This window comes from Rhizobium sp. 10N414 (assembly GCF_056394785.1).
On the sequence record NZ_JBFTIN010000003.1, the window covers coordinates 57672 to 113999 of the forward strand.

Here is a 56328-nt window from a genome sequence, read left to right on the forward strand (position 1 = left end):
CTGGAGGAGATGGTCGGCATGGCATCGACGGGCTTCCTGCCGAAGCCGAAGCGCAGCGAGATCCTTGCCAATCTGGCCAAGGTTCGGTTCCTTGCCAACTATCGCTGTGCTGCCCATGAGTACCGCGCCTTTGCGGGCGGTCACGTCCACTATCTGATGTATAATAAGCTCATGCCCTGGGACCATCTCGCGGGCACCCTGATCAGCATCGAGGCTGGCGCGCATGCGGCCCGTTTTGACGGTTCGCCTTACCTGCCGCATCACACCAGTGGTGGCTTGCTGATTGCGCCCGACAAGGACAGCTGGGACATTCTGCGGATTGAAGTTTTCACGATCTGATATCGGAGCCGCGACCTCCTGCGGGTTGCGGTAGCGTTTCCTGGGGCGCCCAGATTTCGCGCTCCCAGGAAAACGCCATGCGCACAGACGTACAATACGAGCAGGCACGCCAGTCGTAAATGTTCTCCCGCTTTCGAAATGACGAGGAGAGTATGATGGATACAGGGCAGACACTGGCGTTTTTGCTGTTTGCGTTTATCGCGGCGGTTACACCGGGACCCAGTAACACTCTGGTCCTGTCCACAGGTGCTGCTGTCGGCACTTTGAGAGGCATCGGCTGTCCGCTCGGTGCATCGCTTGGCATGGGCGCAATGATTGTTCTAAGCGCCTTCGGTGTCGGAGAAATTGTCGCCGCGGCGCCGGCGATCGTAATAGCGATGAAGTTGGCAGGATCTCTGTTTCTGTTGTGGCTTGCCTGGAAGATCGCCAATGCCGGTACTGTTGAAGCGGATGGCCAGAGGCGCGTGGTTGGATTTCGGCAGGCTTTTCTATTCCAGTGGCTAAACCCGAAAGGTTGGCTGGTTGCGCTGAGCGCAGGCAGCACCTTCCTTGTGTCTTCACAGCACGCTGATGCACGTGGCGCCTTGTGGATGGGGGCGCTGTTCGCAGCCGCCGCGTTTCCCGCCGGGTTCGTATGGCTTGTCCTCGGCGCTCTCGTGGCACAGTTTCTACGCACCCCACGTTCGGCGCGGTTCTTCAATATCGCGATGGCGTTGGCTCTGGCTCTTTCGGTCGCCCTTGTGTGGCGCTAGCTCCCGAAAGAGTTTCGCCCGCAACGGTGTGTTGCGGGCGACAAGGAACGTTATGCGTTGCAAGGCCGTCTACTAGAAATGCCCGGCGCCTGGATCGATGTGCGGGCTGTCACCCGGATGTGTGAACAGCTTGCCGCCTTCGGCCCACAGCGTTGCCGCGATGCTGATCGCCCCGAACACCGCGAAGCCGCCGAAGAGCGGCTGCACAGTCCCGTTGAATAGCTGTCCGACCGTGCCGCCGAGGATCGCGCCGAAGGTCGTCGATACGAAGCCGGTGATGGCTGTCGCGGTGCCGGCGAGGTTGCCCATGGGTTCCAGGCTGATTGCCGTAAAATTGGTGGCAATAACCGCAAACATCATCAGCAGGATCGTGAACAGGGTATAGGCAAAGGCGAAATCGGGCCGGCCACCGAGAGCTTTGACGAAACCGATTGCAGACACGATCGTGAACAGGATCATCGCAACGTGCGAGATGCGGCGCATCCCGAATTTGCGCACAAAAAACCCGTTGGCGAAGTTCGCGACAGCGATGCCGCCGGCCGTTGCCGCAAAGGCGATCGGTAACCAATCGCCAAGGCCGTAGACCTCGCCGAACACCTGCTGGACCGAAATAACGTAGGCGCTGATGACGCCCGTGAACATCGTCAGCCCGATCATGTAGCCACAGGTGATCTTGTTCGTCAGGACGGTCTTGAAACCGTCGACGACGGAGCCGACCGATAACGGGATGCGCTCTCCTTTCGGCAGAGATTCTTTCAGACGCGCGAGTGCCCAGATGAACAGGACCCCTCCGACAAGGCCGAGCAGGATAAAAATCCAGTGCCAGTTGGCGTAGGTGATGATCAACTGACCGACGGAAGGCGCCACGATCGGAACGATCATGAAGACGATCATCACGTAGGACATGACCCGCGCCATCTCACGGCCGCCGAAGCAGTCGCGAACAATCGCCATGGTCGTGATGCGGACGGCTGCGCCGCCGAGGCCTTGGACAAAGCGCATGATCAGCAGCATTTCGAAGCTGCCGGTAGCGGCAGCGGCGAACATAGCGAGGACATAAACGGCGAGGCCGCCAAGCAGGATGTTTCGGCGGCCGAAGGTATCAGACAGGCTACCGAAAATGATCTGCGACACGCCGAATCCGAGGAAGAAGACGCCGATCACGAGCTGCGTATCGTTGGCGTTCGTGACACCGAGCGAATGGCCGATCGCGGGCAGGGATGGCAGCATGCTGTCGATCGCCATCGCGACACTGGCGGTCATGATGGCGATGGTAATGACAAATTCGACGAAGCCCATGCCTATGCGGCGGGAGCCCTGATTCTCAACATGGGGTTTATGTGGTGGCGTCATAATCGAAATCCTGAAATAGGGGCGGAGAGAGCCGATCAGACCGCAGGATTGTGCGGCTGGAAGAGACGTCCCTTCTCTGCGATCAAAACGAAGACCAGACCGATGATCGAGACGGTGAAATAGCCTGCGACCATTGGCAATGCTGTGCCGTTGAATGCCTGGCCGATGCCGGCGCCGATCAGCGCGCCGCCGACCGTGCTCATGAAGCCGAGGACGGACGAAGCCGTTCCCGCGACGTGGCCGAGCGGCTCCATGGCAAGCGAGTTGAAGTTGGAGCCGATCCAGCCGAACTGGAACATGGCCACACCGAAGAAGCAGATGAAAAACGCAAAGCGCATCGGTTGCGGCCCAAGAACGAGGGCTGCGAGCCAGATGGTGTTGACGGTGATAAAGCCGACCAACGCGCCATGCGACAACCGCCGCATCCCGAACCTGCCAACAAGCCGCGCGTTGAGGAATGACGAAAGCGACATGAAGACAGCGACGCCGGCAAAGGCGAAGGGGAAGTAGACCCCCAGCTCGTAGATGCCGACGTATATCTGCTGCGCGGAATTGATGAAGCCGAAAAGCGAACCGAAGATGAAGGTGGTGGCAATCGTGTAGCAGAGGGCGATGCGGTTCGTGAGAACCAGCTTGAAGCCACCGATCACCGAGCGTGCGGTGAACGGGCGGACATTCGCGGGACGCAAGGTTTCGGGAAGGCGGATATAGGCCCAAACCGAGATCAAAGCGGCCAGGACGGCGATGAACACGAAGATCAGATGCCAGCTGCCGAAGAACATGATGATCTGGCCGCTGCCCGGCGCGATGACGGGAACGATCATGAAGACCATCATGATCAGGGACATGACCTCTGCCATCTGCCGGCCGCCGTAGATATCACGGACGATGGAGATGGTGATGACGCGCGTCGCTGCGGAACCAATGCCCTGAATGAAGCGAAGTGCGAGAAGGCCCGCAAAGGACGGTACCAGTGCGATCCCCAGCGCAGAACAGATATAGATGACAAGGCCGATCAACAGCGGCAGACGGCGGCCGAAGCGGTCGGAGAGAGGGCCGTAGAAGAGCTGAGCCGAGCCGAAGCCCAGCAGATAGGCGGAAACGACGAACTGACGGTGATTTTCGCTTTCGACGCCAAGGCTTGCGCCGATCTGCTGCAGTGCCGGCAACATGATGTCGATCGCGAGCGAATTGACCGCCATCAAGAAGGCGGCGAGCGCAATGAATTCCCCTTTGCCCATGGGCAATTGGCCCGCGTGCACGGTTTGTGATGAATCTGTCACAATGAAATTCCCATAAACGGGCCAAGGCGCTGTTCAGCACAGCGCCTCGGACTCAAAATGCAAGATATGGAAACCGGGCGGACGCCCGGTGACCGAACAGGTCAGGCGGCGCCGCGAACGGTCACGCCATGTTCCTGCAGGTGCTGCTGCAACTCGCCGGCCTGGAACATTTCCCGGACGATGTCGCAACCGCCGATGAACTCGCCCTTCACGTAGAGCTGCGGGATCGTCGGCCAGTTGGAGTAATCCTTGATGCCCTGGCGGATCTCAGAGTCAGCGAGCACGTTGATGCCCTTGTAGTCGACGCCGATGTAATCGAGAATCTGCACGACCTGGCCGGAGAATCCACACTGCGGAAACTGCGGCGTGCCCTTCATGAAGAGGACGACGTCGTTGCTCTTGATTTCGTTGTCGATGAATTCGTTGATACCGCTCATAGGGACTAATCCTTTCCACAGGCGAGTTAAAGGCCCGCCGTTTCAATCGTTAAGCTTAGATAGCATGTGATCCGCGGAATTCCAGCAGGCCGAGCCAAAAAAAGAGCGCCCTATCGGTTTGCGGACGGCGCATTGTTGCGCTTGCGTTACGCCTGGTTCAGGAGCGGCTTAGTCTCGCGCGCGCATTGCCGGTTATGGCAAGGAATTCACCCGGATTTTGCCACAATTCTCGCCGATTGCGGCGCAGCAATTTCCTGCCGTGCGCGGCCAGAAAGAAAATAATGACATTGATTTCGAAACGGGTCGTTCTCCATTTTCCGGGGTTCGAGCCACTTGATGGGCGTGCTCACAGGGCGCGCTATGAACGATCCGCAAAACAAAGTGCAGCGACCTGGAATTTCTCCGTGCTGACAGGCGAGCCGGACGACGGACCGGCGTCGACGGCGTTCAGGGTGAAGGCGGGATTGACGGATGGGAAACCAACAGCCACATCCATATCTTCGACCACAATGCTTTGGTGGAGCAGCTTCGATCACGCAGCATACCTGCGCAAATTCTGGCGGGCTTTCGTGGTGCTCTGCAGGTCATCCTCCATGGCGGGATGGCCGGCTACTTCAGGCACGCTTGGCGATTCGGGCTGTTCTTCGTCTTTCCGTTCCTGATGATGATACTCGGCTTTTCGCTTAGCGCCATCATCGCCGTGATACCACTCGAAATGGAGTTGCCCGCTTTTCATCTCCTGTGGAGCACGGCGTTGGCATTGTGTTTCTTCGTCTTCGTGTTTCTGCCTTTCGCGGAGCGCTTCTACACGCTGCATCTCTTCGCTGACTGGCGGATGGCGGTCGCTCTTGCCCGGACGAGCGATGCGGCATTCAACCAGTGGCTAGATCGCTGTGCCACGGCCGCGCAGACCGCCCTGTCGGAACCTGCGCAGGAGTATGTGATCTCATCTCACAGTATGGGATCCAGCGTCGCCGCCCACGTCGTTGGCCTCCTGCTCGAACGGGATCCTGATGTTTTTGCCGGCAAGAAGGTGATCTTTGCAACGCTCGGCTCGGCAATCCTGCAATGCGCATTGTTGCGACCCGCGCGCGTGTTGCGGTCACGGGTCGGCCTGATCGCGCGATGCGACAGCGTCAACTGGCTTGATGTCCACTGTCTGACCGACGCCATTCATTTCTACAAGGTGCCGGTCGTGGCGGTTTGTGGACATGGAGATGCACGGCCTGCGAAGATGATCTTCATTCGCGTGAAGCATATGCTGACTATCGAGCACTATAAGAAGATCAAGAAGGATTTCCTGCGCGTGCATCGGCAGTATGTCCTGGGGCCAGACCTGCGGGCGCCCTTCGACTTCACGCTGCTAACCGCCGGCCCACGCTCGGACATGGTCTTTGCTGCAGACGTCTATAACGCAATGCCCGGCTTCTAACCGGGCATTTGCGTTCGATATCACTCAGGTGCCGATGTCTGCAGCGCCAGGGCATGCAGTATGCCACCCATGTTGCCCTTCAGGGCTTCGTAGACCATCTGATGCTGCTGCACGCGGCTCTTGCCGCGAAAAGCTTCCGCTACCACCTCAGCCGCATAATGATCGCCGTCGCCGGCAAGATCGCGGATGGTCACCTTGGCGCCGGGGATGCCGGCCCTGATCATGTCTTCGATATCACCGGGTTTCATAGGCATGATCGTTACTCCTTGCGCATTATTCCGTGGCAGCCAGTGTGCCATGGCCTTCCATGTAATCAGGGAACCATGATTCATGTGCGTCGCGCAATTGCTGAATCGGCAGCGACAGCAGATCGTCAATCACGAGGCTTTCACCTTCGACAGTGCCGAGGCGGCGGAAAGGTACACCCGCACCTTCGGCGTTGGCGCAGACGAAATTGGCAACATCCGCTGGCACCGTCAGCACGTAGCGGGCCTGATCTTCGCCGAATAGGAGCGCGTGCGGTGCGCCTTTGCTTTCATGAAGATCGATGTTAAGGCCCTTGCCTGACGCCATCGCCATTTCGGCGAGAGCCAGAACGAGGCCGCCGGAAGAGATATCGTGGCAGCTCGTTGCCTGGCCGTTTCGGATGACCGAGCGGACGAAGTTGCCGTTACGGCGCTCCGCGAGGAGATCGACCTCGGGAGCGGGGCCTTCAGTGCTGCCGACGACATCGCGCAGATAGGCCGACGAACCGAGATGGCTGCCGTCCGTACCGATCATGATTACCTTATCGCCATTCGAGGCGCTGCCGATGCGCGCCATCTTCTTCCAGTCGGGCAGAAGGCCGACGCCAGCGATCGTCGGTGTCGGCAGGATCGCAACGCCGTTGGTTTCATTGTAGAGTGAGACGTTCCCCGACACGATGGGGAAGTCGAGGACGCGGCAGGCTTCGCCGATGCCTTTCACGGCCTGAACGAACTGGCCCATGATTTCCGGCTTTTCAGGGTTGCCGAAGTTCAGGTTGTCGGTCGCCGCCAGCGGCTCTGCGCCGGTCGCCGTGATGTTGCGCCAGCATTCTGCGACTGCCTGCTTGCCGCCCTCGAACGGATCGGCCTCGACATAGCGCGGCGTCACATCGGACGAGAATGCAAGAGCCTTGGTCGGATGGTTCTCGACGCGAACGACGCCTGCATCACCTCCCGGAAGCTGGAGTGAGTTGCCCTGGATCAGGGTATCGTACTGTTCGTAAACCCAACGGCGGCTCGATTGATTGGGAGAGCCAACGAGCTGCAACAGCGCCTGGCCGTAGTCTGCCGGTGCGGCAACGAGGTTCGCGGGCAGCGGCGCACGCTTGTCCGATTCTCGCCACGGACGATCATATTCCGGCGCCTGGTCGCCGAGATCCTTGATCGGCAGGTTGGCGACTTCTTCGCCCTGATGGACAACGAGGAAGCGCAGGTCGTCGGTGGTCTTGCCGACGATCGCAAAATCCAGGCCCCACTTGATGAAGATCGCCTTCGCCACGGCTTCCTTTTCCGGCTCCAGAACCATGAGCATGCGCTCCTGGCTTTCGGACAGCATCATTTCGTAGGCGGTCATCTGCTCTTCGCGCACCGGCACGGTATCGAGATCGAGCAGAATGCCGAGATCGCCCTTTGCACCCATTTCGACGGCCGAGCAGGTGAGGCCGGCAGCACCCATGTCTTGGATGGCGATGACGGCGCCGGTCTGCATCAGCTCGAGGCAGGCTTCCAGCAGGCACTTTTCGGTGAAGGGGTCGCCGACCTGGACGGTCGGACGCTTTTCCTCGATGGACTCATCGAATTCGGCCGAGGCCATGGTCGCACCGCCGACGCCGTCGCGGCCCGTCTTTGCGCCGAGATAGACGACCGGCAAGCCGACGCCCTTGGCTTCCGAGAGGAATATGGCATTCGACTTGGCCAGGCCAGCCGCGAAGGCGTTGACCAGGATATTGCCGTTATAACGGGCGTCGAACTCGACTTCGCCGCCTACCGTCGGAACGCCGAAGGAGTTTCCATAACCGCCGACGCCCGAGACGACACCGGAGACTAGGTGACGGGTCTTCGGATGGTCCGGCTCGCCGAAACGCAGCGCATTCATTGCTGCGATCGGGCGTGCACCCATGGTGAAGACGTCGCGCAGAATGCCCCCGACGCCTGTGGCCGCGCCCTGATATGGCTCGATGTAGGACGGGTGGTTGTGGCTCTCCATCTTGAAGACTACGCAGTCGCCGTCATCGATATCGACAACACCGGCATTTTCACCGGGGCCCTGAATGACGCGCGGGCCTTTGGTCGGCAGCGTACGCAGCCACTTCTTGGAGGATTTGTAAGAGCAGTGCTCGTTCCACATGGCCGAAAAGATGCCGAGCTCGGTGAAAGTCGGTTCGCGTCCGATCAGGCTCAAGATCCGCTGATACTCGTCTGGCTTCAGGCCGTGGGCGGCAATCAGTTCGGGGGTGATCGGGCGGGTATTGGAAATGGTCATGAGCTCTCGGAAGTCCCTGCCGTTGCGCGATTGCGGTGTCTTTAGCCTAAGTGAATGAAACGCGCGATAGGAAAATGCCCGCTGTTAACAGACAGCAGGCACCAAAAGGCGACTATCGTGCCAGCTCAAAACTTGTAGCCGACCTGGATGCCGGCGCGCGTAATCCGAATTACGCACCATCGATCATTGGCGGGTAAAGCATTTTTGCCGACCGACGTTGCTTTGTCGCTGGTCTGCGGCCGATCTGCCGTCGCTTCAAATCTCACCATCATAGCCGGCGCCGCCGCTTTCTAGTAGGCGTCTCAAAGTCATCAATCCTGCAACCAGATCGTCACGGTTTCTGGGGGACGAGAAGCCTATCCGCACGCGGTGATAAACTTTCTCGGCGCGAGCGGCCTTGAACTCGTCCTCGTCATCGATCAGCACGCCATCTCTATAGGCGGCGTTCTTGAAGGTTCCCGAGAGCCAGGGATCGGGCAGCTTCAGCCAGAGGAAGGGAACATGCGGATGGGACACAAAATCGTATCCCTGTAGTTGTTGCCGTGCGAGGCGCTCGCGGATGGCCAGTTCGGCCGTGCTTGCCTTGCGGATTTCGTGTGCTTGGCCGCTCTGAACGAGACGCGCGCAAGCCTCGGCCAGAATGAAAGGCAGCCCGCCCGTAATCATCTTGTGCGTTACCTTGATCCGCTGCGCAAAATGCGGCGGGCAGGCGACCCAGCCGCCGCGCACTCCGGCAGCCACGGACTTTGAAAGGCCACTGATCAGGAAGGTGCGATCGGGCGCGAGCGACGCCAGCAGGGGATTTTCGTCGCCAGTCATGCCACCGTAGAGATCGTCCTCTATCAGCCAGACGCCATGCCTGCGTGCAATCTCCGCGATCCGTACCCGCCGCTCGTAAGGCATCGTAGCCAGGGTGGGATTGTGCGCGGTCGGCATGAGGAACGCGAGCTTGGGATGCTGCTGAAGACACAAGCGCTCGAAGTCATCGGGGATTACGCCGTTCTCGTCGGAGTCGACGGTGATCGTACGGCGACCAAGAATGCGGGCGCTGCGGCTGACCTGCGTATAGCTCAAATCTTCAAATACGATCTTGTCACCGGGCGACGACACGGCCGAAATCACCGAGACCGCCGCCGCGTGCGCGCCGAGGGTAGGGACGATGTTTTCGGTGTCGGGCGTCCAATCGTTCCTGGCGAGCCAGCGCCGCCCTGCCTCGTACCAATTTTGCGGGAAAACACGGGAATAGGACGAAATCTCGGAAAGCTGCTCCTCGCCGATTCCGGCGAGCACGCTGCCGATGATCTTGCCCTGGCCGAGGTCCGGAGCCGCGGTGGTGTCAAAGCGTATCTTGCCGGCCGGCGCATCGATCGGACGCGTGCCGCCGAGCGCGATGGTCAGTGGGTCCGGCTGATTGCCGGGTGCCGTCTCGGCGCGATCCAGGACATATGTGCCGCGGCCGACTTCTCCCGCGACGAGGCCGCGTTCGTGCACCAGCGCATAGGCCCGGCCGATTGTCCCGATTGTCACGCCTATGTCGTAGGCAAGGTTTCGCTGCGGCGGCAACTTGCTGCCAGCGGGCAATGTACCTGCGGCAATGGCTGATTCAATGCTGTCCGCAATTCGGAGGTAAACCGGGCCGAAACCGCGCGAAACGTCTGGGAGCCAATTTGTCATGATGACAATTCTCTATATTGTCACCCTTCGTCCGTCAAGATTATCTGAATTACAGACACAATCCACGTGGAGAATGAAATGTCCGCCGTTCCAGAGAACGAGCTCCGGATTGCACCGCTTCCTGCTAAGGTGCAATCGATACAATGCCGCATTCAGCAAGACTCTCGCCGTGTGCCGCGCACTTTGCTGGTGTCCGCATTGCAACGACTAACATCGTGGCATCAGAAGCGAGAGAGCCGCAGGGTGTTGCGTAATCTGACGGACGCCGAACTGCTGGACATTGGCGTCACGCGCGCCGAGGCGAATAAGGAGGCCAGCAAGTCGTTCTTTTGGGACTGATCAGCCGCAAGCCTTGCCGCCGGAGGCCCAGCGGGTGACATCCTTGGCGATCCGCGGTCCGGTGGCGCCTTGCATCATCGGACCGAAGGCATCGAGCTTGGAGGGATTGCCCTCTGCCTGAACAACGAGCAATGGGCGGCTTTCGGGGCTTCCCTTGTGCACGACGAGAATGCGCGGACGACCGGAGAAGGAATTCAACTCCGGCGCCAACCTGTATGCGGCAAAGGCCGCGTCGCCCGACTTGAACCAGCAGGCGTTCGCACCGAGAGCAACGCGCTCCATGGTGGACAGCGCGCTGCGGTCAGGACCCTTCGCGGGCGTGTTCGATTGGCAGGACGCGACCAGCGCCGCCGTTGCGGCAATCGCGAGAACACGTGTCGTCGAAAGGCGAGGACGCATCAACTTGCTCCAATGGACCGGATGAATGGCCTCTTACGTGCCGAAGGTTAAGCTGCGATTACCTCGAGGGCGGATGCAAACAGACCGCGGCCGTCGGAACCGCCATGCGCTGCTTCGATGAGGTTTTCGGGATGCGGCATCATGCCGAGGACGTTGCCCTTATCGTTCATGACCGCGGCAATATCGTTGATCGAGCCGTTCGGGTTGGTGCCTTCCGCATAGCGGAATACGACCTGGCCGCTGCCTTCGATCTTTGCCAGGGTCTCGGCGTCGGCGAAGTAGTTGCCGTCGTGATGGGCGACTGGGCTGCGAATGATCTGACCCTTGGAATAGGCGCGGGTGAAATCGGTGTCGGCGTTGACGACTTCGAGCTTGATCTCGCGGCAGACGAATTTGAGCGAGGCATTGCGCATCAGCGCGCCAGGAAGCAGACCTGCCTCGAGCAGGATCTGGAACCCGTTACAAACGCCGAGAACCTTGACGCCCTTGTTTGCCTTTTCGATGATTGCCTGCATGACCGGCATGCGCGCTGCGATAGCGCCGCACCGGAGGTAGTCGCCATAGGAAAAGCCGCCGGGGATGACGATCAGGTCGACGTCCGGAATATCCGTCTCCGTTTGCCAGATGGTCACCGGCGCGTGACCGGAGATTTTCGTCAGTGCTGCGATCATGTCTCGATCGCGATTGAGACCCGGAAGTTGAACGACGGCTGATTTCATGAGTGCGGCTAAAACCTTGTTTGTGCTTCTGCAAGTTCTCTGAGTACGAGACGCTTTTCAATACGCTCCAGCCGGCCTTCGTGCCGACCGAGGACACCGTAAATACTGTGTATTTCCTGCTCCATCGTGGTCATCGTGTCGCGCATGCAATGCATTTCGCTTCGGATCTCGTCAAGCGACGCATCCAGCGTATCGATGTGCTCGTTCATCTTCGTCAACAACTCAAGCATGAGCTCTTGCGTCAATTCAGCCATCGAGTGCGCTCCACGACCAAGATTAGTCGACGAAAATATTATAGTTCTCGATCACCGTATTTGCGAGGAGTTTCTCACACATTGCCTTGAGATCGCTCTCCGCTTTCGCCTTGTCAGCGCCTTCGAGTTCGACGTCGAAAACCTTGCCCTGCCGGACATGGCCGACTCCATCGAAGCCGAGAGCACCGAGAGCGCCCTCGATCGCCTTGCCCTGCGGATCGAGAACGCCGTTCTTCAGCGTGACGGTTACACGAGCCTTGATCACTTTATCTTCCCTGTCTTGCTTTGCCTGATAGTCTTACTTTACGAGCACTGGGCCGGTGCCGCGCACAGGCTCGTTCTCGTTGATGATGCCGAGGCGGCGCGCAACTTCTGAGTAGGCTTCGAGAAGTCCACCCATGTCACGGCGGAAGCGGTCCTTGTCCATCTTTTCACGGGTATCGATATCCCAGAGACGGCAGGAGTCCGGCGAAATCTCATCGGCCAGGATGATGCGCATCATGTCGCCTTCGTACAGGCGACCGCATTCGATCTTGAAGTCGACAAGCTGGATGCCGACGCCGAGGAAAAGACCGGTCATGAAGTCGTTGACGCGAATGGCAAGCGCCATGATATCATCGAGTTCGGCGGGGTTCGCCCAGCCAAATGCCGTGATGTGCTCCTCGGAAACCATCGGATCGTCGAGCGCGTCGGACTTATAATAGAACTCGATGATCGAGCGTGGCAGCACCACGCCTTCCTCGATGCCAAGGCGCTTGGACAGCGAGCCGGCGGCAACGTTGCGTACAACGATCTCAAGCGGGATCATTTCGACTTCGCGGATCAACTGCTCGCGCATGTTGAGGCGACGAATAAAATGCGTCGGAATGCCGATCTTGTTCAGATGGCTGAAAATGTATTCCGAAATGCGGTTGTTCAGAACGCCCTTGCCATCGATGACTTCGTGCTTTTTCTTGTTGAAGGCGGTGGCATCGTCTTTGAAGAACTGGATCAGCGTGCCCGGTTCCGGGCCCTCATACAGAATCTTGGCCTTGCCCTCGTAAATACGGCGGCGACGGTTCATTGCAATTGTTCTCTATCGTTGGCGCTCTTGGGATAGCGCGAGTGGATCGATCTCGTGGCGTCCCCTTAAAGGAAAAGCGAGGGTTTCACAATCCGCCTGTCACTCCTTCCCCGGAATCCGGGATTGCCGGAGTGCCGCTAAGAGAATCGAAGACTTTCTGCGTAGCAGTTTACAGGTTTTTTGCGATCAACGGAATGTGAGCCGTCCGTCTCGGCGGAGTCATGCAGGCCTTTATCTTTGGCGGGAGCTGTTGATCGACTTGCGCAGGTCCTGTTGCAGGCCGCGGGCAGGGCCTTCCACGCCCCGCCAGGACGCAGCGCGTACAAAGGGCGCTATCTGCAGTGCGGGCATCGGGCGGGCCAGCGCGTAGCCCTGGAGCATGTCGCAACCGAGGTCGCAGAGGATTCGGACGTGGTCCATCGTCTCCACCCCCTCAGCCGTGACGAGAATGTTTAGCGAACGACCGATGTCGATGATCGAACGGACGAGCTTCCGCTGCTCTGCCGAGTGGGGCAGCATGCGGATCAGCTCGCGGTCGATTTTCAAGGTCTTCGGGCTCAGCTTCAAAAGGCTAACAATCGACGCATGGCCCGTGCCGAAGTCATCGATCTCGATATCGATGCCGAGGCGGCGTAGCTGCCGGAGATTGGCGGTCACGGCATCATCGCAATCGTCCAGCGAGATCGATTCAAGCAGTTCGAAGGAGATCGTGCGAGGCTCGATCTTCAGTCCGCGAAGCTTCTTCGCAAGGTTCGGTTCGGCGAGGCGACGAGACGAGACGTTGACTGCGATCTTCGGGATGCGAAGCCCTTCATCCTCCCATCGCTGGCGATCCGCCAGTGCCTGCTCGAGGATAAGACCGTCGATCGTCGAGACAACATCCAGATCTTCGGCAATCGCGAGGAAGCGATCGGGGGCCAGCAAACCGTGTTCGCGGTGCTGCCAACGCGCCAGCGTCTCGACGCCGGCAACCTCGAGCGTTCGCGCCTGGAACTGCAACTGGTAGAACGGAATAAACTCGCCGCGTTCCAGGCCCAGCAGGATTTCGTCGGCCAGTCGCTTGCTGGCGATGATGCGGCGGCGCTCATCGGTCGAGAAGAATTCGTGGCGATTGCGTCCGCCGCTCTTTGCACGGTAGAGCGCGATATCGGCATTTAGCAGAAGTTGCTTGGCATCCAGCGCCGGACCGTCCCCCGTGGCGATTCCTATACTTGCGCCGAAACGGCAATCATGGCCCTCGTAGCGAATAGGCTTGCAGAGCTCGCGGATGATGCGTTCGGCCAGATTAGAGATCTTCCTTGGTGTGACGTCGAGGGTACACAGGACCACGAACTCGTCGCCACCAATACGAGCGACGAAATCAGTGGAACGGACGTTCCTTTTCAGGACCTGCGCAACGTGCTTCAGCATCGCGTCGCCGGCACGGTGGCCGAGCGTATCGTTGATCTGCTTGAAGCGATCCAGATCGATATGGAGGATCGCGAGCGTCAGGCCGGTCCGGCGACATTCGGCGGAACGCTCGTCCAGCATGCGATCCAGGTATCGGCGATTGGGTAAGTTGGTGAGGTAATCATGCAGCGCCAGGTGCTCGATGTTTTCCTTGGCGCTTTCGAGCTCCCTATTGCGGGCTTCGGCGAGATCCTTGGCGCGCTGCAACTCGTTATTGAGCCGGACTTCGGCAGTGACATCCCAATTCGCACCGATCAGCTTGCGGCGTCCGTCGCTGTCGAGAAAAAATGCCGCCTTTGCGCGGATGACGCGCTCGATGCCGTCCTGCCGGATGATGCGGAATTCGTGCTCAAAATCGGTGTTGTCAGCGATGCTCTCGTTGATGGTCGCTAGCACACGTTCCCTGTCATTGGGATGCAGCGAAGCCTCCCAGGCATCGCCCGTGGTGGCTGGCGACGTCCCAGTAATGCCGTAGATCGCCAGAAGACGGTCGTCCCAATCGACAGTGCCATTCTCGATGTCGGCCTCGAAGACGCCGATATTGGAGATATCAAGCGCGAGATCGAGGCGTCGCGACACGTGCGCCAGCCGCTCCTCCGCCTCCTTGCGCTCGGTGATGTCGGTATCGGTGCCGACGAGGCGGGCAGGGGCGCCATTTTCGTCCCATTCGACACAAGCACCACGGCATTCGATCCAGATCCAGTGGCCGTCCCTGTGGCGCTCGCGATACACGAAAATCTGATAGTCCGGATCGCCTGCATTCTGACGATCGATCGCCCTTACGACGAATTCCCGATCATCGGGGTGGATGAGTTCAATCCAAGTGTCATAATCCCCGTCGGCATCCTCATCGGGCGCCATGCCACGCATGGTCTTCCAGGTATCGGAATAGTAACGCTTGCCAAGACGAAGATCGTGGTCCCAGACGCCGAGGCCTGACCCGACAAGAGCGTAGTTCCAGCGACTCTCGCGCTCCGAGAGTTCGGCGCTATTTATTGGGGGCGCGTGGTCGTCGAGCCCGGTCGCATGAAGCTTGGTCTTCGGTTTGCCCCGGTTGCCGGGTGTCGATCGTTTCAATCTGCGTACTCGCTCTCCTGGCGCGTGTATATTTTGGATGCATTGAATTAAACAGCCCTTAATGCCATAAAAATAATATCCACGTAAAAACAATTACTTGGTTGTGCGTTCCGCCCTGCGTAGCCTGAGGGGCGCAGACAAGGTTCGACAATGCCCATTCACTTGTGCAGCGGTGCCCTATATCGCCCCAATTGGCGGAGGGAATGCGATGTCTCCAGAATGGCCGATGTTCATACTGCAATGCATCGTTCTTGTGGGCCTGGCGGGCGTTCTCTTCATTCGCGGAGAGGGTGACTAGCCGATTGCTCAGCTAAAACCGCCCGAGCGTTCCCGTGCTGGGCGCGGCGATGCAATGCCCGACTGTGAATTGCGGTTCTGCCAAAGCGTCCGGTATTACGGCTTCAAACGGCCAAGGAATTGGGCAAACACCATTGTTCCTTCCGGCCAAGGCCCGTGGCCGGACTCGGTGTTGATATGGCCGGCCTCACCAGCGTCAATGAGGAGGGATCCCCAGCTTGCAGCGATGTCATCGGCGTGCTCGTAGCTGCCGAAGGGATCGTTGCGGCTGGCGATCGTGATTGTCGGGAAGGGAAGTGGATCCCGCGGGTACGGGCCGAATGTCATCAGGTGCTTCGGCCGTATTGCCGGATTGGCGACATCGGGCGGTGCAACGAAGAATGCCCCGGCTATCTTGTTGCGAAAATGGGGAATTGCATGGATCGCCGATGGAATGCCAAGCGAATGCGCAACCAGCACCACCGGTCGCGTGGCAGCGTTCACCTCCTCGGCGATCCGCTGAACCCAATCGTCGCGGACCGGCTTCGACCATTCTGCCTGTTCGACACGACGAGCCGTGCTGAGCTTGGCCTCCCAGCGGCTTTGCCAATGATCGGGGCCGGAATTCGTATAACCGGGAATGATGAGGATTTCGGCGTCTGAAGCTTTCATGATGGCGCGGATGTGAGAAAGCTTGACGGCGATGTCAAGGGAGGGTGGGACAAGGCCTCTGAAATTTGTTATGTTTTTGGCAGTGCCGGTTGCGTCTCGTATCGGCGTTGTCGCCGATCCTTTCGCTGCCGGCTATCTTGGCTGAGGAGGAGAAAGCCATGACGGCATTCCATGTTATGTCGGGTGCAAGCGATGTCTACACACGCCCGGTCGTCAACAAGATCAGCGTTTCGGATGTCTTTGATGCGCTACGGCGCGGCCTCGACGATTTTCGTGAAAAACCATCCCACTATGTATTTTTGTGCCTGATGTATCCGATTGCCGGCATTTTTCTCGCTGTCGCGACGTCAAGTGCTAACCTCCTGCCGATGATTTTTCCGCTGGTATCGGGCTTTGCACTGATCGGCCCTATCGCCGCGATCGGGCTCTATGAGATCAGTCGCAGGCGCGAAGCTGGCATGGATACCTCGTGGAGGCACGCGCTCGAGGTAACAGGATCGCCAGCGTTTCCATCGATCATTGCTGGCGGATTGTTGCTGTTTGGCTTCTTCGTCGTCTGGCTTGTCGCTGCGCAGACGCTCTATGCCAACGTGTTCGGCGACGTTTTCCCGCGATCGATCTCGCTCTTCCTCTCAGAGATCTTCGGCACGGCTGCAGGGCTGCAGTTGATCATTTGGGGACACGTGCTTGGTCTGGGCTTTGCTATTATCGTGTTGGCCACGACCGTCGTCACCTTCCCGTTGTTGCTGGATCGGGATGTCGGTCTCGTCTGCGCGATGGAGACATCGGTCAGAGCGACCGTCGCCAACCCGATCCCCGTCTTCTGCTGGGGGCTGATCATTGCCGTTTCTCTCATCGTCGGCACCATCCCGCTCTTTGTCGGTTTGGCGTTGGTGATGCCGATCCTCGGGCATGCCAGTTGGCACCTGTATAGGAAGCTTGTGGCACCGCCAGTGGTCTGACAGTCAGGGCGCCGGGAACTGCAACACCTCCCTGGGAGTTTCGCTGAGGCGAATACCGAGGGAGGTTATACATGGCAACGCCGCAGCATCTGTTTACCCGCTTTGCCAGCAGGACTTCTGAATGGGCAGGCAGGCCCGCCACGTTCGTGCTGGCGGTCGTACTCGTCGCGGTATGGGCAGGGACAGGCCCGGTCTTCGATTTCTCCGAGACTTGGCAACTGGTCATCAACACCGGAACGACCATCATTACCTTCCTGATGGTGTTCGTGCTTCAGAACGCGCAGACGCGGGATGCTCGGGCGGTGCAGGCCAAACTCAACGAAATCATACTCACCAGCCACGCGGAAAACCGCTTCATCGGCATCGAGCATCTTGACGACGAGGACCTCCAACATCTCGATCGCCTCGTTGCCAAGGCGGCGAAAGGCGTTCGCAATCAACGGTCGTCAAAAGCGTCCAACGGTCAAAATGGTGGAGGCGAGGCGAGCGCGTCGGCAAGGCTCAAGAAGACGAAGCGTAAAACGGCGCCCGTGAAGGCGCCGTCTCGGTAATCCAGCTTAGGCAGCGCCGAAGACGCGCCGGAAGATCGTATCAACGTGCTTGGTATGATAGCCAAGGTCGAATTTCTCGCGGATTTCCTCTTCGGAGAGCGCGGCACGGACCTCGGAGTCGGCAAGCAGCTCCTCCAGGAAATCCTTGCCCTGTTCCCACACCTTCATGGCGTTTCGCTGGACGAGCCGGTAGGCATCCTCGCGGGAAACGCCTGCCTGTGTCAGCGCCAGAAGCACGCGCTGCGAATGCACGAGGCCACGGAACTTGTCGAGGTTCTTCATCATGTTGTCGGGATAGACCACGAGCTTCTCGATGACGCTGGCCAAACGGTTGAGGGCAAAGTCGAGCGTGATCGTCGTGTCGGGCCCGATGCCGCGCTCGACGCTCGAATGGCTGATATCGCGCTCATGCCACAGGGCGACGTTCTCCATGGCGGGAACGACCGACATGCGCACCAGGCGCGCCAGACCGGTCAGGTTTTCAGTCAGGACCGGGTTACGCTTGTGCGGCATGGCCGAAGAGCCCTTCTGGCCGGGCGAGAAGTATTCCTCAGCTTCCAGGACTTCCGTGCGCTGCATATGGCGAATCTCGATCGCGACGTTTTCGATCGAAGAGGCAATGACGCCGAGGATGGCGAAGAACATCGCATGCCGGTCGCGCGGAATGACCTGCGTCGAAACCGGCTCCGGCACCAGGCCGAGCTTGGCGCAGACATGTTCCTCGACGCGCGGGTCGATATTGGCGAAAGTGCCGACAGCGCCGGAGACCGCACCGGTGGCGATTTCGGCACGCGCGGCCAGCAGGCGGGCGCGGTTGCGGCTCATCTCGGCGTAGAAGCGCGCGAGCGTCAGGCCCATCGTGGTCGGCTCGGCATGAATGCCGTGGCTGCGACCGATGCGGACGGTGTCCTTGTGTTCGAAGGCGCGTGCCTTGAGAGCGGCGAGCAGACGATCCATGTCGGCGAGCAGGATGTCGGCTGCGCGGACGAGTTGGATGTTGAATGTGGTGTCGAGAACGTCAGAAGACGTCATGCCCTGGTGGACGAAACGCGCATCGGGACCGACGATCTCTGAAAGGTGCGTGAGGAAGGCAATGACATCGTGCTTGGTGACGGCCTCGATTTCATCGATCCGCGCAACGTCGAACGTGGCGGCGCCGCCTCGTTCCCAGATCGTCTTCGCAGCCGATTTCGGGATGACACCCAGTTCGGCGAGCGCATCGCAGGCGTGAGCCTCGATCTCGAACCAGATGCGGAATTTGGTTTCGGGCGACCAGATGGCGACCATCTCTGGCCGGGAATAGCGCGGGATCATGGCTTCCTGCTTTCGTTCATAAGGAAATGCTGGCGCCCCTGTATCAAAGACAGGCGGCAATCTCAACGCATGCGTTTAGCAAGCGCAACACTAGTGCCGAAAAGGCAGAGAAGGCCGAGCGGAAGAAACAGGCGAATTCCAAGGACGGCGAACTGATAGACTGCACTGGCACCGGTGAAGACGAACTGAAACACCCACGTCAGGGATCCAAAAGAAGCGTGCCACGCCGAGTAGAAGACCCGGTAGTCCATGGCGAATAGAAAGGCGGTCATCAGGATCGTCCCGGCAGCAAGTGTCAGGAAGAAGGCTGCAAAACGCGTCTCCGGCGAGCGTCGGTGCGCAAGGAATCGACCCAATGGCAACATGAATGGCCAAGCCAGCAATCCGCCTGTGAAATAGAGTAGCGCGAGGTCGCGGAGATGTGCCGTCTCCATTCCGTTTCTGAAACAGAGCGCGGCCATCGCGGACGCGAGCATCTGCGTGCCCCAGAGCACTGCGCCTGCGAATAGATCGGGGAGAGGCGGGCGCGCCGCCTTGAGCCGCTCGGAGATCAAGGACGGCCTGCTTTCATCACGACTTGGACTGACCTTCGGCGGCACTGCGCAAGGCGCTGATGGCCGCCTTGTAGGCCTCGACCGAGCCGCCCTTGAAGATCGCCGAACCTGCGACGAGAACATTGGCGCCAGCTTTGCCGACGATCGGCGCCGTTTCGACTGTTACTCCACCATCGACTTCGAGATCGATCGGCCTATCACCGATGAGTGACCGCGCGGCGGCAATCTTGTCCGCCATCGCGGGAATGAATTTCTGTCCGCCAAATCCGGGGTTTACCGACATGATAAGGATGAGGTCGACGTCGTCGAGGACATTTTCTAGTGCCGAAAGCGGCGTGGCCGGATTGAGGGTGACGCCGGCCTTTTTGCCCAGGCTGCGCACAGTTTGAAGCGACCGGTGGAGATGCGGCCCGGCTTCTGCATGGACGGTAATGCGGTCGCAGCCCGCCTTGGCGAAGGCCTCCAGGTAAGGATCGGCAGGTGCAATCATCAGATGGCAATCAAAAACGGCGTCCGTATAGGAACGCAGCGATTTGATCACATCAGGGCCGAAGGAAATGTTTGGGACGAAGTGACCGTCCATGACGTCGAGGTGAATCCAATCGGCTCCAGCCGCGGTCACGTCACGGACTTCCTGGCCCAGTTTGGCAAAATCGGCGGCAAGGATGGATGGCGCGATGCGAATGGGCGTGGTCATTGACGTCTCTCCGTAAAACTCGTGCAGCGGCGGCAAAGCCTATTCGATCGGAGCGCTTGGCAGCACGAACGAACCGGCGTGCCATAGCAGCAGGCGGTAGGGGTTATCGGCCAATTCATGGCCGGCGTTGAAAGCAATCTTTCCGATAATCGTCTCGAAGGAGGTGCCACCGATATGCTGCGCGATCGGCCTATCATCAGCGCCGGCATCCTGGACAGCCTTCGTCGCGATTTCCACAGCTGCATAAGCAGGCAGTACATAGCCCTCCGGCTCGACGCCGCCGGCGCGTAACGCATCGACAACCGACTTCGCTTCCGGCCGCGCCGCATAGTCCGGCAGGGCAACGGCGTAAACGCCATCGGCAAGCGCGAGCGGTTGGTTGGCAGCCCGCATGGCGTCGCCACCGAGGATATCGAGTTGAATCTTTTCCGCCGCTGCGTCACGTGCGATCACTGCAACGTCGCTGCGATCCCCGCCGACAAATACCTTTGTCGCCCCGGCCTTCTTCAGGCGGCGTACAAGAGCAACCTGCTGCTCCTGGCCCGGTCGATAGGTGTCGGTGAATACCGGCTTGAGGCCTTTTTCCTCGAGCGCGTTTCGGATCGCTTCCGTAAGCTCCCGGCCATGGATAGTGCCGTCTTCGACCAGTGCGATCGGCGAGGCCGCCCACTCCCGTACGATCACCTCGATAATCTTCTCCGCTTCCGCGCCATCGGCCGGCGCGATTCGATAGAGCGGCCAGGCATTTTTTAGCGCGTCTTCCATGAGGATGCGTGAGCGCACCGAGATGGTAATCGCCGGGATATTGGCATCCTTCAGCTTTGGCAGTGCGCCCTCGAGCGTCTCGCTGCAGAGAAAGCCTACGGCTACCTGGACCTTGGCATTGATCAACGCGTCAGCGATCGCCGCGCCGCTGTTTTCCTCGCAAGTCTCCGCGACCGTGACGATCGTGTTGCCATCCTGCTGGATCCTGGCAGTGGCACCGGCAATGATCTGGGCTCCGATTGGCGCGAGGTTGCCAGTCTGTGGCGCAACAACGCCAATCGTGAGGCCGGAGGCATGGCAATCTCCGGCCGCAAGGAGCAGCATCGGCAGAAGTGCTAGGCCACGCAAAGTATTCATAAAAGCCGCAGGTCCGTGTCGTTTGTCCTGCTCTTTTATCCGTCCGGCATCGATCGTCAAAGAAAAACGCACGGTTGGGAAGCTTTTCGCCTGGCTTTTGTAGAAAAGGTAACCGATCACCTTCATATTATAGAAAACAGCAAAACCGGTAACGCCGGATGGAGAATGCCTTTGTTGAACAAGCAACCGATCGACCCGCGCCTCTACCGGGATGCGATGAGCCGCTTTGGCGGCCATGTGCAGCTCGTAACGACGGCGATCGGCGAGGAGCGCCGAGGCGTGACGATCACTGCCGCTTGCTCGGTATCCGATAGCCCTGCGACCGTACTGGTATGCCTGAACAACAGTAATCCGAAGAACGACATCTTCTTTCGGAGCGGCATCTTTGCATTGAATACCTTGGCCGCGCATCATCAAGCGCTTGCGGATGCTTTTTCGGGGCGTGCGCTGCTCACCAACGACGAACGCTTCGCGACGGGTGTGTTCGACAAGCTGGTAACGGGCGCGCCTATCCTTCGCGACGCGCTTGCCTCCTTCGATTGCCGCGTGAGCGAAATCAAGGAAATGTCGACGCACCACATCATTTTCGGCGAGGTCGTGGCAGTCAGGTACAACGAGGCGAAGCCTGCGCTTGTCTATATGAACCGGGATTACCACACGCTATAACTCCTGAAAAGGGAGGAGACATGCCGGATCAAACTCATCCGCCGCTGCCATCGTCGATCGATGAGACGATCGCGATGCTGGGCGATCAGGATTATCTCGCGGGGCGGGCGCTTGGAACAGTGCTTTTCCTGGCCCTGAAGATGAAGCGTCCTCTCTTTCTGGAAGGCGAGGCGGGTGTCGGCAAGACCGAGATCGCAAAGGTGCTCTCGAAAGCTCTCGGCCGGCCGCTGATCCGCCTGCAATGCTACGAAGGACTGGATATCGCTTCGGCTGTCTACGAATGGAACTATCCGGCACAGATGCTCGAAATCCGCCTGGCCGAAGCGTCGGGGCTGGCCGACAGGAACAGGATAGAGTCGGACATCTTCTCCGAACGATACCTCATCCGCCGGCCGGTGTTGCAGGCTCTGTCGAGCGCAGATGGGCGGGCGCCCGTCTTCCTCATCGACGAGCTCGACCGCACCGATGAAGCGTTCGAGGCCTTTCTGTTGGAGGTTCTCTCTGATTTTCAGGTGACGATCCCCGAGCTCGGCACTATCCGTGCAGCCGAGCCACCGATCGTCATTATAACCACGAACCGGACGCGTGAGGTTCACGACGCGCTGAAGCGGCGTTGCCTATACCATTGGGTCGATTATCCCGATGCCGCGCAGGAGCTGGAGATTATTCGCCGCAAGGTGCCGGGCTGTAATGCGGCTCTGTCCGCGCAGATCGTCGCCTATGTACAGAAGCTTCGGGCACTGGATCTTTTCAAGAACCCGGGCGTAGCCGAGACGATTGATTGGGCGACAGCGCTGACCGAACTCGATCGCCTGGCGCTCGATCCGGAAACGATTTCCGATACGATCGGAACACTGCTGAAATACCAGGACGACATCGCGCGTATCCAGGGTAGCGACGGTGCGAAAGTCCTGGAGGATATCAGGGGCGAGCTGCAGGCGGCAGGATAACGGATGGAACCTACAAGCCGACAGGATGGGATTGTCTTTCCGCCTCTTCCGGTCGGTGACGGTCGTTTTGCCGATAATATCGTTTTCTTTGCCAGGGTACTGCGGAAGGCCGGCATGAAGATCGGGCCGGCCGCGATCGTTGATGCGATCGAGGCGGTCGAGACGATCGGTATCGGGTCGCGTGAGGAATTTCACGCCGCGCTCTCATCCGTCTTCGTCAAACGGCACGAAGACAAGCCGGTCTTCGACGAGGCGTTTCGCCTTTTTTGGCGCTCGCGGGACCTTGTCGAGAAGATGATCGCAATGCTGTCGCCAAGGGCGTCGGAAACCCTCCAGAAGGAGAAGGCAAAGCCCGGCGAAAGCCGCGCCGCGGACGCCTTGCTCGGCGACCGAAGGGACAACAAGCCGCCGCGCGACGAGCCTGATATCGAGATCGATGCGCGCTTTACGATGTCGGGCAACGAAGTCTTCCGGCGGATGGACTTCGCCCAAATGTCTGCGTTGGAGATTGCCGCGGCCAAGAAGGCACTTGCGAAACTGCAGCTGCCTCTGGACAAGGTGCGGACCCGGCGCTTCCGCCCATCGCATGCTCACGCGCATGTGGATGCGCGCGCGACGATGCGGGCTGCATTGCGCAGCGGGGCCGGCCTCATTCTTCCGCGATACCGCGAGATCCGCGAGGTTCAGCCACCCTTGGTCGTTCTCGCCGATATCTCCGGCTCGATGAGCCAGTACACGCGCATCTTTCTGCACTTTCTCCATGTGCTAACGGAGAAGCGCCGGAGGGTTCATACCTTCCTGTTCGGAACGCGCCTCACGAATGTCACTCGCCAGATGCGGCACAAGGATCCCGACGAAGCGATGGATGAATGCGCGGCAGCGGTAAGGGATTGGTCCGGTGGGACGCGGATCGGTGAGACGCTGAGGGAGTTCAATCGCCTGTGGGCTCGCCGTGTGCTGGGGCAGGGCGCGGTCGTGCTGTTGATCACCGACGGGCTGGAGCGCGAGGGAACGGATCTGCTCGCGGCAGAAATGGACAGGTTGCATCGCTCGTGTCGGCGACTGATCTGGCTCAATCCGCTGCTGCGCTTCGACGGCTTCGAGCCGCGCGCGCGTGGCGTGCGCGCAATGCTGCCGTATGTTGACGAATTCCGACCGGTACACAATCTATCATCCTTGAGCGACCTCGCGGAAGCACTCGGCGCAACGCGATCGACGGAATGTGACCCGCGCCGGTACCTTGAAAGATTGAAAGGCATCGCATGACAGGTACATCTTTTGACCTTGATCCGTTAATGACGGCGGAAGCCTGGAGAAAAAGCGGGCGAGACGTGGCGATTGCCACGGTCATCGAGACGTGGGGATCGGCGCCACGACCGGCCGGAAGCCATCTCGTGATCGACCGAGACGGCAATTTCGAAGGCTCCGTATCGGGGGGCTGCGTCGAGGGCGCCGTTATCGCCGAGGCGCTTGATGTGATCGCCGACGGTAAGGGGAAGATGCTCGAGTTTGGTGTTGCGGATGAAACGGCGTGGCGCGTCGGCCTTTCTTGCGGCGGCCGGATTCGTGTCTATGTCGAAAGGCTCAGTTGATGGATGCGGCAAATCTTGCGCGGCTGAATGACGCGCGCCGGGCGCGCCGCGCCGCCATGCTGCTGACTGATCTCGAAAAGGGAGGAGATGCCGTTGTCCTTGAGGGGGAGCCAGTGGAACCCTCCTTGCGAGCGGATATCGAGGCTGCCTTTCGCTCAGGGAAATCGACGGCAATCGAGGTCGATGGGCATCGATACTTTCTTAACGTGCATCTGCCGCCGGCCCATATCGTGATTATCGGCGCCGTTCACATCAGTCAGGTCCTGGCGCAGATGGCATCGCTTGCTGGCTTCGATGTGCGAATCATCGATCCGCGCACGGCTTTCGCCACGCCGGAACGGTTCCTCGGGACCGATCTGACGGCGGATTGGCCGGTGGATGTCCTCAAGGATCGTCCGCTGGACGCCTATACGGCGCTCGTCGCCGTGACGCATGACCCGAAGATCGACGACTATCCCATTACCGAGGCGTTGCGGACCGGCTGTTTCTATGTCGGAGCGCTCGGCAGCCGGAAGACGCATGCGACTCGGCTAGAACGGTTGCGCGCAGACGGTGCGGACGAGGCCGCGCTTGCCAAAATCAGCGCGCCGATCGGGCTTAATATCGGTGCGTCGAGCCCAGCCGAAATCGCGGTCGCCATTCTCGCGGAGATCGTCCAAACGCTGCGGACGCGGACCTTATCTCCGGTTGGTGACAGCAAATGAAGTTCGGATCATTCTCCATCGAGGCAGCCGAGGGCGTGGTCCTCGCCCATGCCGTGAAGCTTGCCGGCGGCAGCCTGTCCAAAGGACACAGGATCGGTGCCGGCGACATCGAAAGGCTGCGCGGTGAGGCTATAGGGCAGGTCATTGCTGCACTAATGGAGGAGGGCGACGTCGGGGAGGACGAGGCGGCGAGACGACTTGCGCAGGCAATCGCGCCCGACCATTTGCGCCTCTCTGAGGCTTCCACGGGACGCGTGAACGTCTATTCGACTGTTGACGGCCTGTTCGTCGCAAGCCGCAGCGCCGTCGACCGGCTGAACAGCATCGACCCTGCTATCACGCTTGCCTGTCTCAACGATCATGTGCCCGTTCGCAATGGCGACATGGTTGCGACATTCAAGATCATCCCGCTCGCCGTGTCCGGCGCCAAACTCGACCTTGCATGCGAGGTGCTGCGGTCGACATCCGCCTTCGAGGTGAAGCCCTTTGCCGGCCGCTCGGTCTCGTTGATCGCGACGGAACTGCCGTCGCTGAAGCCATCGGTCATGGACAAGACGGCACGCGTGCTTTCCCGGCGGCTCGTCGCATCAGGCAGTCATCTCGTGAGGGAGACGCGGGTTGCTCATCACGTCGAACCGGTAGCGCAGGCGCTTCTCGACGCATTGCGGCTACCCGACAGCGCCCCGAAGCTGGTCATCCTTTTCGGCGCGTCCGCCGTGATCGACGCGGAGGATGTGATTCCCGAAGCCATAAGAAGGGCCGGCGGCGAAGTCGTGCAGGTCGGCATGCCTGTCGATCCAGGGAACCTGCTTGTCCTCGGTCGGATCGGTGATATTCCCGTCATCGGCGCACCGGGATGTGCACGCAGCCCGAAGGAGAATGGCTTCGATTGGGTACTCGACCGCATTCTGGCTGGCGAACAGCCGAGCGCAGTCGACATCAGCTGCATGGGTGTGGGAGGTCTTCTGATGGAAATCCAGGCGCGGCCCAGCCTACGCGAAGCCGAGGCGCGCACTAGCCCCGCCGGCAAGCTTGTTACAGTCATTCTTGCCGCAGGCCAGGCCAGACGGATGGGAGAGGGCGGCCCGCACAAGCTGCTGGCGGAGTTTGGCGGTGTGCCGCTTATCCGGCGATCGGTGATGACCGCCATCGGCAGCCGCTCGGCGTCGGTAATCGTCGTGACGGGACATCGTAAAAGCGAGATTGAATCAGCACTGTCCGGACTTGACGTGACAATTGCTCACAATCCGGATTACGCGTCGGGCATGGCTTCGTCGCTCGCAACGGGATTCTCGGTCGAGCACGCCCGTGACGCGGATGGAATTCTCGTTATGCTTGCCGATATGCCGGGTGTGTCCAGTGATGATCTCGATAAGCTAATGGCAGCTTTCCGGCAATCTGGCGGCCAGTCGATCACCCGCGCGGTGTCGCGCGGCAAGCGTGGCAATCCCGTGATATTGCCTAAATCTCTATTTGATGCAGTGCTGCGGCTGGAGGGTGATGTCGGGGCGCGGTACATCATCGAAACATCGGGCGTGCCTGTCGTGGACATCGATATTGGCGATGCGGCGCATCTGGATGTGGATACGCCGGAAGCGGTCATTGGCGCAGGAGGGGTTTTAAAGGGCTAAGGGATGGACACGGCGGCAATTGAAGAAATGTTTCAGGGGCTTGGACCCGTCACCATCAGGCGCATGTTCGGCGGCAAGGGCATCTACCATATGGGGCGGATTGTTGCTGTCGAAGTGCGCGGCGAGATGCTGTTGAAGGCCGACGAGCAAAGCGCATCGGAATTCGAGGCGGCGGGAGCGTCGCAATGGGCCTATGAAGGCAAGAAGGGAAGCCCGGTGAAGATGCCGTATTGGTCCATCCCCGACGATGCCTATGACGACCCCGATGTCATGGCGCGATGGGTTCGGCTTGCCTACGAAGCGGCTGTCCGAGCGGAATGAACCTTAGAGGAGTTCGCCCGACTTGAGCTTTTCGATTGCGGCCGCAGCAAATGCGGAAAGCGGCTGCGGGAGATCGGCGCGGCTGAACCAACCGAAGTCCGACAGCTTATCCGGCTCCGTGAGCTGCGGTTCTCCATCGAACTCGGACGCTACATAGAGCAGGGAAATCCAGTGCTGGGCATCCGCGTCGCTGATCAGTTCCGTGGCGCCGAGAAGGTTGACGCGGCCGATCGATAGGCCGGTTTCTTCTTCCGCCTCGCGTCGAGCCGCCTGCTCGGACGGCTCCATATGATCGACCTTGCCGCCCACAATGCTCCAGTGGCCGGCTTCAGGAGCGCGCATGCGCCTGTAAAGCAGGATCTTGCAGTCGCGCAAAACCACCAGGCCAACGCCAAGGCCCGGGAAATCGATGCCAGGCGTGCCCATATTCGTCAGATCTTGGCGTTGGCCGTGATTAGCATGAAGGCGGGAATTTCATCACCGAAGCCAACCGGCGTCGGACCGTCGTCGTGGTCGCGATAGCGGCGGCGGTCGCGATTGTCGTCGTTTGCCGGGTAAGGACGAGCGGCGCGCGAGCTCTGCTGCGGCTTGTTTTGTTCTGCTTTGGGCTCTTGCTTCACGCTTTCGACCTTTGCTGGTGCTGCTGTTTCCATCGTCTCGACGTCATTATCTGCGACGGCGATTTCAGATTTATGACCTCGACGGCTCTTGCCGCGGCCGGTGTCCTTGTCACGGCCCTTGCGACGCGAGCGATCGTCGTCGCGGCTGGGTTCGGGCGGAGGCAAGGCGGAGAGGTCGCCGTTCAACCACTCGACCTTCTCGCCGATCAACTTTTCGATCGCGTCGGCATGTTTCTGGTCGTGGCGGGTGACGATGGTGAATGCAGCGCCGGAACGGCCTGCGCGGCCGGTACGGCCGATACGATGCACATAATCCTCGGAATGGATCGGAACATCGAAGTTGAAGACATGGCTGACGTCGGGAATATCGAGACCGCGAGCGGCGACATCGGAAGCCACGAGAAGCTGGAGATTACCGTCCTTGAAGTTCTGCAGCATGGCCATGCGCGAACGCTGATCCATGTCGCCGTGCAAAGCGCCGGCGGAAAAGCCGTGGCGGTCGAGCGAACGGAAGAGATCGGACACGTCCTTCTTGCGGTTGCAGAAGATGATTGCGTTCTTCAGATCGGTTTGAGCCTTGATAAGATCGCGCAGAACAGCACGCTTCTCATAATCCTTGCCATGCGAGGCAACGAAGCGCTGCGTTACCGTCTTTGCGGTGGATGCCGGCTTGGCAACTTCGATCCGCTCCGGATTCTGCAGGAAGCGATCCGCAAGCTTCTGGATCTCGGGCGGCATGGTTGCCGAGAAGAAAAGCGTCTGACGGGTGAACGGGATAAGCTTTGCGATGCGCTCGATATCCGGGATGAAGCCCATGTCGAGCATGCGGTCGGCTTCGTCGATGACGAAGATTTCGACAGCACTCATCAGGAGCTTGCCGCGTTCGAAATGGTCGAGCAGGCGGCCCGGCGTGCAGATCAGAACATCCGCGCCACGCTCGAGCTTGCGATCCTGATCTTCAAACGAAACGCCGCCGATCAGCAACGCGACATTCAAGCGGTGGTTCTTGCCGTACTTTTCGAAGTTCTCCGCAACCTGGGCGGCTAGTTCGCGGGTCGGCTCGAGGATCAGAGTCCGGGGCATGCGGGCACGGGCACGGCCCTTTTCCAGCAGCGACAGCATCGGCAGAACGAAAGACGCAGTCTTGCCCGTTCCCGTCTGCGCAATCCCGCAAATATCGCGGCGCTCAAGCGCAAAGGGGATGGCACCAGCCTGAATTGGGGTTGGCGTCGTGTAACCCGCGTCGGTCACGGCGGAAAGCACTTTTTGGCTCAAGCCAAGATCAGCAAATGTCGTCAAAGGGAAAACTGTTTCCGTTCCGGTTCGGCCGTACTCTGGTTGAGTCGGCGTGATTGCGTGGCGCAATGCAGCGCGACATAAGCCGAAACTGTCCTTAAGTCAAGGAATACAGGCCTTGCAGCCAGTGCAGAGGTAAAGACGTGGTTAGCGCGCGTAGTTACTGTATGTAACTCGCAAGCTTCAAGCCCGCATTCATGAAGTAAATGGGATCAATGGCACGACCATCCTGACGGACTTCATAGTGTAAATGCGTACCGGTGGACCGGCCGGTGCTGCCGGCAAGGCCAATCACGTCCGTGCGGTCGACTTTGTCGCCAATTTTCACGAGAATTTCCGACATGTGGCCGTAACGCGTGGAAATGCCCTTGCCGTGATCCACCTCGACCATGTTGCCGTAGCCGCCAGTCCAGCCGGCCGCTATGACCTTGCCGGGTGCCGTCGGGCGAACCTTTTCGCCAGGCGCAAAACGGAAATCGATGCCCGAGTGGAGTGCGAGGCGGCCGAGGAACGGATCACGCCGGTTCCCAAACGAGCTGGTGATCTCCTTGCCGGCGGCCGGATTCTGGAATGGCAGCGATTCGGCCATGCTCCGTACAGTCTCCAGGCGGGTGAGGGCATCGTCCAACTGCGCAAGCGACGTATCGAAATCATCGTTGCTCTCAGGCTCTACGTAAGGGCCGCCGACTGCGGTGTCATCCTGCTTCAAGCGCTCGGCCGGGACCGAAATCCTGAACCGCGTCAAGACCTTCGATATGGCATTGGCGGCGCCGCCGGCATCGCTCGTCAGTTGCGCGATGCGGGTGCGTTGCTTCTGCTCAATATCCTTCAGAGACAGCGTTACCTTGGAAAAAACCCGGTCAGCTCGGTCGCCGACGGTTTCCTTTGCCGGCACATCAGCCAGCGTCGCGTTATCAGGCGTCGCCTCAGCAGGTTCTACAGCGCCGGCAAGCTGATTCTCGATAGCCTGAACTGCGCCGGAGAGCGAGGCATGCTTCTCGTTTGCGTCGGGCGCGTAGGACTGGAGTGGTGTGGCCGCCTTGTTTCCGAGCCCGGAACTTTCGGCCCGGTCAAGAAGGGAGCCCAACTTGCCGTGGCGTGAGGTGAGCGCCAGTTGTTGCTCCATCAATTTGTCGACCTTGTCTTCGACGACCTGCTGATCGAGCAACTGGCGGGAGGTAACGCGATCGACCTGAGCTCGCAGAGCGGCGATCCGGTCCTCATAGTCGTGCTGCATGCGCGCCTGTCTGGCCATTGCCGCGCCGATCAGGTCGTCACGCAGCACGAGATAGGATGTGGCCAACAGATAGCCGATCGCAAAGACCCCGACAAAACATAAGACAAGCGCCGCCATCCACGGCTTGACGGTGAGGTGACGGACCCGGTCACCGCTCGCCAGGATCAGGATATGCTCTTGTTTTCGCTGACCGAATACGCGGCTATGCTGTGCATGCGTCACGGAGAATCTCCCGATCGAAGGCTGATGCCTCAATTGCCGCAATTACGCACGATTATGGTTAATATTTACTTAGGTCAGTATGGCTGTCGTGATCGGATCAGGCGTTGCTCGTCGATGTCAGCGATCGGTAGAAGGATGGCGTCAGTCCTGCTTCGGCCCGGGCGATGTCGTTGAAGGGAGGCTTCAACGGTCCGCGGAAATTGGCGCGTACCAACTCGTGGAATGTCCGTGCCGGATCCCGCTTTTCTCTGACGCAAAGGAAGCGGAACCATTTGGCGCCTATCGCAACGTGACCTTTCTCGTCGTTGTAGATGACATGGAGCACGGCAGCGCTCTCCAAATCCCCGGTTTCGCGCATCTTGGCCTGCAGCGACGGTGTGACGTCCAACCCGCGAGCCTCGAGAATAAGCGGGACAACGGCGAGGCGCGCCGTCAGGTCATTCCTCGTCGCGTGCGCGGCCTGCCAAAGGCCGTCATGGGCGGGGAGGTCACCGTAGTCGGCGTCGAGGTCATTCAGGCGGGCGCGCACCATGCGGAAATGTTTCGCTTCTTCGAAGGCAACCTGCATCCACCCGTCGAAGAAGGAGTTCGGGACGGGTTCGGTCGCGAATCGCGCAACGATATCAAGCGCCAGATCGACGGCGTTGAGTTCGATGTGGGCGATGGCATGCAGCAGCGCGATGCGCCCCTTGACGGTATGCAAGGACCGCCTCTCCACCTGCGTCGGCGGTATCAACTCCGGCTTATCAGGACGGCCCGGCCTCTCAGGCAGCGGCGCGTCAAGTGGCGAACGCAGGGACAGTGTGCGAGCAAACCAACGCGTCGCAGTTTCCTGGGCGAGCGTCGTCTTCTTATCGAGATCAGTTGCTCGGATAGCGTCGATCGCTCCGCCGCGCAGGGACGTGATGCTGGAGCGAGAGGTCATCGCGACAGGTTCTGCACGGCGGCAAGAACGATTTCTGCGTGGCCGGGCACCTTCACCTTCTGCCAGATCGTTCCGATGGTCCCATCCTCACGTATGAGGAAGGTTGTGCGCTCCACGCCCATGAAATTGCGTCCATACATGCTCTTTTGTTTCCACACGCCGTAGGCCGCCAGCGTCGTCTTCTCTTCATCGGACGCCAGGACAACCGAAAGACTATGTTTCTTGATGAAGCGATCATGGCATTTTGCGGAATCGGGAGACATGCCGATGACGGCAGCACCGGCCTTTTCGAACTGGTCTGCAAGCGCCGTGAAAGCCAACGATTCGGCCGTGCATCCTGTCGTGTCGTCCTTGGGATAGAAGAACAACACCAGCGGCTTACCACGGAAATCGGCAAGCGCGACGCGGCCTCCGCCATCGCGCGGGAGATTGAAGTCAGGCGCCGTCGTGCCGATGCTGACATCCGTCATGGAGAGACCTTTCTTTTGCCGAGTTTATGGATAACAGGTGATTTGCCAGATATATATTGGACGGGCAGTCGTCCAGCCAGTCTGGTCCAAACCGCAAATTAGGGAGTTAGGCGAGACGCATGTCGGCGATCCGCGGCGAGAAAATTACATTCCGCAAGAAAGACATCGTCGCACTGCATGAGCTCCCTTCGGCGCAGGCCGAAGATCCCATGATCGTCAGTTGCCCGCCGTCGCGTTCGCGCATGCGCAAGACCGCCGGCGCCACGGGTGGCTGCATCGCCGTTATTTTCTTCGTGCTCGCTGCAATTGTCTTCACGGTAGAAAGCGGCATATTCGACGGGCCGCTGACGCGGCAGGCGCAGGCTGCACTCAATTCGGCCATCGGGCCTCGCTATAGGGCGGAGGTCGGCTCCACTGCTATCCGCTTTACCTCGAACCTGCGCCTTGCGCTAGAAGCGCGCAACGTCAACATGATTGACGAGAAGAGCGGCCAGCACCTGTCGACCACACATGCGATGCGTATGGCGCTCGACCCGCTACAACTCTTTCGCGGTCGGATTGCGATTGCGCAGATCGAGGCGGAAGATATAGCACTCGACACAGCGCTGCTGCCGTCTGGAAAGCCGCTCAAGCTCGATGACGTTCGCATCGACGAGATTCCGGCGGCGATGGAAGCTGCGTTCGCTCAACTCGACATGATCGACAGTTTCGTCGAGCGGGGTGGGACGCGCTCAGTGAAACTCTCGGGCATAGATATCAAGCTGGCCGATACGGCGAATGGTCCACTCTCGATCGTCATCAATAGCCTGGACTTCACAAGGACACGCCAAGGCGCGCTGGCGCTGGATGGTGAGGTCGCGATCAACGGCAAGGCAGCGACGCTCAGCGTCATCACCGAAAGAACCGGCGAACGTACCTCGAAGTTGACGGGACAACTGGCGGGCGTCGACCTGGGACCGTTCACACTCAAGCGGAATGTCCAGGGTCAAATCCGGCAGGGCATCGACGGCTCTGGTGATGTGACGATCTCGGCAGTTCGCACCGGCGATCAAGCCGAGCCGGCGCTCGGCGCCTCAGTCGACCTGGAGCCTGGGCAGTTCTATATGGATGGCGACCAGCAGGAGTTGAGCGGAGGGCGCATCAACCTCGCCTACGACTTTGACAAGCAGAAGCTTGAGATCGCGAAATCGCGTGTTCAGTTCGGCGCGACATCCGTACCGCTTACCGGCGCTCTTATCGATCTGGACAAGATCGATGCCGCTGCAGGAAAGGGCTTCGGGATAGATCTGCTGGTCAGTGGCGGCACCGCGGCCCCCACCGCGTCAGGCGAGCAACCGCTCGCCTTCGATATCCAGGCGACCGGTCGCTACCTCGTTACAGACCGCGAACTCGAATTCCCGAACATGCGGGTTTCGAGTCCTGCTGGCGGTCTTTTTGGCTCGCTGCATGTTCGTCTGGGCGACGTGTCGCCGGAGATCAGCTTTGCCGGGCAGTCACAGCAGTTGCAGACAACGGCCGTCAAGCAATTGTGGCCATTCTGGATGGCGTCGAAGGGCCGCGAATGGGTTCAGCGCAACCTCTTCGGGGGCACCGTCACCGACGCATCGATCTCCGTCTTCATTCCGTTCGGACGCCTTGACGAGGCGGTCGGCAAAGGGCTGAAACTCGACAAGAACCAGATCCGGATTGCTTTCGACATCGCAGATACCCGAATGAACGTGGCCGGCGACATCCCGCCAATCCGCGATATGAATGCCCACTTTGATCTGAGCGGTCCGCGGGCGACAATCTCGATCAAGAGCGGGACGGCATTCTTTCCGTCCGGACGATCGGTGAACGTCGGCGAGGGCACGTTTGTCCTGCCATCGACCTACGACAAGCCGCTCATGGCCGAACTCAATCTTCCCATTTCCGGCGCGGCTGACGCGGTCGGCGAATTGCTCACCTATAAGCCGATCCAGGTGTTACAGCGCGCGGGCTTCGTGCCCGAGGACCTGAGGGGCAAGGTGTCGGCGAAAGTGCAGGCTCGCATCGGGCTGATCTCGTCGCAGAATCCTCCTCCTGCTGAATGGAAAGCGGTCCTGCAGCTACAGGATCTCGATGTCGCCAAACCGTTTTCGGGCCGCAAGATCACTGGTCTCGACGGCGTGTTGAACGCGGATCCAAAGCAGGTCAGCCTCGACGGAAAAGGGCTGATCGATGGCATTCCCGCCGGGATCAAGCTTGTCGAGCCGACGGACAAGTCGTCCAATGTCCAGCCGCAGCAGACCATTACTGCCACCTTGAACAATGATCAGCGGGAAAAGGTGCTGCCCGGTCTCAACGACATCGTCGATGGTAGCGTCGACGTGGAACTCAATCGCATCGATCAGGACCGACAGGCGGTCACTGTCGACCTTGGAAGGGCGCGGCTGTCTCTCCCATGGATCGGCTGGTCCAAGGGCGGGGGGATCGGCGCGACGGCCACATTCGAGGCCTCCGGCCCTGCAGACAACACCGAGTTGAAGAACTTCGTCCTCAAGGGGGACGGATTCGGGGCAAATGGCTCGCTTGTTATCGGCAAGGGCAATCTCGTGAAGGCGGATTTCGACAGTGTCAAACTGTCGTCGCTGGACGACTTCTCCGTTTCTGTGAAGCGCGGCAAGGGAGGGTTTGATGTCTCCGTGTCAGGCGAGAGTGCAGATGCACGTCCGATCATCGCGAGATTGAAGTCCAGCAGCGGCGGTGACTCCGACCACAGCGGCAGCATATCCGTTCGAGCCAAGCTCGGCCGCGTCGTCGGTTTCAACGACGAGAAGTTGCGCAATGCCGAGATGACCTATGTGTCGTCAGGCGGGAGGCTGCAGACACTGAATTTCACCGGCGTCACCGACAGCGGCGAGGCGTTCGTAGCCCAGACGAAGGGAAATGGCGTTATCAATGTCACGAGCGGCGATGCCGGCTCTGTTTCGCGCTTCGCCGACCTCTATCAGCACATGATGGGCGGCTTGCTCAATATGCAGATCCGCCTAGGGGCTGGCGACAATTGGGATGGCTCCATCGACATCAGGCGCTTCTCGCTTGTCAACGAACAGCGCTTGCACTCGATCGTTTCGACGCCGGTCGGCGAGGAGCAACGAAGCCTGAATTCAGCGGTAAAACGGAACATCGATACATCGGCGCAGCGTTTCCAGCGCGGCTTTGCGCGCATTGTTTCTCAGAACGGCGTCGTCAGTATCGAGAACGGCGTGGTGCGTGGTGACCAGGTCGGCGCGGTGTTTCAGGGAATGGTTCGTGACCAGCGCGGGAGGATGGACATGACGGGTACCTTCATGCCTGCATATGGCCTCAACCGGCTGTTTGCCGAATTGCCGTTGATCGGCATCATCCTTGGGAACGGCACGGATCGCGGCCTGATCGGCATTACCTTCAAGCTCACAGGAAAGTTGGAATCGCCGGATCTGATCGTCAATCCGTTGTCGATCATCGCGCCGGGCGTTTTCCGCAACATCTTCGAATTCCAGTAGGCACAAAAAAGCCGGCGCCAGGCCGGCTTTCTGTTTGAGACGTTGACCGCGCCTAGGCAGCGCGGCGGATCAGGATGTGCTTCTTCTTGCCGAGCGATAGCTTGATCACGCCATCAGCGGTGATCTCTTCGCTGCCGATGATCTTGCGCTCGTCGCTGACGGCCTGGTCGTTGATGCGCACCGCACCGCCCTGAACGTGGCGGCGGGCCTCGCCGTTCGAGGCTGCAAGGCCGGCGCGGACGATCAGCGACAGAAGGCCGATGCCACCGTCGAGTTCGGCAGCCGGGACGTCGACAGCCGGAAGGTTCTCGGCAAGGCCGCCTTCCTCGAATGTCTTGCGGGCGGTTTCGGCAGCCTGCTCGGCGGCAACACGACCATGCAGGATCGCGGTGACCTCAGTCGCCAGGATCTTCTTGACCTCGTTGATCTCGGAACCGGCAAGCGCTGAGAGGCGTGCGATTTCGTCCATCGGCAGCGTTGTGTAGAGCTTCAGGAAGCGCGAGACGTCATCGTCCTCTGTGTTGCGCCAGTACTGCCAGAAGTCATAGGCCGACAGCATGTCCGCGTTGAGCCAGACAGCGCCGGTCGCAGACTTGCCCATCTTGGCGCCGGAAGCGGTCGTCAGCAGCGGCGAGGTGAGGGCGTAGAGCTGCTGCGTCCCCATGCGGTGACCGAGGTCGATGCCGTTGACGATGTTGCCCCACTGATCCGACCCCCCCATCTGCAGACGGCAGTCGTAGCGCTTGGCCAATTCGACGAAGTCGTAGGCCTGCAGGATCATGTAGTTGAATTCGAGGAACGACAGCGACTGTTCGCGGTCAAGGCGCGTCTTGACGCTGTCGAAAGCCAGCATGCGATTGACCGAGAAGTGCCGGCCGACATCGCGTAGGAATTCGAGGTAGTTGAGCGATCTCAGCCACTCTGCGTTGTTGATCATCAACGCATCCTTCGGGCCTTCGCCGTAGGAGAGGTAGTTCGAGAAAACGCGCTTAATCGAAGCGATGTTGCTCTCGATCGTATCGACGGTCATCAGCTGCCGCGCTTCCTCCTTAAAGGAGGGATCACCGACCATGCCGGTGCCGCCGCCCATCAGCGAAATGGCGCGATGGCCGGTCGCCTGCATCCAGTGCAGCATCATGATCTGGATCAGCGAGCCGGCATGCAGGCTGGGAGCGGTGGGGTCAAAGCCGATATAGGCCGTTACCGGTTCCTTGGCGAAGAGTTCGTCGAGGCCCGTTTCATCGGAAATCTGATGAATGAAGCCGCGCTCTTTCAGCGTACGTAGGAAATCGGATTTGAACTCGGACATGACCTTTTGCTCTCGGGTGCGGATTTTCGGATTGGCTATTGTTGAAGTGACGCGGCGCGTTTAACACTGTTTTGCCGAACAGTCACCATTTGGCGAGAATCTTCCAGCGAGGGGTCATGGAGAAGATCAGGACCGCGATCGGCTTGATGAGCGGAACATCAATGGACGGCATCGATGTGGCGCTGCTGCGGACCGACGGCCGAGCCTTCGTCGAGCGCGGGCCGTTCCTCGGTGTTCCGTATGAGCCAGCCTTCCGCGACCGATTGAAGCTGGCGCTGGAGCAGGCGAAGTCTATTGCGCAACGTGAGCAGCGGCCGGGCGATCTGGCGTCTGTCGAGCGTGAACTGACGTTACGTCATGTAATTGCCGTGAGGGAATTTCTGGCTACGAATGCGCTCGATGCCTCGTCGATCGACGTCATCGGCTTTCACGGCCAAACAGTGTTACATCGCCCGGACGAAGCGCTGACGGTCCAGATCGGGGATGGGGCGCTTTTGGCACGGGAAACCGGCATTCCTGTTGTCTACGATCTTCGTGCCAACGACATGATGCATGGCGGCCAGGGCGCGCCATTGGTTCCGGTCTATCATGCGGCGCTCGCCGCCAACGTCCCTCATGCCACATTGCCGGTCTGCTTCGTCAATATCGGCGGGATCTCAAACCTGACTTATATTGGCGCGGAGGGCGTCATAGTCGGTTTTGACAGTGGCCCGGGCAATACGCTGATCGACCAGTGGGTCGAAACCCATGCGGGCGTGCCGTTCGATCAGGGCGGCATGATAGCCTCCGAGGGACGGATCGTGGGGGAACTGGCCGATCGCTATTTGAATAGCCCGTTCTTCACCGCAGAGAAGCGGCGCTCGCTCGACCGCAACGACTTTCCGCCGCCGTCGGGTGCAGATGCGGAGCTTGTAGACGGCGCCCGCACACTTGCCTATGTCGCGGCCGCCTCGATCATCAAGTCCGCCGGTCACTTGCCGGTCACGCCGACCCTCTATGTCATCAGCGGTGGTGGTCGGCTCAATCGCGTGCTGATGCAAGATTTGAAAGATATCGCCCATCGCAAGGGCGCCGAGGTGATAACGGCGGAGCAGGCGGGGTTCAATGGCGATTCCATGGAGGCTGAAGCCTGGGGCTATCTCGCGGTAAGGTCGTTGGACCGCTTACCATTGACATTTCCCGGCACGACCGGCGTGCGTGCGCCGGTCAGCGGCGGCGTCGTGGTGAAGCCGTGATGCAACGGGCGATTCTGGAGACGCCGCGCCTAGTCGCGGTCATGTGGGGACCTGACGACGCGGGCCTGATCCATGAGCTTCACTCCACGATTGAGACGACACGGTATCTTTCGGGCACTGCGCCGTGGTCGCGTGAGAAGGCCGAGGAACGGCTGCGCAATTGGTTCGGCGAGCAGGAGCGGGATGGAGCCACCAAGTACAAGATCCTCAGTCGTGACGACGGCCGCTTCATTGGCCGCGCGGGCTTTTCCCTGCTTGGCGGTGAGCGGCAGGATTTCGAACTCGGCTATTCGCTTCGGTTCCAGGAATGGGGCAAGGGTTATGCGACGGAGATTGCCGGCGAGTTGGCGGAATGGTTCTTCGAACGGAACTTCGCGCAGCAGTTCATCGCATTCACGCATCCGGACAATGCCGCATCTCAGCATGTCCTAACGAAAATCGGCATGCGAAGCCGCATGCCGATGATCATTGACGGATTGACCTGTCCGACGTTCGAACTGACCGCCGGGATGCGGACCGCTTAGCGGATCCGCTTGGCAGCCGGTTCCGGCACGAGTTCGCCGTTCAGGCGGCGATCGAGGTAATCCTCGCATTCGCTCATCAGCGTCTCGACCTGGCCGTTGAAGAAGTGGTTGGCGCCAGGCACCGTGCGGTGCGTGATCAGGATACCCTTCTGCGTCTTCAGCTTCTCAACGAGGCCGTTTACGTCCTTCTCGGGCGCAACCTTATCGGCTTCGCCGTTGATGATGAGGCCGGAAGACGGGCAGGGCGCGAGGAACGAGAAATCATACGTGTTCGGTTGCGGCGCGATCGACATGAAACCTTCGATTTCGGGGCGGCGCATTAGAAGCTGCATGCCGATCCAGGAGCCGAAGGAATAACCGGCGACCCAGCAGGTCTTCGAATCAGGATGCAAGCTCTGTACCCAGTCGAGCGCGGACGCGGCGTCCGAAAGCTCGCCAGCGCCGTGGTCGAATTCACCCTGGCTGCGACCGATTCCCCGGAAATTGAAACGCAACGTCGTGAACCCGCGCTTCTGGAACATGTAGAAGAGCTGGTAGACGATCTGGTTGTTCATCGTGCCGCCGAACTGGGGGTGCGGGTGCAGAATGAGGGCAATCGGTGCGCTTTTTTCCTTGGAGGGCTGGTAGCGGCCTTCAAGACGGCCGGCAGGGCCGTTGAAAATGACTTCGGGCATCGGTACTCCGGCTTTTATTTTTCGCGTTCGGCCCTGCGTAAGACTTGACGAATGTTGTCAGCTTTTTTAAAACGCAGTTTAGAACAATTCGAAACTTGCATGACGATCCACGCATTGTGGGATGTGTCATAAGGCAAGCCCGGCCGAAATTTCAAGGAAAATGAGCCGAGCCGCCTCGCAAGGATTTAGCGCAGGACAAAAGATCATGGCGCCGCCACGCCTTTATCTCGATTGGAACGCGACTTCGCCGCTGCATCCGAATGCGCGCGACGCGGTCCTGCGCGCGTTGGACCTGTTCGGCAATCCAAACTCGGTCCACGGCGAAGGCCGAGCCGTTCGTGCTGCGATCGAGCATGCACGACGCCAGGTGGCGGCACTTGCAGGGGCTGATCCGGCCCATGTAATCTTTACGAGCGGCGCGACAGAGGCAGCCAATATGGTGCTGACGCCCGAGTTCAGGATGGGGCGCACGCCGCTTAAAGTCAGCCAGCTTTACTATTCTGCCGTCGAGCATCCTGCGGTGCGGGAAGGCGGTCGCTTCCCGAAGGAACAGACGGCGGAAATTCCGGTGACGGAGGCCGGCGTCGTCGATCTCGATGCGCTTGGTGCTTCGCTTGCCGCTCATGACAAGTCGGCCGGGTTGCCGATGGTCGCGGTCATGCTCGTTAACAACGAGACCGGCATCGTCCAACCGATTGCCGAGGTTGCGAAGCTGGTGCAGGCGCATGGCTGCCTTCTTGTTGTCGATGCCGTACAGGCAGCCGGTCGCTTGAAGCTGGATATCAACGCGCTCGGCGCCGATTTCCTAATCGTCTCATCGCACAAGATCGGCGGCCCGAAAGGCGCCGGTGCGCTTGTCACGCGCGGTGAAGTGCTGATGCCGCGACCGCTGATCCATGGCGGCGGCCAGGAGAAGGGTCACCGCTCGGGGACTGAGAACTCGCTTGCGGTGATCGGGTTTGGTGCTGCCGCCGAAGCTGCGATGGAATTTGAGGCACGCAACGAAGCGATCTCGGTGCTCCGTGACCGACTGGAAACCGGAATGCGAGGCGCGGCACCTGATGTCGTCATCTACGGCTCCGAGGGCCAGCGCGTTTCGAACACGACTTTCTTCACCCTTCCGGGGCTGAAGGCCGAAACGGGCCAGATCGCCTTCGATCTCGAAGGTGTGGCGCTTTCTGCCGGGTCTGCCTGCTCGTCCGGCAAGGTCGGAGAGAGCCATGTCCTGGTTGCCATGGGGCGAGACCCAAAGCTCGGCGCTTTGCGCATTTCGTTGGGCTTTGCCACCACCGAAGAGGAGATCGACAAGGCGATTTCGGTCTTCGCGAAAATAGCCGCTCGGCGCAAGCCGGCCGGGGAGGCGGCTTGACCGCTTCATAAATTTGCGGAAACGCAATTTTCCGCTTGCCATTCGGGCTGAAAAGTCCCTTTTGGCCACCTACATACGGGGCAAACGATACTGCCCGAACGACAAGCTGCCGGACCTTTTCTCCGGCGAGATTGGAGAATGACATGCCCGCCGTCCAGGAAACGGTTGATCGCGTTCGTCAGATTGACGTCGATCAATACAAATACGGTTTCGAGACCATTATCGAAATGGACAAGGCGCCCAAGGGCTTGTCCGAAGACATCATCCGTTTCATCTCCGCCAAGAAGCAGGAGCCGGAGTGGATGCTCGAATGGCGTCTGGAAGCCTACAAGCGCTGGCTGACCTTGGAGGAGCCCACCTGGGCTCGCGTCGATTATCCGAAGATCGATTTCAACGACATCTATTACTACGCCGCGCCGAAAAGCACGCCCGGCCCGAAGTCGCTTGACGAAGTCGATCCTGAAATCCTCAAGGTCTACGAAAAGCTTGGCATTCCGCTCAAGGAGCAGGAAATCCTGGCTGGCGTCGAGAAGCCGAAGATCGCCGTCGATGCCGTCTTCGACTCTGTCTCCGTTGTCACGACCTTCAAGGAAGAGCTGAAGAAGGCCGGCGTGATCTTCATGTCGATCTCGGAAGCCATTCGCGAGCATCCGGAACTGGTGCAGAAGTACCTCGGCTCCGTCGTTCCGACCTCCGACAATTACTACGCGACCCTGAACTCGGCCGTCTTCACCGATGGTTCGTTCGTGTTCGTTCCGAAGGGCGTTCGCTGCCCGATGGAGCTGTCCACCTATTTCCGCATCAACGAAAAGAATACGGGCCAGTTCGAACGCACGCTGATCATCGCCGAGGAAGGCGCATATGTCTCCTACCTCGAAGGCTGCACCGCGCCGCAGCGCGACGAAAACCAGCTGCATGCCGCTGTCGTTGAGCTCGTTGCGCTCGATGATGCCGAGATCAAGTACTCGACGGTCCAGAACTGGTATCCGGGCGATGCGCAGGGCAAGGGCGGCATCTACAACTTCGTCACCAAGCGCGGCGATTGCCGTGGCGACCGCTCGAAGATTTCGTGGACGCAGGTCGAGACCGGTTCGGCTATCACCTGGAAGTACCCATCCTGCATCCTGCGCGGCGATGACTCCAGAGGCGAGTTCTACTCGATCGCCGTCTCCAACGGCCACCAGCAGGTCGATAGCGGCACGAAGATGATCCATCTCGGCAAGAACACGTCGAGCCGTATCATCTCCAAGGGCATCGCTGCGGGCGTGTCGCAAAACACCTATCGCGGCCAGGTCTCGGCGCACCGCAAGGCATCCAACGCCCGCAACTTCACGCAGTGCGACTCGCTGCTGATTGGCGACAAGTGCGGCGCCCACACGGTTCCCTATATCGAGGCGAAGAACTCCACGGCGCAGTTCGAGCACGAGGCGACCACCTCGAAGATCTCGGAAGACCAGCTCTTCTATTGCCTGCAGCGCGGCATTCCGGAGGAAGCGGCGATCGCCCTGATCGTCAACGGCTTCGTCAAGGAAGTCCTGCAGGAACTGCCGATGGAATTTGCTGTCGAAGCGCAGAAGCTCATCAGCATCTCGCTTGAAGGCAGCGTCGGCTGACGCGACACGACATGAATGCGCGAGGGCGCGTGGATCGCGCCTTTCTCCGATTGCTTTTTATGGGAAAACACCATGCTTGAAATTAAGAACCTGCACGCCCGCATCGCCGAAGACGGCACCGAGATCATCCGCGGCTTGAACCTCACCGTGAAGGCCGGCGAAGTGGCCGCCATCATGGGCCCGAACGGCTCCGGCAAGTCGACGCTCTCCTACATCCTGTCCGGCCGCGAAGACTACGAAGTCACCGAAGGCGACATCCTCTACAACGGCGAAAGCATTCTGGAGCTCGACGCTGCCGAGCGTGCCGCCAAGGGCATCTTCCTGGCCTTCCAGTACCCGGTCGAAATTCCGGGGGTTGCCACCATGCAGTTTCTCAAGGTTGCGATGAACGAGCAGCGCAAGGCGCGCGGCGAAGAAGAGCTGAAGACGCCGGACTTCATGCGCCTCGTCAAGGACGCAGCCGGCAAGCTGCAGATCAACACTGAAATGCTGAAGCGCCCGCTGAACGTCGGTTTCTCCGGCGGTGAGAAGAAGCGCGCCGAAATCCTGCAGATGGCCCTCCTGCAGCCACAGCTTTGCGTTCTCGACGAAACCGACTCCGGTCTCGACATCGACGCGCTGAAAATCGTTGCCGACGGCGTCAACGCGCTGCGTTCGCCGGATCGCGCTGTCGTCGTCATCACGCACTACCAGCGCCTGCTCGACTACATCGTCCCTGATACCGTTCACGTTCTCTACAAGGGGCAAGTGATCAAGTCGGGCGACAAGACGCTGGCGCACGAGCTGGAAGCCAATGGCTACGCCGACATCATCGGTGCGGCAGCCTGATTGAGGCGGAAAGGACGAGTCTCATGAACATGCAGACGACGAGCCGCCAGACCGCCGCGGAAGCGGCGCTCATCGAGGCTTTCAACAACCAGATCGGCGAACTGCCGGGCGACGGTTCGGTCATCGCCATCCGGGACAGGCTGCTTGACGACCTGAAGAAGGCCGGTTTGCCGACGCGCCGCATCGAGGCCTGGCACTATACCGACCTCAAGACCCTGCTGCGCGCCATTCCGGATCAGGCTGGCGACGCCGGCTCCGAAGCTCGCGACCCGCTGGTCGAAGAGTCCTCCGTTTTGTCGGTTATTCAGGGTGTTCCAGATCTTAAGGCTTCGGTCGATGGTCTGGACATATCAGGCTATGCGGCTCAGCTCTCCAACGGCACGGCTGCCACCAGCCTCGGCGCGCTCGGCAATGACGACGCGATCGGCCGGATCAACGGCAGCTTCGTTCGCGATGGCTACGTCATTGACGTTGCCTCGGAAACGACGTTTGACGAACCGCTTGAGATCCAGTTTGTTCACGCTGGCGGCCAGACGCATACGCGCCTGCCGGTCACCTTCGGCGCGAACGTAAAGGCGACGGTCATCGAACGTCACCTTGCAGTGACTTCGGATTCGGCTTTCGTGTCCCACATCAGTGACATCACGGTTGGCGAGGGTACCGAGCTCACCTGGATCATCACCCAGCAACAGGGCGCTGATGATACGCACCTCGGCCAGATCCGTGTCGATCTCGGCGCCGATGCCAAGCTGAAGCTGTTCGTCATCAATGCCGGCGGCAAGCTGGTTCGCCAGGAACTGCACATCAAGGTGACTGGCGAGGGCGCCGATCTGACGCTTCGCGGGATCAACCTGCTGGGCRCTGAAACGCATACGGACGTTACCATGGTTCTCGGCCATAACGTCCCGCATACAGGTTCCACGGAAGTAATCCGTAACGTCGTCTTCGACCGCGCCAAGGGTGTATTCCAGGGTATGATCCGCGTTGCGCCCGATGCGCAGAAGACCGACGCGAAGATGGCGTGCAACACGCTATTGATATCTGACGACGCCGAGTTCTCGGTGAAGCCGGAGCTCGAGATCTTCGCTGACGACGTTCAGTGCGGTCACGGTGCAACCGTTGCCGACATCGACTACAACCATCTCTACTACATGATGGCGCGCGGCATTCCGGAGAACAAGGCGCGCGCCATGCTCGTCAATGCCTTCGTTGCCGAAATCGTCGAGGAACTGGAAGACGAAGCTCTGGTCGAGGCGCTGGAAGGCGTCATCTCGGCCTGGCTCGAAAAGCACGCCTGATCGGATAGCGTCATGGACAAGATAGTTCCGGCAACCGCATACGACGTCGAAGCCATTCGCAAGGATTTCCCGATCCTTGCGAAGGAAGTCTATGGCAAGCCGCTGGTCTATCTCGACAACGGCGCCTCCGCCCAGAAGCCGCAGGCCGTCATCGACGCGATTTCCCACGCCTATTCGAACGAGTATGCGAACGTTCATCGTGGTCTGCATTTCCTGTCGAATGCGGCTACGGACGCCTATGAGGGCGCTCGCGAGAAGATCCGGCGCTTCCTGAACGCGCCTGATATCAACGACATCGTGTTCACGAAGTCTTCAACGGAAGCGATCAACACCGTCGCCTATGGCTGGGGCATGCCCAAGCTCGGCGAGGGCGACGAGATCGTCATCTCGATCATGGAGCATCACTCCAACATCGTACCGTGGCATTTCATCCGTGAGCGGCAGGGTGCCAAGCTGGTCTGGGTACCCGTCGACGACGAGGGTGCTTTCCACGTCGAGGATTTCGAAAAGAGCCTGACGGAGCGGACCAAGCTCGTCGCGATCACGCATATGTCGAATGCGCTCGGCACGGTGGTTCCGGTCAAGGAAATCTGCCGGATCGCGCATGAGCGCGGCATTCCTGTACTGGTCGATGGTTCGCAGGGCGCCGTCCATATGCCTGTCGACGTGCAGGATATCGATTGCGACTGGTACGTGATGACCGGCCATAAGCTTTACGGGCCGTCGGGCATCGGCGTGCTGTATGGCAAGAAGGAGCGGCTTCGCGAGATGCGGCCCTTCCAGGGCGGCGGCGAGATGATCTTCGAGGTGACAGAGGATGCCGTGACCTACAACGATCCGCCACATCGCTTCGAAGCTGGCACGCCGCCAATCGTCCAGGCGATCGGGCTCGGCTATGCGCTCGACTACATGGAAAAGGTTGGCCGCGAGGCGATCGCGCGCCATGAGGCTGATCTCGCGGCCTACGCCGCGGAGCGGCTGCAGGCGGTCAATTCGTTGCGGGTGTTCGGCACGGCGCCGGGCAAAGGTGGTATCTTCTCCTTCGAGCTTGCCGGTCTGCATGCACATGACGTGTCGATGGTAATCGACCGTCAGGGTGTTGCCGTCCGCGCGGGCACGCATTGCGCCATGCCGCTCTTGAAACGCTTCGGCGTCACCTCCACATGCCGCGCGTCCTTCGGGATGTACAATACACGGGCCGAGGTCGATGCCTTGGCAGATGCGCTTGATTATGCGCGCAAGTTCTTTGCCTAAGGAGTGTCCATATGAGCTTGGACGAAAGCGAACAGAAGATCGACGTGCGCGAAGGCATCGTGCATTCCAGCATTCCGGCCGACGAACTGGCGCGGCTGAGCGACGACGTAATTTCGGCGCTCAAGACGGTCTATGACCCTGAAATTCCGGCTGACATTTTCGAGCTTGGGCTGGTCTACAAGATCGACATCGAAGACGATCGCATGGTGAAGATCATGATGACGCTGACTGCGCCGGGCTGCCCCGTTGCCGGTGAGATGCCGGGTTGGGTGGAGAACGCGGTCGGCGCGGTTGAGGGCGTATCCGGCGTCGAGGTCGAGATGACCTTCGATCCGCCGTGGACGCCGGACAGAATGTCGGAAGAGGCGCAGGTCGCCGTCGGCTGGTATTGATCGGTTAAGCTACTGGCACTACATTTGAATCATGAAACGCCGGAGCTTGAATCCGTGCGCGGAAGGAGAAAAGGCCCATGGGCTTTGCAATCATGAGCATGACGGAGACCGCTGCGAACCGCGTGAAGGCGATCGTCGAGAACTCCGGACCAGAGGCCAAAGGCATTCGCGTCGGGATCAAGAAGGGCGGCTGTGCAGGGATGGAGTATACCATCGACCTCGTGACCGATCCGAACGCCAAGGACGATTTGATCGAGCGGGATGGCGCCAAGGTCTGGGTCGAACCATCAGCAGTGCTCTATCTCCTCGGCACCGAAATGGGCTTCGAGAGCACGACGTTGCGCTCCGGTTTTACCTTTACCAATCCAAACCAGACGTCTGCGTGCGGCTGCGGCGAATCCGTGGAACTGAAGCCTGCAGACCTTGCGGCGCTTGCTGCCCAGGGCAATGCTGTCGTGCCTGCGCACTGATTGTCACAATCATTCGAATTCTCGATGAGGCCGCCGGTTCGGCGGCCTTTTTGATTTTACCTCTTCGCAATAGCGCCTTAAAGGCTCTCTTTCGAAAGTCCGCGGGATTGTCTCCTGTGGAGGGGAAGCGACTGACCAATGCTATTGCTGTTTGCGAAGGGCGCCCTGCTGGGCGTCATCATCACGGCCCCGCTGGGGCCGATTGGAATGCTGTGTATCAATCGTACATTGGAGCGCGGCTTTACTGCTGGCTTCTCCTGTGGCCTCGGAACGGCACTCGGTGATGCCGGTTATGCCCTGGTCGCAGTAACCGGAATCGCGGTCTTCGAGCAGGCCATGTCGGTAGCAACGCTGCCTCTGGCGATTGGCGGAGGCTTATTGCTCCTGGCGCTGGGCTATCGAGGGCTGACGCACGATCCGGTCAGGGCTGCAAATGTCAGGGCGGCGGGCCTCCTGGGCACAACAGCTGCAACGTTTTTTCTGACAATCTCCAACCCGGCCACCATTCTCTCCTTTGGCGCGCTGTTCGCCGGTTTCGGGTTGACGGAGGAAACGCGGCGTTTCAGCTCGGCCGTGATCGTGGGCGGCGTCTTCAGCGGATCGCTTGCTTGGTGGTTTCTTCTGAGCGGTACGGTCAGTGTCGCCAGGGGCAAATTGCCAATGAATTTCACAGCAAAGGTCGTGCGCGGAACAAGCTATCTGCTGATACTCTTCGGCCTCGCAGCGCTCGCCTCAGCAGCCTACTCGCTCCTCTAGTTTCAGGCCGGCTCCCTTGAAGGCAGGCAGAATCCGCGATAGGCCTGCGACGTCACAAACAAGCGCAAGCCACTATGAATAAACGCATTCTTGTTACCGGCGGCGCCGGCTTCGTCGGCACACATCTTTGCAGAAGGCTGCTCGACGGAGGGCATCGGGTTGTCTGCATGGATAATTTCTCGACGGGCTCCATGCACAATGTCGCGGAATTGCTCAATAACCCCGCCTTCAGCTTGCTTACTCAGGACGTGAACGAGGCCGTGAACCTCGAGGTTGACGAGATCTATAACCTCGCATGCCCAGCCTCACCGGTCCATTATCAGGCCGACCCGATCGCCACGTTGAAGACGAGTGTCGTCGGCGCGCTCAACATGCTCGAGCTGGCTCGAGACAGGAATATTCCGGTATTGCAGGCATCGACATCGGAGGTTTATGGCGATCCCCATGTCCATCCGCAATCGGAAAACTACTGGGGCAACGTCAATCCGATTGGCCCGCGTGCTTGCTATGACGAGGGGAAGCGGAGCGCCGAGACATTGTTTTTCGACTATCGCCGCCAGTTCGGACTACCGATCAAGGTCGTGCGCATCTTCAACACCTACGGGCCGCACATGCATCCCGCCGATGGAAGGGTTGTCGCAAATTTCATCAAGCAGGCGCTATCGGGCGACGACATCACCGTCTATGGCGACGGAACACAGACGCGGTCGTTTTGCTACGTGGATGACCTGGTCGCGGGTCTGATGGCCATGATGAGCGGTCGTCCGGATGTTACGGGTCCGATCAATCTTGGCAATCCGGAAGAGTTTACGATCCGACAGTTGGCGGACCTCATCCTCGAATTGACCAACTCCAATTCACGCATCATCCATCGCCCTCTACCCGTAGACGATCCGCGTCAGAGGTTGCCGGATATCGAAAAGGCGAGGCGGCTTTTGGACTGGACGCCGAGCGTTCCGCTCCGCGACGGCCTGACGCGCACCATTGCCTACTTCAAGACCGTTCGTGAGGCACCGGTACTGGCAGCCGTTTAAGCCAGTTAGTCCCGATCCCAGTGTTCTTCGATGAGGTTGGCGGCGCGCCGCGCCTGGGTTGCGAAAGTAAGCTTACGTGCCAGCGCCTGACCACGTTCCGCAATGGCCTTGGCTTCGATTTGGTGGCTGCGCACCCAATCGATCTTCTCGCGAAAGTCCGACATGTCGGCAGCGACCGGTACATAGTGTTCGAACGGCTTGAGTTCGTCATAATACCACTGGCGAAAGCCGAATTGTGACTCGACCTTCAGCACGCAGCATCCGTAGAGCATGCGCACCAGGAGGTTCGACCAGGTGTTGGTAGAGCCATCGATATCAATCGCGAACTTGCGCCCAAGCCAACTTTGGGCCGCAATCGGCTGCCCCAGAAGCTTTTGCCGGTCCGCCAGCGTGCCGTAGTCGTCCGCAGTCGGATGGAGATCGACGAACTTGACGTCCAGTCCCGCCATGTCCCTGAGTTGCAAGACCATCCGGATCCTCTGAAGGACGGCGGGATTGTTGATGTCTTCCGGCGAAAAGCTCGCCCAGCCGCAGCCATTCATGCCGCCGCGCCAGACGATGTCGTTCGAGCGCTCCTCCCAGCGCGGCGCTGTCTGGCCGCGCTCCAACTCGGCGGCAAAGCCGTCGTTCTGGAAGAAGTGCGGATCTGGCAGCCCCACATGCTGAGGCAACCGCACGGACGCCGCAAATCGTGCGTTGGAGACCGCCTCTCCATCCGAGGCGTTCACGGTGATGTACCTCACCTCTGGCGGACACAGGCTCAGCCAATAGGCATAGCTGCAGACCTTGTACCGCATGTATCCGGAAAACCACCGTGTCGCGGCGCTCTCGAGAACGAGGATGAACTGCTGCCCATGCCGCTCGATCCGAACATCTCGAGGCGGATTCCCGGCATCGGTGTAACCAATGCGTACCTTTGGCGGCTTGGCGCCGACCCGTTTGAACTTGCGCCTGAAATAGGGTGCAACCCGTCGCGTGCTGTAGAGGCGAAGCGGGTTGAGGGTGGAAGAATACGTCATCATATTCCTGAGCTTACGCGACAATCGTCAAACGATCGCTGACGCGCGGCAATCAATATGGTGGATTGGGGCCAAAGAACAGATCGCGTGTGTGCGCATGCAGCGCGCAAGCCGGTACCGAACGAAGGCTTGGTCCAAGGGAGGTTGGACCGGTTGTCAGCTCTTGATGTCGATGCCCGCTTCGACGGCAGCTTCTATGAAGGCACGTCGTGCATCCTCGTTCGTGCGCTTGCCCTTGACGACGTCGGCGCAGATCAACAAGGCGCGGTCGAGCGCCGGACCGTCTTCGGTCGGCCAATCCTCGATCATCGTCCAGGAGGCCGCCTGCGTCGTTGCGATCGTCACGTAGTTGCCCGGCTCTTCAAGGGCAAGCAGGACCGGCTTTGGCCAGGGAGCCTGCGTCAGAGAATCGCTGTCGTCTTTTGGCATTCCGCGCGGACCTTCATTTCCAGTGTAAGTGCGGAACGGCCCTCCCTGAAAAGGGAAGGCCGTTCGGATGTTACTCAGCAGCTTCCGCGTAGCTCTCAACCGGCGGGCAGGTACAAATCAGGTTGCGGTCGCCGAAGACGTTGTCGACGCGGTTGACCGGTGACCAGTACTTGTCGACGCGGAAGGCGCCGGGTGGGAAGCAGGCCTGTTCGCGCGAATAAGGACGATCCCATTCGCCGACGAGATCCTCGACTGTGTGCGGGGCGTTCTTCAGCGGGTTATTGACCTTGTCCGAGCGACCTTCCTCGATGTCGCGGGCCTCCTGGCGGATCGCCAGCATCGCCTCGCAAAAGCGGTCGAGTTCGGCTTTAGTTTCCGACTCCGTTGGCTCGATCATGAGCGTGCCGGCGACCGGCCAGCTCATGGTCGGGGCGTGGAAGCCGCAGTCGATCAGGCGCTTTGCGACGTCGTCGACCGTCACGCCGGCGCTATCGACCAGCGGGCGCGTGTCAATGATGCACTCATGCGCCACGCGCCCGGCCTCGGACTTGTAGAGCACGTCGTAGGCGCCCTTCAGCCGTGCGGCGATGTAGTTGGCGTTGAGGATCGCCACCTTCGTTGCCTGCGTCAGGCCTTCGCCGCCCATCATCAGGCAGTAGCTCCAGGAGATCGGCAGGATCGATGCCGAGCCGAAAGCCGCAGCCGATACCGCGCCCTTACGACCGTCGGTTTCCAGATGACCCGGAAGGTAGGGTGCCAGATGCGCCTTGACGCCGATCGGACCCATGCCCGGGCCGCCGCCGCCATGCGGGATACAGAACGTCTTGTGCAAGTTGAGGTGGCTGACGTCGGAACCGATGTCACCAGGGCGGGACAAGCCGACCATGGCGTTCATGTTGGCACCGTCGAGATAAACCTGGCCACCATGCGTGTGCACGAGGTCGCAGATTTCCTTGACGGTTTCCTCGAAGACGCCGTGTGTCGACGGGTAGGTGATCATGCAGCAGGAGAGGTTCACCGAATACTGCTCCGCCTTGGCGCGGAAATCATCCATGTCGATGTCGCCGTTCTCACGAACCTTGACGACCACGACCTTCATGCCGACCATCTGTGCCGAGGCAGGATTGGTGCCGTGCGCCGACGTCGGGATGAGGCAAACGTCGCGATGGCCGTTGCCGTTGGCGATATGGTAGTTGCGGATCGTCAGCAGCCCAGCATATTCGCCCTGCGCGCCGGAGTTCGGCTGCATGGAGAAGGCATCATAGCCGGTTACGGCGCAGAGCTTTTCCGTCAGATCGTCGATCATCTCGCGATAACCGCGCGCCTGATCGGCTGGAACATACGGATGAATATCCGAGAACTCAGGCCAGGTGATCGGCAGCATTTCCGCTGTAGCGTTCAGCTTCATCGTGCAGGAGCCGAGCGGGATCATCGCGCGATCGAGCGCCAGATCGCGGTCCGACAGCCGGCGGATGTAACGGGTCATCTCGCTTTCGGCGCGGTTCATGTGGAAGATCGGATGCGTCAGGTACTCGCTGGTGCGGGCGAGGCCCTTCGGCAGTCGATAGCTCGGCTCGAAGTCGCCGACAGCAAAATTGCCGCCGAAGGCGCGCCAGACGGCTTCCAGCGTTGCCGGGCGCGTACGCTCGTCAAGGCTCATGCCGATCTTCGTCGCGCCGACCTTGCGCAGGTTCACACCTTCGGCGACGGCTGCCCGCATGATGAGGCCCTGCATATGGCCGACATCGACGGTAATGGTGTCGAAGAAAGTTTCGGGCTCGATGGTGTAGCCGAGCTTTTCCAGGCCTTTGGCCATCAGCACGGCCTTCTGATGAACCTGCTGTGCGATCGCCTTGATGCCCTTCGGGCCATGGAAGACGGCGTACATCGAGGCCATGACGGCAAGCAGCACCTGCGCTGTGCAAATGTTCGACGTCGCCTTTTCGCGACGAATATGCTGTTCGCGGGTCTGCAGCGACAGGCGATAGGCGCGGTTACCGCGAGCATCGACGGAAACACCGACGAGACGGCCGGGCATGGAGCGCTTGTGTGCGTCCTTGACCGACATGTAGGCCGCATGCGGGCCGCCATATCCAACAGGAACGCCGAAGCGCTGAGAATTGCCGATGGCGATGTCGGCGCCCATTTCCCCGGGTGACTTCAGAAGCGTCAGAGCCAGGATGTCGGCTGCGACGATCGCGATGGCACCGGTCTGATGCAGGCGCGAAATCAGGCCGGTGAAATCATGAACATGGCCATGCGTGCCCGGATACTGAAAGATGGCGCCGAAGACGTCGACCGGGTCCAGATCGATGAACGGATTGCCGACGATGACGCTCCAGCCGAGCGGTTCTGCGCGGGTCTTGATCAGCTCGATCGTCTGCGGATGGCAGGCGGCATCTACGAAGAAGGCCTTCGCCTTCGACTTGGAGACGCGCTCCGCCATTGCCATGCCCTCGGCAGCAGCAGTCGCTTCATCGAGCAGCGAGGCGTTGGCGACATCGAGACCGGTGAGGTCGCAGATCATGGTCTGGTAATTGAGCAGCGCCTCGAGGCGGCCCTGACTGATTTCCGGCTGGTAGGGCGTATAGGCCGTATACCAGGCGGGGTTTTCCAGGATGGTGCGCTGGATAACCGGCGGCGTGATCGTGCCGTAATAGCCTTGGCCAATCAGCGAGACGAGCACCTTGTTCATGTTGGCCGTCTCGCGCAGCTTGTCGAGCGCCTCGCGTTCCGTCATCGGCGCGCCCCAGACAAGCGGCGCCTTCTGACGGATGGAGGGCGGCACGGTGGCGTCGATCAGCCCGTCGAGGCTGCTGTAGCCGATGACACCAAGCATGTCAGCCATTTCAGCCGGCGAGGGGCCAATATGGCGACGGTTGGCGAAGTCATACGGCTGGTAGTCTGTAAACTGGAATTCGGTCGGCGTCGTCATTAGGCGGTGAGCTCCTTGTAGGCCGCTTCATCGAGCAGGCCATCGGCATCGGTGGCGTTTGCCAGCTTCAGCTTGAAGAACCAGCCGGCGCCCTGGGGATCGGAATTGACCAGCGACGGATCGGCGACGATCGCAGGATTGACTTCGGTGATCTCACCATCGAGCGGACAATAGACGTCGGAAGCAGCCTTGACGGACTCGACGGTGGCCGCGTTGTCGTTCTTGGAGAAGGTGGCGCCAACTTCAGGCAGTTCGACGAAAACGAGGTCGCCAAGCTGATCGACGGCATAATTGGTAATACCGACCGTTGCGACAGCGCCTTCGATTTTCAACCACTCGTGTTCTTCGGTAAATTTCAGCATGATTGTTCTCTCCGGAAAATGTTTCAGCGTTTGTAGGTCGGTGTGATGAAGGGAAGGGCGCTGACCGTGACAGGCAGGTATTTGCCGCGCACTTCGGCGTAAACTTGCGTTCCAACGGCTGCGTGGGGAAGCTGCACATAACCCATCGCAACGGGCCCCTCGACCGAGGGGCCGAAGCCACCCGAGGTCACTTCGCCGATTTCCGTCTTGCCTTCGGAATCCGCAAAGAGCTTGGCGTGGCCGCGAACCGGGGCCTTGCCCTCGGGCTTCAGGCCGACACGCCGGCGGGTCGCGCCGCTTTCCAACTCGCGCAGAATGCGATCAGCGCCGGGGAAACCGCCGGCGCGAGTGCCGCCGGACTTGCGGGCCCTCTGCATTCCCCATTCAAGCGCGGCTTCCACGGGCGTGGTGGTCGTGTCGATGTCGTTGCCATACAGGCAGAGGCCGGCCTCAAGGCGCAGGCTGTCACGAGCGCCAAGCCCGATCGGCGCGACGTCCGGATGTTCAAGCAACCGCTTGGCGACATCCTCCGCCTTGTCTTTGGGAATGGAGATTTCGAAGCCGTCCTCGCCGCTGTAGCCGGAGCGGGAGACCAGACAGGAAACGTCGTGCAGCCGGCAGTGGCGCACGTCCATGAATTTCATCGCGGCGACATCTGCCCACAGTTCCGCGAGCACCTCGACGGAGCGCGGTCCCTGGAGGGCGATCAGCGCGCGATCAAGGAGCGTGATGTCGCAGCTATCGCCGATATGCTTCTGGAGATGGGCAAGGTCGTCATCCTTGCAGGCCGCATTGACGACGACGAACAAGTGATCGTCGAGATGGGTGATCATAAGGTCGTCGAGAATTCCGCCGTTCTCATCGGTGAAGAAACCGTAGCGTTGGCGACCTTCCGCGAGGCCGAGGATATCGACCGGAACGAGGCTTTCCAGCGCCAGCGCGGCGTCCTCATACTTTCCGGACTTTGCCTTGATGACGACCTGGCCCATATGGGACACGTCGAAAACACCGGCGGACGTGCGGGTCTGGATGTGCTCCTTCATCACACCGGCCGGATATTGCACCGGCATGTCATAGCCTGCAAACGGCACCATACGGGCGCCAAGTGACAGATGCAGCTGATGCAGCGGGGTTTTCTTGAGGGCAGCAGTATCGTCCAACGACGCCTCCGGGGTTTGCGCCTGGAATTCCATGCGCGGGCTCAAATCTTCAGACGCAGTTGCGCCTTGTACTTCGAGCCCCCTCTGTCCCTGTGCCTGAGATTGTTATCCCTTCGGCGAGCGTTTCGAGAACGCTTCTCTCCAGAGTTCCGTCTGCCCCTTGCTGGTCCTTTGGCCTGAGAGTTTCCGGGGCGGTTGCTCCTTCGGCACCGGTCGTAGACGACCAGCTTCTCCCAACAAGGTCGAGGGCAATTATCTGGCCAGGGCTGTAGTTGGCAAGGGGGAATGTCGCCGCCGAACAAATTTTTGTCGCGCGCTCCTAATGATAGGTCGCTGCGGGTGAGAAAATCCGGCGACGCTCAGCTCTCGCTGTAGAATTCCAGGGCCTGTTTCAACCCGGCCTGCGGCTGCCTTTGCCCCATTGTCATGAGATCCAGCGCGACTTCCGTCGATTGAATGATATTGGCGGGCTCTTCGACGTCCTGGCCGCTGGCTGCCTTGGTTTGACGATCGGCGGCGCGGCGAGACTCTTTGGCAGAGGTGCTTGCGGACACACGCTGTGGAATCCGAAGCGTTTCAAACGCTGCGGCGGCGGTGCTTGCGGATATGCTGCCAACCAAGACTGTCATGGTGACACGATAAGGCGCGGGGGTTCTTAACTGGCTAAATCAACCGCTAGCATTTTATGCATCTTGATCTTCCCCGCAGATGATTGGAATGTCCCGCGCGTCAAAACAGAGTAGATCCATGATTCAGGCCTTCCTTGTCGCCGTCGGCGGTGCGATCGGTTCCGTGCTTAGATACTATGTCGGCCAGTTGGCTCTCAGGATTGCAGGGCCGGCATTTCCGTGGGGGACACTGACCGTCAACGTTGTTGGCTGCTTCATCATCGGCGTATTCGCGGAGATGATCGTCCGGCGCTTCGATGCCTCGCCGGAATTGCGCCTGCTACTGATCACCGGCTTCCTCGGCGGTCTTACAACCTTCTCCTCGTTCTCGCTCGATGCAATTTCGCTCTGCGAGCGTGGCGCAACTGTCGCCAGCGCGATCTATATCGCCGCCAGCGTCGGCCTCTCCTTGGCCGCCGTGATCGGCGGACTGGCACTCATGCGCGCGATCTTGTGAGATTACGGTTTCCGTTTTCGGCAAAAATGCTCTAAAGCCAGCCGCAAAGGCCGCGCCGTGCGCGGAAACCATTTTCCGAAAGATGACGTATGGCGGGTATTGAACACAAAAAGGTGGAGCCGGATGAGGCGGGCATGCGGCTCGACCGCTGGTTCAAGGTGCACTTCCCGGGCCTCGGTTTCGGCCCGCTCCAGAAGCTGCTTCGCTCCGGACAGGTTCGCGTCGACGGTGGGCGAGTGAAAAGCGACACGCGTGTGCAGCCCGGACAGATGGTGCGCGTGCCACCGCTTGATGTCGATGCCAAGGCGAAAACCGGACCGATCGCTGGCCGCGATCTCAAGCACTCCGGCGATTTCGAACTGTTGTCGCGGATGGTGCTGCACGAAGACGACAAGGTCATCGTCCTTAACAAGCCCGCGGGCCTTGCGGTGCAGGGCGGCTCAGGCGTGACACGCCATATCGACAAGATGCTCGAAGCCTGGACCAGTCCGAAAGGCGAGAAGCCGCGCCTGGTGCATCGCTTGGACAGGGACACATCGGGTGTCCTGGTCATCGCACGCACCCGCGGCGCCGCCCAGAAGCTGACAGCCGCCTTTCGGGAACGCGACACGAAGAAGACCTACTGGTCGCTCGTGAAGGGGGTACCGCGCAAGCGCGAGGACAAGATCTCGACTTGGCTTGTGAAGGAAGCAACGCCGGATGGCGACCGCATGCGGATTGCCAAGCATGGTGAGGAAGGCGCCGACCACGCCGTTTCCTACTACCGCGTGGTCGAGACGGCGGCGCAGAGGCTCGCCTGGCTTGAAATGGAGCCCTATACCGGCCGTACGCATCAGCTTCGCGTCCATGCGCTCCATATCGGTCACCCGATCATTGGGGATCCCAAATATTTCGACGATGATCCGAACTGGGATTTTCCCGGCGGCGTTCAAAAGCGACTGCACCTGCACGCACGCCACATCGACATCCCGCATCCGTCCGGAGGGCGCCTTCGCATCACCGCGCCGCTGCCTCCGCATATGGTCCAGACCTGGAACCTGCTGGGATTTGATGAGAACTCTGCCGACGGAGCCGATGACGAATGAGACTGGCGCTCTTCGATTGTGACGGCACGCTGGTCGACAGCGCAGCACTGATCCATGAGGTGATGGCGCGGACCTTCGTGCACTTCGGATA

57 protein-coding genes, 1 pseudogene and 1 riboswitch (2 of these 59 running past the window's edge) are annotated in these 56328 nt (G+C 59.9%); of the genes and pseudogenes, 28 read left to right on the top strand and 30 right to left on the bottom strand.

Going from position 1 to position 56328, the window contains the following annotated elements; genetic code table 11:
- Together AC1DE4_RS05250 and AC1DE4_RS05255 are read left to right on the top strand one after the other, a co-directional pair.
- Positions 1–339: the 3' portion of an inositol monophosphatase family protein gene (locus AC1DE4_RS05250; protein WP_025661702.1), read on the top strand. Its footprint begins 486 nt before the window's first position; the window shows 339 of its 825 coding nt (coding positions 487–825); its start codon lies off the left edge, out of view; it ends in the stop codon at positions 337–339.
- Between the two features lie 155 nt (positions 340–494).
- Positions 495–1091 (top strand): LysE family translocator, encoded by a 597-nt coding sequence (locus AC1DE4_RS05255; RefSeq protein WP_025661703.1) that lies wholly within the window; start codon positions 495–497, stop codon positions 1089–1091.
- Positions 1092–1163: 72 nt separating this feature from the next.
- On the opposite strand, the gene AC1DE4_RS05260 is transcribed toward AC1DE4_RS05255, so the two are convergent.
- From AC1DE4_RS05260 to grxD, 3 genes are all read right to left on the bottom strand, one after another.
- The gene (locus AC1DE4_RS05260) at positions 1164–2444 is read right to left on the bottom strand and encodes a multidrug effflux MFS transporter (protein WP_025661199.1); all 1281 of its coding nucleotides are present in this window, start codon (positions 2442–2444) and stop codon (positions 1164–1166) included.
- A gap of 35 nt (positions 2445–2479) precedes the next feature.
- Complete coding sequence (locus AC1DE4_RS05265) at positions 2480–3685, bottom strand: multidrug effflux MFS transporter (RefSeq protein WP_477880377.1); 1206 nt, start codon at positions 3683–3685, stop codon at positions 2480–2482.
- 143 nt (positions 3686–3828) lie between these two features.
- Positions 3829–4164 carry a Grx4 family monothiol glutaredoxin gene (gene grxD, locus AC1DE4_RS05270; protein ID WP_007532908.1) on the bottom strand — a complete coding sequence of 112 codons (336 nt, stop codon included), beginning with the start codon at positions 4162–4164 and terminating at the stop codon, positions 3829–3831.
- Positions 4165–4445: 281 nt separating this feature from the next.
- Here grxD and AC1DE4_RS05275 point away from each other — a divergent pair.
- Positions 4446–5596, top strand: a pseudogene (locus tag AC1DE4_RS05275) (hypothetical protein).
- A gap of 20 nt (positions 5597–5616) precedes the next feature.
- Here the strand turns inward: AC1DE4_RS05275 and AC1DE4_RS05280 are convergent.
- The 3 genes from AC1DE4_RS05280 to AC1DE4_RS05290 form a co-directional block, all read right to left on the bottom strand.
- On the bottom strand, positions 5617–5850 hold the full coding sequence (locus AC1DE4_RS05280; RefSeq protein ID WP_025661197.1) for a BolA/IbaG family iron-sulfur metabolism protein: 234 nt from the start codon (positions 5848–5850) through the stop codon (positions 5617–5619).
- Between the two features lie 19 nt (positions 5851–5869).
- Complete coding sequence (gene purL, locus AC1DE4_RS05285; protein ID WP_025661196.1) at positions 5870–8104, bottom strand: phosphoribosylformylglycinamidine synthase subunit PurL; 2235 nt, start codon at positions 8102–8104, stop codon at positions 5870–5872.
- A 255-nt stretch (positions 8105–8359) separates the two neighbouring features.
- Positions 8360–9778, bottom strand: coding sequence for an aminotransferase-like domain-containing protein (locus AC1DE4_RS05290; protein WP_025661195.1), 1419 nt, complete (start codon positions 9776–9778; stop codon positions 8360–8362).
- 78 nt (positions 9779–9856) lie between these two features.
- Between AC1DE4_RS05290 and AC1DE4_RS05295 the strand changes: the two genes are divergently transcribed.
- On the top strand, positions 9857–10117 hold the full coding sequence (locus tag AC1DE4_RS05295; protein ID WP_025661194.1) for a DUF1127 domain-containing protein: 261 nt from the start codon (positions 9857–9859) through the stop codon (positions 10115–10117).
- Here AC1DE4_RS05295 and AC1DE4_RS05300 read toward each other — a convergent pair whose 3' ends face one another.
- The 7 genes from AC1DE4_RS05300 to AC1DE4_RS05330 form a co-directional block, all read right to left on the bottom strand.
- Positions 10118–10516 carry a hypothetical protein gene (locus AC1DE4_RS05300; RefSeq protein WP_025661193.1) on the bottom strand — a complete coding sequence of 133 codons (399 nt, stop codon included), beginning with the start codon at positions 10514–10516 and terminating at the stop codon, positions 10118–10120. It abuts the gene before it with no gap.
- Between the two features lie 47 nt (positions 10517–10563).
- Complete coding sequence (purQ, locus tag AC1DE4_RS05305) at positions 10564–11235, bottom strand: phosphoribosylformylglycinamidine synthase subunit PurQ (protein ID WP_018854879.1); 672 nt, start codon at positions 11233–11235, stop codon at positions 10564–10566.
- An 8-nt stretch (positions 11236–11243) separates the two neighbouring features.
- Positions 11244–11489, bottom strand: a complete 246-nt coding sequence (locus tag AC1DE4_RS05310) for a hypothetical protein (RefSeq protein WP_025661192.1) — start codon at positions 11487–11489, stop codon at positions 11244–11246.
- Positions 11490–11511: 22 nt separating this feature from the next.
- Complete coding sequence (gene purS / locus AC1DE4_RS05315; protein WP_025661191.1) at positions 11512–11754, bottom strand: phosphoribosylformylglycinamidine synthase subunit PurS; 243 nt, start codon at positions 11752–11754, stop codon at positions 11512–11514.
- A 33-nt stretch (positions 11755–11787) separates the two neighbouring features.
- Positions 11788–12552, bottom strand: a complete 765-nt coding sequence (gene purC, locus AC1DE4_RS05320) for a phosphoribosylaminoimidazolesuccinocarboxamide synthase (RefSeq protein WP_007532892.1) — start codon at positions 12550–12552, stop codon at positions 11788–11790.
- Between the two features lie 231 nt (positions 12553–12783).
- Positions 12784–14997, bottom strand: a complete 2214-nt coding sequence (locus tag AC1DE4_RS05325; protein WP_477880485.1) for a putative bifunctional diguanylate cyclase/phosphodiesterase — start codon at positions 14995–14997, stop codon at positions 12784–12786.
- Positions 14998–15471: 474 nt separating this feature from the next.
- Positions 15472–16026 carry an RBBP9/YdeN family alpha/beta hydrolase gene (locus tag AC1DE4_RS05330; protein WP_018854883.1) on the bottom strand — a complete coding sequence of 185 codons (555 nt, stop codon included), beginning with the start codon at positions 16024–16026 and terminating at the stop codon, positions 15472–15474.
- Between the two features lie 158 nt (positions 16027–16184).
- Here AC1DE4_RS05330 and AC1DE4_RS05335 point away from each other — a divergent pair, with 158 nt between their 5' ends.
- A complete protein-coding gene (locus tag AC1DE4_RS05335; protein ID WP_018854884.1) occupies positions 16185–16988 on the top strand; it encodes a DUF2189 domain-containing protein in 804 nt (267 codons plus the stop codon).
- Between the two features lie 71 nt (positions 16989–17059).
- Complete coding sequence (locus AC1DE4_RS05340; RefSeq protein ID WP_025661189.1) at positions 17060–17539, top strand: low affinity iron permease family protein; 480 nt, start codon at positions 17060–17062, stop codon at positions 17537–17539.
- A gap of 6 nt (positions 17540–17545) precedes the next feature.
- Here the strand turns inward: AC1DE4_RS05340 and purB are convergent, their stop codons facing one another.
- From purB to AC1DE4_RS05360, 4 genes are all read right to left on the bottom strand, one after another.
- A complete protein-coding gene (gene purB, locus AC1DE4_RS05345) occupies positions 17546–18853 on the bottom strand; it encodes an adenylosuccinate lyase (RefSeq protein WP_477880381.1) in 1308 nt (435 codons plus the stop codon).
- 62 nt (positions 18854–18915) lie between these two features.
- The gene (locus AC1DE4_RS05350) at positions 18916–19407 is read right to left on the bottom strand and encodes a hypothetical protein (protein ID WP_018854887.1); all 492 of its coding nucleotides are present in this window, start codon (positions 19405–19407) and stop codon (positions 18916–18918) included.
- A gap of 16 nt (positions 19408–19423) precedes the next feature.
- The gene (rpe, locus tag AC1DE4_RS05355) at positions 19424–20104 is read right to left on the bottom strand and encodes a ribulose-phosphate 3-epimerase (RefSeq protein WP_025661187.1); all 681 of its coding nucleotides are present in this window, start codon (positions 20102–20104) and stop codon (positions 19424–19426) included.
- A gap of 39 nt (positions 20105–20143) precedes the next feature.
- Positions 20144–21226: a branched-chain amino acid ABC transporter substrate-binding protein gene (locus AC1DE4_RS05360; protein ID WP_477880384.1), complete on the bottom strand. Its 1083-nt coding sequence runs from the start codon at positions 21224–21226 to the stop codon at positions 20144–20146.
- A 171-nt stretch (positions 21227–21397) separates the two neighbouring features.
- Here AC1DE4_RS05360 and AC1DE4_RS05365 point away from each other — a divergent pair, with 171 nt between their 5' ends.
- The 7 genes from AC1DE4_RS05365 to AC1DE4_RS05395 are packed head-to-tail and all read left to right on the top strand — an operon-like array spanning position 21398 to position 27090.
- Positions 21398–21892, top strand: coding sequence for a flavin reductase (locus AC1DE4_RS05365; RefSeq protein ID WP_018854890.1), 495 nt, complete (start codon positions 21398–21400; stop codon positions 21890–21892).
- Positions 21893–21912: 20 nt separating this feature from the next.
- Positions 21913–22842: an AAA family ATPase gene (locus AC1DE4_RS05370; protein WP_025661185.1), complete on the top strand. Its 930-nt coding sequence runs from the start codon at positions 21913–21915 to the stop codon at positions 22840–22842.
- Positions 22843–22845: 3 nt separating this feature from the next.
- Complete coding sequence (locus AC1DE4_RS05375) at positions 22846–24108, top strand: vWA domain-containing protein (RefSeq protein WP_062370828.1); 1263 nt, start codon at positions 22846–22848, stop codon at positions 24106–24108.
- A complete protein-coding gene (locus AC1DE4_RS05380; RefSeq protein WP_025661183.1) occupies positions 24105–24434 on the top strand; it encodes an XdhC family protein in 330 nt (109 codons plus the stop codon). The genes AC1DE4_RS05375 and AC1DE4_RS05380 overlap by 4 nt, the downstream gene beginning before the upstream one ends.
- Positions 24434–25138 (top strand): XdhC family protein, encoded by a 705-nt coding sequence (locus AC1DE4_RS05385; protein ID WP_025661182.1) that lies wholly within the window; start codon positions 24434–24436, stop codon positions 25136–25138. The genes AC1DE4_RS05380 and AC1DE4_RS05385 overlap by 1 nt, the downstream gene beginning before the upstream one ends.
- Positions 25135–26769: an NTP transferase domain-containing protein gene (locus tag AC1DE4_RS05390; RefSeq protein WP_477880388.1), complete on the top strand. Its 1635-nt coding sequence runs from the start codon at positions 25135–25137 to the stop codon at positions 26767–26769. Before AC1DE4_RS05385 ends, AC1DE4_RS05390 begins: the two co-directional genes overlap by 4 nt.
- A 3-nt stretch (positions 26770–26772) precedes the next feature.
- Positions 26773–27090 (top strand): TfoX/Sxy family protein, encoded by a 318-nt coding sequence (locus AC1DE4_RS05395; RefSeq protein ID WP_018854896.1) that lies wholly within the window; start codon positions 26773–26775, stop codon positions 27088–27090.
- A gap of 3 nt (positions 27091–27093) precedes the next feature.
- Here the strand turns inward: AC1DE4_RS05395 and AC1DE4_RS05400 are convergent, their stop codons facing one another.
- From AC1DE4_RS05400 to AC1DE4_RS05420, 5 genes are all read right to left on the bottom strand, one after another.
- Complete coding sequence (locus tag AC1DE4_RS05400; protein WP_477880390.1) at positions 27094–27516, bottom strand: NUDIX domain-containing protein; 423 nt, start codon at positions 27514–27516, stop codon at positions 27094–27096.
- A gap of 5 nt (positions 27517–27521) precedes the next feature.
- A complete protein-coding gene (locus AC1DE4_RS05405; RefSeq protein ID WP_477880392.1) occupies positions 27522–29009 on the bottom strand; it encodes a DEAD/DEAH box helicase in 1488 nt (495 codons plus the stop codon).
- Positions 29010–29166: 157 nt separating this feature from the next.
- The gene (locus AC1DE4_RS05410; protein WP_025661179.1) at positions 29167–30465 is read right to left on the bottom strand and encodes a M23 family metallopeptidase; all 1299 of its coding nucleotides are present in this window, start codon (positions 30463–30465) and stop codon (positions 29167–29169) included.
- A gap of 97 nt (positions 30466–30562) precedes the next feature.
- Entirely contained in the window at positions 30563–31390 is an 828-nt protein-coding gene (locus AC1DE4_RS05415) for a ferritin-like domain-containing protein (protein WP_477880394.1), read from the bottom strand.
- Entirely contained in the window at positions 31387–31860 is a 474-nt protein-coding gene (locus tag AC1DE4_RS05420) for a peroxiredoxin (protein WP_018854901.1), read from the bottom strand. The genes AC1DE4_RS05415 and AC1DE4_RS05420 overlap by 4 nt, the downstream gene beginning before the upstream one ends.
- 119 nt (positions 31861–31979) lie before the next feature.
- Here AC1DE4_RS05420 and AC1DE4_RS05425 point away from each other — a divergent pair, with 119 nt between their 5' ends.
- The gene (locus AC1DE4_RS05425; RefSeq protein WP_025661177.1) at positions 31980–35366 is read left to right on the top strand and encodes a YhdP family protein; all 3387 of its coding nucleotides are present in this window, start codon (positions 31980–31982) and stop codon (positions 35364–35366) included.
- Between the two features lie 52 nt (positions 35367–35418).
- Here AC1DE4_RS05425 and tyrS read toward each other — a convergent pair whose 3' ends face one another.
- Positions 35419–36675, bottom strand: coding sequence for a tyrosine--tRNA ligase (tyrS, locus tag AC1DE4_RS05430; RefSeq protein ID WP_025661176.1), 1257 nt, complete (start codon positions 36673–36675; stop codon positions 35419–35421).
- Positions 36676–36791: 116 nt separating this feature from the next.
- Here tyrS and AC1DE4_RS05435 point away from each other — a divergent pair, with 116 nt between their 5' ends.
- Both AC1DE4_RS05435 and AC1DE4_RS05440 read left to right on the top strand, forming a co-directional pair.
- Positions 36792–37910 (top strand): anhydro-N-acetylmuramic acid kinase, encoded by a 1119-nt coding sequence (locus AC1DE4_RS05435; protein WP_025661175.1) that lies wholly within the window; start codon positions 36792–36794, stop codon positions 37908–37910.
- Positions 37910–38434, top strand: coding sequence for a GNAT family N-acetyltransferase (locus AC1DE4_RS05440; protein WP_477880397.1), 525 nt, complete (start codon positions 37910–37912; stop codon positions 38432–38434). The genes AC1DE4_RS05435 and AC1DE4_RS05440 overlap by 1 nt, the downstream gene beginning before the upstream one ends.
- Here AC1DE4_RS05440 and AC1DE4_RS05445 read toward each other — a convergent pair.
- Complete coding sequence (locus AC1DE4_RS05445) at positions 38431–39108, bottom strand: alpha/beta hydrolase (RefSeq protein WP_007789602.1); 678 nt, start codon at positions 39106–39108, stop codon at positions 38431–38433. The genes AC1DE4_RS05440 and AC1DE4_RS05445 overlap by 4 nt on opposite strands.
- 205 nt (positions 39109–39313) lie before the next feature.
- On the opposite strand from AC1DE4_RS05445, the gene AC1DE4_RS05450 reads away from it, so the two are divergent.
- The 9 genes from AC1DE4_RS05450 to AC1DE4_RS05490 all read left to right on the top strand — a co-directional run bounded on the left by AC1DE4_RS05450 (position 39314) and on the right by AC1DE4_RS05490 (position 48122).
- Positions 39314–40477: a cysteine desulfurase family protein gene (locus tag AC1DE4_RS05450; RefSeq protein WP_025661173.1), complete on the top strand. Its 1164-nt coding sequence runs from the start codon at positions 39314–39316 to the stop codon at positions 40475–40477.
- 143 nt (positions 40478–40620) lie between these two features.
- The gene (gene sufB, locus AC1DE4_RS05455) at positions 40621–42090 is read left to right on the top strand and encodes a Fe-S cluster assembly protein SufB (protein ID WP_018854908.1); all 1470 of its coding nucleotides are present in this window, start codon (positions 40621–40623) and stop codon (positions 42088–42090) included.
- Positions 42091–42162: 72 nt separating this feature from the next.
- Entirely contained in the window at positions 42163–42918 is a 756-nt protein-coding gene (gene sufC, locus AC1DE4_RS05460) for a Fe-S cluster assembly ATPase SufC (RefSeq protein ID WP_018854909.1), read from the top strand.
- Between the two features lie 23 nt (positions 42919–42941).
- Positions 42942–44216 carry a Fe-S cluster assembly protein SufD gene (gene sufD, locus AC1DE4_RS05465; RefSeq protein WP_477880400.1) on the top strand — a complete coding sequence of 425 codons (1275 nt, stop codon included), beginning with the start codon at positions 42942–42944 and terminating at the stop codon, positions 44214–44216.
- Between the two features lie 12 nt (positions 44217–44228).
- Positions 44229–45470, top strand: coding sequence for a cysteine desulfurase (locus AC1DE4_RS05470; RefSeq protein WP_025661171.1), 1242 nt, complete (start codon positions 44229–44231; stop codon positions 45468–45470).
- An 11-nt stretch (positions 45471–45481) separates the two neighbouring features.
- The gene (locus AC1DE4_RS05475; protein WP_018854912.1) at positions 45482–45862 is read left to right on the top strand and encodes an SUF system Fe-S cluster assembly protein; all 381 of its coding nucleotides are present in this window, start codon (positions 45482–45484) and stop codon (positions 45860–45862) included.
- Between the two features lie 77 nt (positions 45863–45939).
- A complete protein-coding gene (gene sufA / locus AC1DE4_RS05480; RefSeq protein ID WP_025661170.1) occupies positions 45940–46332 on the top strand; it encodes a Fe-S cluster assembly scaffold SufA in 393 nt (130 codons plus the stop codon).
- 138 nt (positions 46333–46470) lie between these two features.
- Entirely contained in the window at positions 46471–47088 is a 618-nt protein-coding gene (locus AC1DE4_RS05485; protein WP_025661169.1) for a LysE family transporter, read from the top strand.
- Positions 47089–47162: 74 nt separating this feature from the next.
- Positions 47163–48122, top strand: coding sequence for a UDP-glucuronic acid decarboxylase family protein (locus AC1DE4_RS05490; protein ID WP_025661168.1), 960 nt, complete (start codon positions 47163–47165; stop codon positions 48120–48122).
- Positions 48123–48127: 5 nt separating this feature from the next.
- Here the strand turns inward: AC1DE4_RS05490 and AC1DE4_RS05495 are convergent, their stop codons facing one another.
- The 6 genes from AC1DE4_RS05495 to AC1DE4_RS05520 all read right to left on the bottom strand — a co-directional run bounded on the left by AC1DE4_RS05495 (position 48128) and on the right by AC1DE4_RS05520 (position 54656).
- The gene (locus tag AC1DE4_RS05495; RefSeq protein WP_477880403.1) at positions 48128–49144 is read right to left on the bottom strand and encodes a glycosyl transferase family 90; all 1017 of its coding nucleotides are present in this window, start codon (positions 49142–49144) and stop codon (positions 48128–48130) included.
- 153 nt (positions 49145–49297) lie between these two features.
- Positions 49298–49570 (bottom strand): DUF982 domain-containing protein, encoded by a 273-nt coding sequence (locus AC1DE4_RS05500; protein ID WP_051420074.1) that lies wholly within the window; start codon positions 49568–49570, stop codon positions 49298–49300.
- Positions 49571–49640: 70 nt separating this feature from the next.
- On the bottom strand, positions 49641–52505 hold the full coding sequence (gene gcvP / locus AC1DE4_RS05505) for an aminomethyl-transferring glycine dehydrogenase (RefSeq protein ID WP_025661165.1): 2865 nt from the start codon (positions 52503–52505) through the stop codon (positions 49641–49643).
- Positions 52505–52867, bottom strand: a complete 363-nt coding sequence (gcvH, locus tag AC1DE4_RS05510) for a glycine cleavage system protein GcvH (RefSeq protein WP_018854919.1) — start codon at positions 52865–52867, stop codon at positions 52505–52507. Before gcvH ends, gcvP begins: the two co-directional genes overlap by 1 nt.
- 23 nt (positions 52868–52890) lie before the next feature.
- Positions 52891–54027 carry a glycine cleavage system aminomethyltransferase GcvT gene (gcvT, locus tag AC1DE4_RS05515; RefSeq protein WP_025661164.1) on the bottom strand — a complete coding sequence of 379 codons (1137 nt, stop codon included), beginning with the start codon at positions 54025–54027 and terminating at the stop codon, positions 52891–52893.
- A gap of 154 nt (positions 54028–54181) precedes the next feature.
- Positions 54182–54273: riboswitch (glycine riboswitch) on the bottom strand.
- Between the two features lie 113 nt (positions 54274–54386).
- The gene (locus AC1DE4_RS05520) at positions 54387–54656 is read right to left on the bottom strand and encodes a hypothetical protein (RefSeq protein WP_018854921.1); all 270 of its coding nucleotides are present in this window, start codon (positions 54654–54656) and stop codon (positions 54387–54389) included.
- Positions 54657–54774: 118 nt separating this feature from the next.
- Here AC1DE4_RS05520 and crcB point away from each other — a divergent pair, with 118 nt between their 5' ends.
- From crcB to AC1DE4_RS05535, 3 genes are all read left to right on the top strand, one after another.
- Positions 54775–55152: a fluoride efflux transporter CrcB gene (crcB, locus tag AC1DE4_RS05525; protein ID WP_025661163.1), complete on the top strand. Its 378-nt coding sequence runs from the start codon at positions 54775–54777 to the stop codon at positions 55150–55152.
- An 89-nt stretch (positions 55153–55241) separates the two neighbouring features.
- Positions 55242–56237, top strand: coding sequence for an RluA family pseudouridine synthase (locus AC1DE4_RS05530; protein WP_018854923.1), 996 nt, complete (start codon positions 55242–55244; stop codon positions 56235–56237).
- Positions 56234–56328, top strand: partial view of an HAD-IA family hydrolase gene (locus tag AC1DE4_RS05535; protein ID WP_018854924.1) — the 5' end (the start) only. It continues 559 nt past the right edge of the window; 95 of the gene's 654 nt are visible here — the first part of the coding sequence; the start codon lies at positions 56234–56236; its stop codon lies off the right edge, out of view. The genes AC1DE4_RS05530 and AC1DE4_RS05535 overlap by 4 nt, the downstream gene beginning before the upstream one ends.

Bases quoted from the DNA above. Each gene is read 5' to 3' on its own strand.
- AC1DE4_RS05380 (WP_025661183.1), top strand. From the start codon at position 24,105: ATGACAGGTACATCTTTTGACCTTGATCCGTTAATGACGGCGGAAGCC.
- purC (WP_007532892.1), bottom strand. From the start codon at position 12,552: ATGAACCGTCGCCGCCGTATTTACGAGGGCAAGGCCAAGATTCTGTAT.
- sufA (WP_025661170.1), top strand. From the start codon at position 45,940: ATGGGCTTTGCAATCATGAGCATGACGGAGACCGCTGCGAACCGCGTG.
- AC1DE4_RS05400 (WP_477880390.1), bottom strand. From the start codon at position 27,516: ATGGGCACGCCTGGCATCGATTTCCCGGGCCTTGGCGTTGGCCTGGTG.
- AC1DE4_RS05390 (WP_477880388.1), top strand. From the start codon at position 25,135: ATGAAGTTCGGATCATTCTCCATCGAGGCAGCCGAGGGCGTGGTCCTC.
- AC1DE4_RS05265 (WP_477880377.1), bottom strand. From the start codon at position 3,685: ATGGGCAAAGGGGAATTCATTGCGCTCGCCGCCTTCTTGATGGCGGTC.
- AC1DE4_RS05495 (WP_477880403.1), bottom strand. From the start codon at position 49,144: ATGATGACGTATTCTTCCACCCTCAACCCGCTTCGCCTCTACAGCACG.
- AC1DE4_RS05260 (WP_025661199.1), bottom strand. From the start codon at position 2,444: ATGACGCCACCACATAAACCCCATGTTGAGAATCAGGGCTCCCGCCGC.
- AC1DE4_RS05450 (WP_025661173.1), top strand. From the start codon at position 39,314: ATGGCGCCGCCACGCCTTTATCTCGATTGGAACGCGACTTCGCCGCTG.
- AC1DE4_RS05485 (WP_025661169.1), top strand. From the start codon at position 46,471: ATGCTATTGCTGTTTGCGAAGGGCGCCCTGCTGGGCGTCATCATCACG.
- AC1DE4_RS05335 (WP_018854884.1), top strand. From the start codon at position 16,185: ATGACGGCATTCCATGTTATGTCGGGTGCAAGCGATGTCTACACACGC.
- rpe (WP_025661187.1), bottom strand. From the start codon at position 20,104: ATGACCACGCCCATTCGCATCGCGCCATCCATCCTTGCCGCCGATTTT.
- AC1DE4_RS05500 (WP_051420074.1), bottom strand. From the start codon at position 49,570: ATGCCAAAAGACGACAGCGATTCTCTGACGCAGGCTCCCTGGCCAAAG.
- sufC (WP_018854909.1), top strand. From the start codon at position 42,163: ATGCTTGAAATTAAGAACCTGCACGCCCGCATCGCCGAAGACGGCACC.
- AC1DE4_RS05395 (WP_018854896.1), top strand. From the start codon at position 26,773: ATGGACACGGCGGCAATTGAAGAAATGTTTCAGGGGCTTGGACCCGTC.
- gcvH (WP_018854919.1), bottom strand. From the start codon at position 52,867: ATGCTGAAATTTACCGAAGAACACGAGTGGTTGAAAATCGAAGGCGCT.
- AC1DE4_RS05290 (WP_025661195.1), bottom strand. From the start codon at position 9,778: ATGACAAATTGGCTCCCAGACGTTTCGCGCGGTTTCGGCCCGGTTTAC.
- AC1DE4_RS05330 (WP_018854883.1), bottom strand. From the start codon at position 16,026: ATGAAAGCTTCAGACGCCGAAATCCTCATCATTCCCGGTTATACGAAT.
- AC1DE4_RS05420 (WP_018854901.1), bottom strand. From the start codon at position 31,860: ATGACGGATGTCAGCATCGGCACGACGGCGCCTGACTTCAATCTCCCG.
- AC1DE4_RS05300 (WP_025661193.1), bottom strand. From the start codon at position 10,516: ATGCGTCCTCGCCTTTCGACGACACGTGTTCTCGCGATTGCCGCAACG.
- AC1DE4_RS05520 (WP_018854921.1), bottom strand. From the start codon at position 54,656: ATGACAGTCTTGGTTGGCAGCATATCCGCAAGCACCGCCGCCGCAGCG.
- AC1DE4_RS05370 (WP_025661185.1), top strand. From the start codon at position 21,913: ATGCCGGATCAAACTCATCCGCCGCTGCCATCGTCGATCGATGAGACG.
- AC1DE4_RS05475 (WP_018854912.1), top strand. From the start codon at position 45,482: ATGAGCTTGGACGAAAGCGAACAGAAGATCGACGTGCGCGAAGGCATC.
- sufB (WP_018854908.1), top strand. From the start codon at position 40,621: ATGCCCGCCGTCCAGGAAACGGTTGATCGCGTTCGTCAGATTGACGTC.
- AC1DE4_RS05340 (WP_025661189.1), top strand. From the start codon at position 17,060: ATGGCAACGCCGCAGCATCTGTTTACCCGCTTTGCCAGCAGGACTTCT.
- AC1DE4_RS05375 (WP_062370828.1), top strand. From the start codon at position 22,846: ATGGAACCTACAAGCCGACAGGATGGGATTGTCTTTCCGCCTCTTCCG.
- purB (WP_477880381.1), bottom strand. From the start codon at position 18,853: ATGATCCCGCGCTATTCCCGGCCAGAGATGGTCGCCATCTGGTCGCCC.
- gcvP (WP_025661165.1), bottom strand. From the start codon at position 52,505: ATGACGACGCCGACCGAATTCCAGTTTACAGACTACCAGCCGTATGAC.
- AC1DE4_RS05445 (WP_007789602.1), bottom strand. From the start codon at position 39,108: ATGCCCGAAGTCATTTTCAACGGCCCTGCCGGCCGTCTTGAAGGCCGC.
- AC1DE4_RS05415 (WP_477880394.1), bottom strand. From the start codon at position 31,390: ATGACCTCTCGCTCCAGCATCACGTCCCTGCGCGGCGGAGCGATCGAC.
- AC1DE4_RS05530 (WP_018854923.1), top strand. From the start codon at position 55,242: ATGGCGGGTATTGAACACAAAAAGGTGGAGCCGGATGAGGCGGGCATG.
- AC1DE4_RS05385 (WP_025661182.1), top strand. From the start codon at position 24,434: ATGGATGCGGCAAATCTTGCGCGGCTGAATGACGCGCGCCGGGCGCGC.
- AC1DE4_RS05310 (WP_025661192.1), bottom strand. From the start codon at position 11,489: ATGGCTGAATTGACGCAAGAGCTCATGCTTGAGTTGTTGACGAAGATG.
- AC1DE4_RS05280 (WP_025661197.1), bottom strand. From the start codon at position 5,850: ATGCCTATGAAACCCGGTGATATCGAAGACATGATCAGGGCCGGCATC.
- purL (WP_025661196.1), bottom strand. From the start codon at position 8,104: ATGACCATTTCCAATACCCGCCCGATCACCCCCGAACTGATTGCCGCC.
- crcB (WP_025661163.1), top strand. From the start codon at position 54,775: ATGATTCAGGCCTTCCTTGTCGCCGTCGGCGGTGCGATCGGTTCCGTG.
- AC1DE4_RS05440 (WP_477880397.1), top strand. From the start codon at position 37,910: ATGCAACGGGCGATTCTGGAGACGCCGCGCCTAGTCGCGGTCATGTGG.
- AC1DE4_RS05425 (WP_025661177.1), top strand. From the start codon at position 31,980: ATGTCGGCGATCCGCGGCGAGAAAATTACATTCCGCAAGAAAGACATC.
- AC1DE4_RS05360 (WP_477880384.1), bottom strand. From the start codon at position 21,226: ATGAATACTTTGCGTGGCCTAGCACTTCTGCCGATGCTGCTCCTTGCG.
- AC1DE4_RS05470 (WP_025661171.1), top strand. From the start codon at position 44,229: ATGGACAAGATAGTTCCGGCAACCGCATACGACGTCGAAGCCATTCGC.
- AC1DE4_RS05255 (WP_025661703.1), top strand. From the start codon at position 495: ATGGATACAGGGCAGACACTGGCGTTTTTGCTGTTTGCGTTTATCGCG.
- purQ (WP_018854879.1), bottom strand. From the start codon at position 11,235: ATGAAATCAGCCGTCGTTCAACTTCCGGGTCTCAATCGCGATCGAGAC.
- tyrS (WP_025661176.1), bottom strand. From the start codon at position 36,675: ATGTCCGAGTTCAAATCCGATTTCCTACGTACGCTGAAAGAGCGCGGC.
- grxD (WP_007532908.1), bottom strand. From the start codon at position 4,164: ATGAGCGGTATCAACGAATTCATCGACAACGAAATCAAGAGCAACGAC.
- AC1DE4_RS05295 (WP_025661194.1), top strand. From the start codon at position 9,857: ATGTCCGCCGTTCCAGAGAACGAGCTCCGGATTGCACCGCTTCCTGCT.
- AC1DE4_RS05435 (WP_025661175.1), top strand. From the start codon at position 36,792: ATGGAGAAGATCAGGACCGCGATCGGCTTGATGAGCGGAACATCAATG.
- AC1DE4_RS05490 (WP_025661168.1), top strand. From the start codon at position 47,163: ATGAATAAACGCATTCTTGTTACCGGCGGCGCCGGCTTCGTCGGCACA.